The sequence below is a fragment of the Pseudomonas sp. GW821-FHT01C01 genome (assembly GCF_059422645.1).
In genome coordinates this window covers 1-57671 of sequence record NZ_JBWKXF010000009.1, presented here as the reverse complement: position 1 = coordinate 57671, position 57671 = coordinate 1, and the positions used below count along the sequence as shown (strand labels likewise).

Genomic DNA, 57671 nt, shown 5'->3' with positions numbered 1-57671 from the left:
ATTGTAGTACTCGGCGATCAGTATGTAGCGCTGGCTCAACTCATACAGTTGCGCGTACGCGGCCGGCAGCAACTCCGGCGCCAGGTGAATCAGCACGCCTTTGCTCAGGGTCAGGTCGAAGGTGCGTTCACGGGGAAAGTCGAACAGCGAACCGTGCCAGATCTGCGCAATACCCAACGCCTGGGCAGCGGCGCAAGCGCTGGCATTGATCTCCACGCCGAACAACTCGCAGCGGGGCAACAGCTGACGCAGTGCCTGCAGGTTGTTACCGGCATTGGTGCCCAGTTCCACCAGGCTGTCGATGCGCCCGACCCGTGTCAGTGCCTTGGCAAACAACGCCAGGTTTGCCGCCACCAGCGGCTGCCCGACATTGCGGTCGACGTACTGGTTGCCGAATTCGCCCTGCCAGAATGTTTCCTGCTCGGTCAGTTCACGCATCACACATTTCCCACCCGCCGCAATGGCTGGATTATTTCGATCAACTGCCGCATCTGCTCGACCACGTAGTCCTGTTGCTCGTCACTGAGCAATGGATACAACGGCAGGCTGATGGCTTCGGCGTAGTAACGTTCGGCCTGCGGAAAATCACCCTCGGCGAACCCGAGATCACGATAATAAGGCTGCAAATGCACGGGAATGTAGTGCAGGTTCACACCGACCCCGGCGGCGCGCAATCCCTCGAACACCTCACGGTGAGTGAGATTGATCTGATCGAGTTGCAACCGCACCACGTACAGATGCCATGAAGACTCGGCCTCAAATTGTGCACTGGGCAGGGTCAGCGGCAAATACGCCAGCAAGCGGTCATAACGGGCCGCCAGTTCACGCCGACGCTCGATAAACTCATCCAGTTTGTTCAACTGCGACAAACCAAGGGCCGCTTGCAGGTCGGTAATACGGTAATTGAAACCCAGCTCCACCTGCTCGTAGTACCAGGGGCCGTGACTGGGTCCGGTCATCTGCTGCGGATCCCGGGTCATGCCGTGGCTGCGCAAGCGTTGCAAACGCTCGGCGAGTTCGGGGCTGTTGGTCATGACCATGCCGCCTTCGGCACTGGTGATGATCTTCACCGGATGAAAGCTGAACACGGTCATCGCCGCGAACTCTCCACAACCCACCGGGCGTCCGGCGTAGGACGCTCCGGCGGCATGGGCCGCGTCTTCGATCACCGTGACGCCATATCGCTTGGCCAGTGCGGCAATCCTGCGCATGTCACAGCTCTGCCCCGAGAACGCCACGGCCACGAGCACTTTCGGCAGCCTGCCTTCACGCTCGGCCCGTTCCAGTTTGACGGCCAGCGCACCGGCATCGAGGTTCCAGGTCAGCGGGTCGATATCGACAAAGTCCACCTCGGCACCGCAGTAACGACCGCAGTTTGCCGAGGCGAGAAAGGTGTTCGGTGTCGTCCATAGCCAATCGCCCGGACCGAGCCCCGCCGCCAGGCAAGCGATGTGCAGGGCCGCCGTGGCATTGCACACCGCCACGGCAAAACCGGCCTCGCAGCGGTCGGCCATCGCGCGCTCGAAGCGTTCGATGGTCGGGCCCTGGGTCAGCCAGTCAGACTTCAATATACCGACCACGGCGTCGATGTCCGCCTGATCGAGGCTTTGCCGAGCGTAAGGAATCATGCTGGCAACCAGGCATGGGCGAGCGTGTCCCACCCACGACGGACGAAATGACGCCCGAACGAACCGGTGCCGCCTGAGATGAAAATCGATTTTCCATTGAACATGCCTTGAATCCTTATACCTGTTCGCCGGGCCTAGCCGAGCATCTGCGCCCAGTTCACCGAAGCACTTTCACCCAGGGCAAAGCCTTTGCCGCTCAAGGCCAGATTGGCGTTATAGGCCTGGTCTTGCGCAAAGGCTGCCGCCCACTTGTCACGCAGCGCATCGAGGGCCTGGGGCACCTGTGGCACTTCACCCGAATGAATGACCTGTACCAGCGGCGTCCACACGGTGAGGAATCCGGCCTGACCGACCCTGAGGCACAGGTCGACGTCGCTCAAGCCGTCGGCGAAGGTCACGCTGTCCAGACCGTCCAGCTCGTCGAACAACGCTTTACGCACCATCAGGCACACCTTCGACACCGCCGAGTAGTTCTGCTCCAGCGCCAGCCGGTGCAGGTAACCTTCGGCGTCGTGTTTTTCCCCGACAAAGGCTGAGCCCACACCACCGTTCATACCGAGAATCAGGCCGGCCTGGGTGACCTTGCCGTCGCGGTTGATCAACTTGGGACCGACCACGCCGACTTCCGGACGCTGGGCGTGATTGAGCAGCGACTCCAGCCAGTTCGGATTGACCACTTCACTGTCGGCGGCCAACAGCACCAGGTACTCGCCCCGCGCCTGCTGGCTGGCCGCGTTGTACAAAGCCGCATCGCTCATACGCTGATCGGTGCGCAGTACGCTGACTTTCGGATGCTGATAAGTACCGAGCCAGTCATTGACCTCGGCCGATTGATGCTGATTGACCGCAATCAGGACTTCGTACTGGATGTAGCGGGTACGCAGCAGCAGGCCTTGAAGGCACTGTTGCAAGGCCGAAAGATTGTCCCCGGCCGGCAGGATGATCGACACCAGCGGGCGTTCGGTGTGGCGATAGTCGATCTGATAAGTACCTGGCACCGTCGAAGTGATCTTGGCCTTGTAGCCACGATTGCCCAGGTGGCGCAACAACGCCAGGCGCTCATCGGCGTTTTCTTCCAGTGCCGGCACCCGGGCAATCAGCAGCGGTTCATCCAGATGGGCCAGCCCATTGAGGCCACCCTGCTCGATGATGCGCAGCAGCAAGTCGAATTCCAGCGCCTTGCTGAAATCAGGCTGGTAGCCGCCGACTTCCATGAACACCTCTCGACGGATCAGCCAGTGACGCGCCATCAAGGCCGGCAGGCTTTGCAGCAAGTCAAGATTGAAGCCAGGACGGAACACGTCCACCAATGCACCCTCGCTGGTGCGCTGGATTTCGTCGGTGGCGACGGCGCGGCAGTCCGCGGCAGAGAGCAATTCCAGGCTGGCACGCAACAGGCCACCGGCGGTGAATTCGTCACCGGCTTCAGCCAGCAGCAACCAATCGGCAGTCGACTGACGAGCACACTGGTTCAGTTTGTCGACGTAGTTGCTTTGCGTGACCCGGACAAAGTGCAGGGTGTTCTGCGCCGTGGTCGCCGCCGGTGCTTCACCGGTGGTAAAGACCACAATCTTGAACGCCTTGCTGTGACCTTCGAGCAGGCTGTCGAGAGAGACTTGCAGCTTGTCGATATCGTTATCCAGGTCCAGCAGGAAGATCCCGAACTGTGGACCACCGTCGTTGGCCGCCAGGTGTTGGGCAATCGACTTGGCTTGCCCGGCATCGGGCTGACGCAGAGCGAGCCAGTTCAGCAGGCGACCGGACCGCATCTTGTCGAACGTCGGGTGATGATCTTCAACCGACATTTCGTCAAGACGTGCAACCCAGTCTTGCATCGACTGCGCTTCTTCGTCTTCGCCCAGCAGTTCCAGTTGAGCAACCAAACGTTTGCTGACTGTGCGGTTGAAGGCATTGAGGTCGTGGGCTTGCCACAACCGGTCAACGACACTTTCCGGCGTATCGTTGTTGCGCGGGCTCAGCAAGTGTTCCTGCCGAGTCCAGACGCCTTCGAGCAATTCGAGTTGCATACGACCCGCCGGCATGGCGTGCAGCATGAATTCGAACCGGGTCAGTTGATCGAAAAATGCCTGGTTGTAGAAAGGCATCTCGACATACTGCTTTGGCCCGAAACGACGCTCGGGTGCCTTGAGGGTATTGTTCCAGATGGATTGTATAATCAGCTCCGCTGTCAACGCCCGGCCGGTTTGCAGGCTGTCGATCATGGCATCGAAACTTTCCATAACGAACGCCTTGCCCCCCACCGGATCAAGGCCCTTGATACCGGTTGGCAACGCCGCCAGGAATTCGGCAAAGGCCTCTCGCTCGGTCACCGACTTGCTATCGGTGTAGGTCAACGAGTGATACACCTCGGTGTTGTGTTCGGAATTGCCGTAGTTGATCTCACGCACCACGTACGGGATCGGCAGGATCCGCGCCTTGGCGCAGGCCAGCATGTAGTACACATGGCCGATTTCCTGCCATTGGAAACTGGTGCCCGGCGGCAACAGCGAATACCAGGATTTCATCAGGTCGGTGCGGGTCACCGCGTAGAACGGCGGCAGGTACTGACGCATGTAGTCCACCACGCGATCCTGCGGCCGCTCGGACGAATAGTCCTCACAGACCTTCTTGTCCCGGCGGTAGTAGCTCACGCTGTCACCGAGGGTCAGGTACATCAGGCAATAACCGTGACACATCCCGTAGTCGCGGTTTTCTTCGAGGAAGTCCACCGAGTCGAACAGCGCGTCATGCACGATGAAGTCATCGTCGGCCGCCAGCACCATATAGGGGGTGGTCACTTGCTCCACACCATAGCCAATTTTGGCCTGGAAGCCACTGTAGGCAAACTGCGGCACATGCCGGTAATCGACGTCAGGGAGCTCGCCATTGAAAGGCTCGGTGGCGGAATCGAGCACCAGGACTTTGCAAGGCAAGGCACCGTAGTACTTCATTGCCCTGCGCAAAAAAGCCGGACGGTTGTGGGAAATCAACACCACTGTCAGCAGCTCATTGAGTGGCAACGTGTGCTCAGAAACGGACTTGCCTTGCATAACCTCTCCCACAACCGGCGAAACGCCTGATAAACGCTTTATTGATGGTGCCGAATTAACGAACGCGACGCAGGTAGCCGTCCGGCGCAACGGTGAGCAGCAGCTTGTTCTGCATCTGCTGGTCGATGACGAAGTCCTGGTTCTCTTCCAGGTACTTCCACACTGCGGTTTTCGGGTTGTCGCCCGGGCCCCATGGACGGTCCGGGAAGAAGTCGGCCGGCATGTCTTCAACCACGGTGTCCATCACCACGCAGTAGCTGTCCACCGACACCAGTGGTGCGTAGAGGCGCAGCTCTTCCAGTACGTGGTCGTGGGTGTGGTTGGAATCGAGTACCAGAATGACTTTCTTGCCTTCGGCGGCGGCATGCACCTGGGCCGCGATTGCCGGGTCGATGCTCGAACCTTCGATCATTTTGATGCGCTTGCTCATCGGGTGGCTTTCGATGGCTTCGCGGTTGTGCGGGCGGATGTCCAGGTCGATACCCAGTACTTCGCCGTGGCCTTGCAGTTCCAGCAAGGAGGCGTAGTAGATGATCGAACCGCCGTGGGCAATACCGCACTCGATGACCAGGTCCGGCTTGACCTGCCAGATGATCTCTTGCATCGCCATCATGTCTTGCGGCAACTGGATGATCGGGCGCCCCATCCACGAGAAGTGGTAGCTGTACTTGTGCCTGGCCGATTCATTGAAGAAATCACGGGCCAGGCCAGTGAGTTTCTGATCGTCACCCTGCTGGGCGATCTGTTCCTGGCACTCGGCTTCGAAGGCTTTATTGATGCTGTTGTCGGTCATTTTCAAAATCTCAATAGTCACTGGAACGAAGCGCTGTCGACGGCGTGATAAACGTAGCGTCCATCGGTCATCCGCTTGATTTCTTCGAGGTAATTGGAGTTCATCACAAACAGGTTGGCACCTTCGGGCAAGGCATCCATGGCCTCTTGCGGCGACGACACCCGCACACCGCTCAAGGGCAGATAACGCCCCTGCTTGGCCGGGTTGATATCCACCACGCGGTCCACCGCCACTCCGGCCCGTTGCAGGAACAACGAATAGATCACGCCTTTGGACGACGCGCCCCAGATCGCCGAACCCTGCCCGGGTGCGGCCTGAATGATCTGCACCGCACGCGTCAGGCTGTGGGTGAAACCGTCGGGCAATGTCAGGCGTGGCACCGGTTGTTCCGGAGTCAGGCGCAACGTGGCCAGGTCGGCGACGATGTACAGGTACTGGCCACCAAACAGATGGCCGGCCTCATGCACGGTACCGAACATCCGCCGCAGGTCATCGAGGCGGAAATAATTGACGTGCTCGTAGAACAGATCGAACCAGGCACGGTGCTCAAGAATCCAGTCGAAGCACGGTACTTCGATGTAGATCTGTCCGCCCTGATTGGCCTCGGCCATCTCGGCCAGAAAGCTCACCGGGTCCTGGATATGCTCCAGCACATGGCGCAGCACGATGGCGTCTGCCGCCAGGCCCAGGCCACGGGTGAACGGGGCCTTGATCACGTCGGCGTTGTCGCCTTCGTAGGCCGGGTCGATGCCGGTGATGGCGTAGCCCAGGCCCTTGAGCAGTTCCAGAAAATAGCCCTTGCCGCAACCGACTTCGATCAGTTCCCGACCTTTGAAATGGCGGGCAATGATGCCTTCGACATCGCTCAGGTGCTTCTGGAACTGCACCGAATGCGCCTGCTCGTTCTGATAGTCGGCGTCGTAGCTGAGCTTGTCGGCGTCGAAGGCCTGATTGAAGATCAACCCGCTCTTCTCGTCCTGCACCAACACCATGTCGGCGCAGGCAGAGGCCTGGGCGGACTGCGAGTCGGCAAAGGTGCGATTTTGCAATACCGGCAGGTCACAGACCCGATACAACTCATGCCTCATGCTCTGCTCCCAATAACGCTTGCAAGCGGTCTGCCACACCCCAGAACGCCATCGGTTCGTGGGTCGGGTACGCGTAGTGCCCCAGGTTCAAACGAATCGATGCGCCACGTTCACGCAGGCGCTGTTCCACCAGCGCCCGGACCGAGATTGGCTGGCCGCTGGCACAGTTGATCACGCCGTTGAAGTCGCGCTGTTGCAGGATCGACGCCAGGTAACCGGCCGCCGTTTCGATGGCCAGGTAATCACGCAGCTGCTCGCCGGCCGACATGTTGAACGTGTCGGCCCCGGCATCAATGGCCCGGTCCAGTGCCGCCAACAAACTGTTGGGGTTCTGCCCGCTACCGTGCAGGTAAAACAGACGCACCCATTGCAGGTTGAACGGCTGAACCCGTTGCAGGTTTTCCAGGAACAGACGCAGGGTGTTTTTCGCCAGGCCATAAGGATTGGCAGGCTGCGGTGCGACGCGCTCATCGAGCGGCCCGCTCTGCATGCCATATTCAAAACAGGTACCCGTCACCAGTACCTGCGCCACACCAGCCTCGACAGCGCTCTTGATGAACCGGTAATCGGCCATCAGGTTGTGCTCGAAATGAAACAGCGCCTGATAGTTCGGCAACCCCGGCCACGCCAGATGCACGAGGGCATCGACTCCTTCGGTCAGTGCGGCAATGTCCAGACTGTCGGCGTGAATATCCGCCACGATGAATTCCACGGCATTGATCCACGGCATGTTCGAAGCCGTTTCGGCATTGCGCGCTACGGCGCGAACCGTGCAGCCACGTTCAAGCAACGCCGCAACCAAATGCCGGCCGACAAACCCGGTCGCCCCGGTGACCAGTACGTTCACAGTACAGTCAACTCAGGCACGGCAATCACGAAACGACCATCCCACTGCCGCACTTGGGCGAGTTGCTGGCTGACTTCGTGCAGCAGGTTCCACGGCAGGACCAACACGTAGTCCGGTTTTTCGATATCGATCTGCGTCGGCGACACGATCGGTATGCGACTGCCCGGCAAAAACTTGCCCTGCTTGTGCGGATTGGCATCGGCAACCCAGGCCAGCAAATCCGGTTTGACGCCAGCGTAGTTGAGCAAGGTGTTGCCCTTGGCCGCGGCGCCATAACCGACCACGCGCTTGCCGTCGGCCTTGGCCTGCAACAAAAAGCGCAGCAGTTCGTGCTTGATGCGTTCGGCCGCCGGGGCGAGTGTCGCGTAGTAATCAGGGGTTTTCACGCCAGCGGCGAGTTCGGCCTGCAACTGGTGTTGCACCGCCGGCAGCACTTCACGGCGCTGGCCGTCCATGCGCTGCACGAACACCCGCAGCGAACCACCATGGGTCGGCAACTGGCTGACGTCGAACACTTCAAGACCGTTGCGCACGCAGAGGGTTTGCACGGCGGTCAGCGACAAATAGGAATAGTGCTCGTGGTACAGCGTGTCGAACTGCTGGCCGGCCATCAGCGTCAGCAGTTGTGGAAATTCGAAGGTCGCCACGCCCGTCGGTTTGAGCAGGGTCGCGAAACCACCGAGGAAATCGTTGATATCCGGCACATGCGCCAGCACGTTGTTGGCGGCCATCAGGTCGGCGCCCCAGCCTTCGCCTTTCAACTGCGCGGCGGTGTCGCGACCAAAAAACAGTTCACGAATCTCCAGGCCTTTTTCCCGCGCCGCTTGCGCGGTGCTGCGGGTCGGCTCGACACCCAGGCAAGGGATGCCGCGCCTGGCTACGTACTGCAACAGGTAACCATCGTTGGCCGCCACTTCCACCACGCGGCTGTCGGTGGTCAGGCCGAAGCGCTCGACCATCTCACCCACATAATGCTCGGCATGGGCCAGCCAGGTACTGGAGAACGAACTGAAGTAGGCGTACTCGGCATCGAACAGGCTGTCGGCACTGGTGTAGTCCTCGGTTTGCACCAGCCAGCACTGCTGGCACACGGCAACCTTCAACGGCACCCATTGTTCGGCCTGTTCCAGTTGATCGACCCGCACGTACGCGTTGGACGGTGGCGAGGTGCCCAGGTCGATCAGCGGCAGGGTCAGCGCAGCGGCGCAACCACGGCAGTTCATAGACGCACTCCGGCGAAGTGTTCATCGAGCGCTGGATGACTGGCATCGCGCACCGACAGATTATTGACAGGCAATGGCCAGGTAATCGCCAGCCGTGGATCGAGCACCGACAACCCGCCTTCATGCTCCGGCGTGTAGTCATTGCTGTGCAGGTAAAGCAGTTCGGCGTCGGTGCTCAGGGTCTGGAAGCCATGGGCGAACCCGGCCGGAATCAACAGGCTGCGGCCATCGCCGGCACGCAGATGTTCGGCGTGCCAGTGCAGAAAGGTCTCGGAATCGCGACGCAAATCCACCGCGACATCCCAGACTTCACCGCGCAGGCAGGTGATCAATTTGGCTTCCGGCGCGTGGGCATTCTGGTAATGCAGGCCACGCACGCTGCCGCGTTCACGGGTGCAGGAGTGATTGATCTGGCGGATATGAAACGCCTGGCCAAACGCACTGAGGCTGCCCTCGCAAAACAACCGGGAAAAGTGCCCGCGCTCGTCCTCGAAGCGTTTGTGCTGGACGCTGAACAACCCGTTCAACGGCAGCGCCTTCAACAGAAACTCGCTCACAACGCGCCTCGGTACTGGTTCAATTGCGCCAGGCTGATGGCGCGCATGTCATCGCCGTTCTGCCACGCCAGATGCCAATCCAGGGTCTGGGTCAGGCACTGCTGCAACGACCAGCGCGCTTGCCAGCCCAGCAATTGACGGGCGCGGCTGCTGTCCAGGCGCAACAGGCCGGCCTCATGCATATCGCTCGGTTCGATGCGTAGCCCGCGCGCTTGCGGCCAGCGGCTGGCGAGCAGCTCGACCACTTCACCGACGCTGCACATGTCCGCTTCACCGGGACCGAAATTCCACGCCCCGGCGAATTTCGGGCCTTGCTCATACAGCCCGGCAGCCAGTTGCAGATACCCGGCCAACGGTTCCAGGGCGTGCTGCCATGGGCGTACCGCCTGCGGATAGCGCAAGGTCACGGGCTCATCCGCCGACCATGCCCGCAGTACGTCGGGAATCAACCGCTCCGGGGCGAAATCGCCTCCGCCGAGCACGTTGCCGGCGCGCGCCGTGGCCAACGCCAGGCCATGCTCGGCGTACTTTTCAGACGCAAAGAACGAGGCGGCATAGGATTGCGCCAGCAATTCGCAGCAAGCCTTACTGCTGCTGTAGGGATCGTGACCGCCCAACGCTTCGTTTTCGCGGTACGGCCACAGCCATTCCTGATTGGCGTAGACCTTGTCGGTGGTTACCAACACGCAGGCGCGCACGCCACCCACCTGGCGGATCGCTTCGAGCAGGTTGAGGGTGCCCATGACGTTGCTGGAATAGGTACCCAACGGGTCGCGATAACCTTCGCGCACCAGCGGCTGGGCCGCCAGGTGCAGGACGATTTCCGGCTGGGTCTCGGCGATCAGCTCCAGCAAGGCGCCGAGGTCACGCAGGTCGCCGCGCTGATCATTAATGCCGTCGTGAACGCGGGCCAGTTCGAACAGACTCGGCTCGGTGGACGGATCGAGGGAAAACCCGCTGACCTCGGCCCCCATACTTTGCAGCCACAACGTCAGCCAACTGCCCTTGAAACCCGTATGGCCGGTGACCAGCACCCGCTTGCCGCGCCAGAATTGCGAACTCAGTCCCATTGCTTCCATGGGGCCTCCCCACTCTGCCACAACGCTTCCAGGTGGTTCTTGTCACGCAGGGTGTCCATCGGGTGCCAGAAGCCGTCGTGCTGGAAAGCCTGCAATTGTTGTTCAGTGGCCAGCGCCGCCAGCGGTTCGGCTTCCCAGGAAGTTTGGTCGTCGCAGATATACGGCAGCACCTTGGGCGACAGGACGAAGAAGCCGCCATTGATCCAGCCGCCGTCACCACGCGGTTTCTCAATGAAACCCTTGACGCTGTCCCCGTCGCGCTCCAGCGCGCCGTAACGTCCCGGCGGTTGCACGGCGGTCACGGTGGCCAGCTTGCCGTGAGTCAGGTGGAAATCCACCAGGGCGCCAATGTTGAGGTCCGATACACCATCGCCGTAGGTAAAGCAGAACGCTTGCTCGCCTTCTACATAACGGGCGGCGCGACGCAGACGACCTCCGGTCATGGTTTCTTCGCCGGTATCGATCAGGGTCACGCGCCACGGTTCGCTGTAGTTCTGGTGAACGTCCATGCGGTTGTTGCACATGTCGAAGGTGACGTCGGAGGTATGCAGGAAGTAGTTGGCGAAGAAGTCCTTGATCGCATAGCCCTTGTAGCCAAGGCAGATCACGAAATCGTGGATTCCGTGAGCGGAGTACTGTTTCATGATGTGCCAGAGAATTGGCTTGCCGCCGATCTCGATCATCGGCTTGGGCTTGAGGTGCGACTCCTCGCTGATCCGCGTACCCAGGCCACCCGCCAAAATAACTGCCTTCATCCCTTCCCCTCTTGTTCGTCACAGGGCTCAGCCAAGCTGTATCAAGCTTTTGCGGGCCATCTGGGTTAAACCTGCCACCGTTCAGGGCGCATCCGGACTCACCGAAAGTGCTCGTTTTATGGCGATATAAGGGGGACTTGCAGGAAACGCGCCAGCTCTTTCAATCCGCTACCGGGCAAAGCCTGGCGGGTATCTTCAACGGTGATTGCAAAGTCTGGCGGCAAAAAAGGGTCATCACGCAATCCCGGGGAATTGTAGGAGCCGGCTTGCCGGCGATGGACTCAAGCGCGCCGCGTTTATCCAGTTCACCCGCGTTATCGTTGACGACCATCGCTGGCAAGCCAGCTCCTACAAGGGACCATGCCCACGCTGAAACTGTAGGAGCCGGCTTGCCGGCGATGGACGCAAGCGCGCCGCGTTTATCCAGTTCACCCGCGTTATCGTTGACGACCATCGCTGGCAAGCCAGCTCCTACAGGAGACCATGCCCACGCTGAAAATGAAGTGACCCGGGAAACTGTAGGAGCCGGCTTGCCGGCGATGGACGCAAGTGCGCCGCGTTTATCCAGCTCACCCGCGTTATCGTTGACGACCATCGCTGGCAAGCCAGCTCCTACAAGGGACCATGCCCACGCTGAATCTGTAGGAGCCGGCTGCCGGCGATGGACTCATCGTCGCCTGCCTGGTGGGAATCAATGTCCGGCGATCAGTCCGCCAGCCAGCCATTCTCCCAATAGCGCAAATTGTCGCCGCGCAGCACGTAGTCACGCAGCACGATCTCACGCAACTCATCGCCCATGCGATAGCTGGCGTCCGGATCGGCCAGGTGCATGCGAATCGCCTGCAGCCACTCATCCGTGGAGTTGGTTTTGATCCGGGTGCACGGCAGGTAGCCGCGATAGGCCTCGGTGTCGGTGCAGATCACCGGGTAACCGCAAGCGCCATACTCCAGCAGGCGCAGGTTGCTCTTGCAATCGTTGAAGATGTGGAACTCCAACGGTGCCAATGCCAGGTCCAGATTCAGGCTGGCCAGTTTGGCCGGGTAGACATCCAGCCCGATCACCCCGTGAAACTCATGCATGTACGGGCGCAAATCGTCCGGGCACATACCGAAGAACACCCAGTCGACTTCATTGGCCAATTCACGGACCACATCGGCGATCACCGCCAGGTCGCCGTGGTGGCTGGTACCGCCCCCCCAGCCGACCCGAGGCTTTTTCGATGTGCGGCGCTGACTGCGCAGGTCCGTCCACAAGTGCGACGCCAACATGTTGGGCACGACGCGAATGTCGTGATGCATGTCCGACAGCGCGTTACCCAGCGGCTCGGTGGAAACCACCACGCGATCGCACATGCCGATGGCGCGCCGGACCAGCTTCTCCATTTCGTCCTTGCCCGGCATGTTGCGGATATGCGCATTACGATGAGGGACGTTGATCACGAAGTCATCCAGCTCATAGATGCGTCGCGCGCTGGAGTATTTTTGCAGGCTCGGGATTTCGTTGATCGGACCTTCGGAATAGCGCCCCTGCAAGATGATCACGTCAGGCGAATGGCGCTCGACTTCGATGATGGTCGGCAGGTTGTAATGGATGCGCCCGTGCGCCCTGCCGGCGGCCTCCAGCTCAATCAGCGGTTGCGTGACCCGGTAATGACCGATGGCGGACGCATTGACCGGCAACGCGAGAATCTTCGGCAACTGAGCCTTGGAAAACGGGGTCCAGCCGGAGCGCAGACCCGGCTCGAGACTGAAGCTTGCCCCGCCCAATCCCTGCAACGCCAGGTTGGTGTTGTAGGCCGGATCACGGGCCACGATCGGCAGCCAGCGCTTGTAGAAAACCTCCTGCTCCTGTTCGCTGCGGGCCTGATCACCTTCTTGCGCCACCACGGCCGGTTGCGCGCCCAACGCCAGTTGAGCGTGCGGTGTCCATACCACCAGATAACCTTCCTGGCCAACGCGCAGGCACAGGTCCACCTCGTTGAGGGACTGCGCCAGGCCCTGCTCATCCAGGCCACCGACCGCATCAAAAACCGCCTTGCGCACCATCAGGCAATCGCCGCCGACGGCACTCAAATTGTGAGCGACCTGCAACCGGTACATGTACCCCGCCGCCTGCAGCAATTCACCATGGAACGGCACGCCGGCCGGCCCTTGCAACCCGAGTATCAGGCCGGCATGCAGCACGCGGCCATCGGGGTTGAACAGTTTGGCCCCGACCACGCCGACTTCCGGACGTTGCGCATGATTGAGCAGCTCGCCCAGCCATTCGGCCTGGGTGATAACCGTGTAGGGATTAAGCATCAGGACGTAGTCGCCAGCGGCTTGCTGCACGGCGAAATTGCGCACCGCCGCTGCGTTACCCTGCACCTCGCAGTTCAGCACCCGGATCCGCTCGCTGCCCAACTGCGCCATGCCGGCGAACCAGGCAAGCGCCTCGGCGCTCTCGCTGCCGTTGTCCACCAACAGCAACTCGTATTCGCCGTAGGCGGTTTTCTCCAGCAGACTCTCGACACAGCGTTGCAACGCCAGGGTCTGGTCCTTGCTGACGATTACGATCGACACCAGCGGCCGATCGCCATGCTGGTAGTCGACCCGATTGAGCAGCGCCGAACTGCCCTGGCGGACGTCGTGGGCGACACCCAGGCGTTGCAAGTGCGCCTCAAGCAACCGCGGATTGGTGTCCACCACTTCCGGCAGCGACAGCCATTCGGCCAAATCGAACGCCGACTCCAGCAGCACCTCCGAAATGTGCCCGATCACGTGCGTGCCGCCACTCTCGACCATGCGCCACAACACATCGTGTGGCGCCAGTTCGCCGTACACCGAGTCGAAACCGCCCAGCGCCAGGAACTGCTCGCGCTCGAATGCCAGCGCTCGCCCCACGTAGGGATAGCTGCGCATCAGGTCCAGGTTGAAATCCGGTTTGAACGCCGGCTCGGCCGACTCACCCTGATGCAATCCACCTTCGTCGCTGTACAGGCAGGTCAGCGTGCGTGACAGCGCGATTCGCTCGGCCATGATCAGCAAGGCCGGCGCCACCAGACGATCACCGGCACGCAGCAGATAGAACCAGCCAGTGCCTTCCAGTTGCGGCAACAGGATGTTGATCTGCTGCTGCCAGTTTTCTTGCAACGGCAAGCGGAACACACGTTCGTCCAGCTCGGCTTCAGTGCAGGATGCCGACAGCACCAGCGTCAGTTCAGGAGCGTAATCCTGATCCGCCAGCGATTGCAGAGTGAGCTCCAGCGCCGAACGGCTGCCGAGCTTATCGATGATGATCGCAACGATTTTGGGTTTGGATGGCCAAGTCTCCAACGTATCCGCCAGCAGCTCGCGCTGACCGTCGGTGAGACTGCGGCACGCCAGCCACTGGGCATACAGTTGCGCGAAACTGACACTGGCGATGCCGACATGCCAGTCCTGGGTGGTTTGCTTTGTGCCCAGGGTCCGGCTCAGCGGCAACTCTTCCCAAACCCGCGGCGACTCGTCCACTTTGGTCATTGGCAGATAGCGCACCCAGCCCTGAGCCGGCGCAGATTCACCACCACGGGCCTTGAGCATCTGCGACAGCCATTGCCGCTCGGTTTCGGCCGCGTCTTTCATCGACTGCTGGCTGCTCAACCGATCGGGGTACAGGCGCTCGACGCCGAGCACGTGATTGGACACCGCCAGATTGCCGCGCCGCATCAGGCATACGTACAAGGCGAAATCGAGGGTCGCGACGAAGCAATGGCCGGGCTGAGTCAGTGCCGGGAACAGCTCGAGCACGTCAGCCCGACGGAACATCGCGTTGCTGAAACCACCAAGGATATTGACCGGGAAGTTTTCGAAAATCGCCAGCAGGTCCTCACCCTTGAACACCCCGCCCACCGGCGAAAGCGGCGTGTTTTCGAGGCGCGAAGGCAGCGGCATGTCGTCGGCATCCCAGAGCAGGCGCTGGGCGACAACCAGGTTGACGTCGGCACAATCGATGAACACCTGGGCCTGGCGCTCGATGCAGGCAGAGAACAACTGGTCATCATCACAAAGAAACTTGATGTACTCGCCCTGCGCCTGCTCCAGGCACGCTTGCAGGTTGCCCACCAATCCCAGGGTGCGTTCGTTACGCACATAGCGCACGGTCGCGCCCTGCTCGACCACCGACGCAACGATGTCCTCGATCTCCCGACCGCGACTGTCATCGCAAACGATGATCTCCAGATTGCCATAGCTCTGACTCACAGCCGTGTGCAATGCACGACTGAAAAAGCGTGGATTGAAGGCAGGAATGACCAGGCTGACAAGCGGGAGTGAATTCACGGCGGGCTCACAGGCGGCGCGAGCCCGCCCTGAAAAGCGAGCCCTTTGTTACCGCAAAAAAGACGATAAACACTGAAGGGGCAAGGCAATCGGGCGCCTGCGCGCCCGACGACCATCAGATCTTGTTGAACAGGCCCAGCTGGGAAATCTTGCTGAACGCCAGCTGCGCAGCTTGCAACATGGTCTGCTGCAAGGTCAGGCGAGTCATGACTTCAGCCGGGTCCGAATCGCGAATCGACGATTGGGTCGCCGTGTTCGCCAGGGTCAGGCTTTCGTTGGTCGCGGTCTGGTTATCCAGCGCCTGACCGCGGGCACCAATCGTGGTGATGGCCGAGCCGATCTGGTTGGCTGCACTGTCGATGTTGCCCATTCCCGACTCCATGGCCCCCAGAAAATTCTGCTTGGCCACTGGATCACCGTCGATCGGCGTATTCAGTGCGGTGATCATCTGACCCAGGGTGTCGAGCACGTTCTGGGTCTGATGGTTGTTGGACTGAATCACGAACTGGTCGCCGGACGCCGGGGCGCCACCGCCCAAGGCAAAGGTCACGCCCGCCGCGGTGGCATTGCCGCCCGATACGGTGCCCGACGAGACCGGCTTGCTGTCGGCGGTGATCGGGGCTGCATACAGGTCGAAATTGGTGGCGCTGGTGAACTTGAGGATCGCCCCGCCCGACGGGAAGGCATTGGTGTAATCCGTCGGGTTGGTCACGCTGGAACCGGTGATGACCGCGGTCGACGAGTTACCGGCGCTGCGCGACGTGTTGAAGGTATCCGACGTGGAAGACAGATTGAAACTGTGACCGGCGATCACCGCATCCGGGTTGGTATCACCGGACTTGAGGTTGATGTTCAGCTTCAGGTCGACACCACGGAAACTGACCGTCTGGTTGGCTCCGTTGGCGTTGCTGATCACGCCGTTCTGGCTGGCTTCAGCGGTCACGTCGTTACCCAGCGAATCGGTGATCTTCAGTTGGGTGCTGCTGAGAAAGCTGACAGTGTATGGCTGGCCACCAGAGAACTTCGCGTTGTAGGTGGAGCTGGTGCCGACCGTACCGTTGGACAGCACCACGCGACCGTCATCCACCGCCGGAGCGGTCATGGTGGTCTGGGTGCGGCTGGTGTTGATGGTCTGCTGGAACGCATCCCAGCCAGTGGTGTTGGTCCCGACTGTCATGCCATCGCCAATGCCAAGGTCGATGGTGCTCTGGTCACCGTTGTAGCTGTAGGTGCCGTCCGAGTTCTGCGAATAAGGCGCGGTGTCAGTCTTCGAGCCGGAGAATACGTAGTTACCGTTCGCGTCCTTGGAGTTCATCAGGCCCAGCACTTGTTGCTGGATCTGGCCCAACTCCGACGCATAGGCCTTGCGGTCAGCGTCGGTGGCAATGCCGTTGCTGGCGGCGAGGGCCAGTTCCTTGGCGCGCTGCAAAGCGGTACCGATGGAGTTGAGCGTTGTTTCCTGCAGACTCAACGCACTCTTGGTACTTTCGATGTTGGTGCCGTACTGATCAAGCATCGCGCTCTGCTGGCCCAGTTGCAGCAAACGACCGGCACCGATCGGATCATCGGCGGCGGTGTTGATGCGGGTCAGGCTGCTGGCTTCGTTGCTGGTCGCGATCGCCTTGTTGAAGTTGCGCTGGTAGTTGGCAGCGGTGATTTCGTAATACTGGGCGGTGGAAATGCGCATGAATTACGACTCCTTAAAGGCTGTTGATCAGCGTGGTGAAAATTTCCTGCGCAGCCTTGATGATCTGCGAAGACGCGGTGTAGTACTGCTGGTACTTGACCAGGTTGCCGGTTTCTTCATCCAGGTCGACCCCGGAGTTCGAATCCCGTGCACCTTTGGCATTGGCCAGGATCGCCGTGGTGGCATCACCGTCGGACTTGCCCTGGGCAGCCTTGGCGCCGACGTTGGTCACCAGCTTGTTGTAGGCATCGGTCAGGCTGATGCCCTTGCTCGCCGTGCCGGTGTCTACGGTCTGTTTGGTTTGCAGGCCCACCAGGGCTTGAGCGTTGCGGTTGTCCGAGGACGCCGCGCCGGCCAGGTTGATGGTGAAGCTTTCGCCGCTGGCTGGCGTGGCGCCGACCGTGGTCTGCACGGTGAACGTCTTCTGCACGGCCGGCGTGACGCTGGTGTCCATGACCGGAGCACCCGTGGCATCGACCATGCCCACATTCAGGTTCAGGGTGTTGCTTTGGCCGGGAACGATGGTGCCGGTGCCGATCGAGTTGCCCTTGGCATCGACCATGTTGTAGTTCTGGCTACCGCCGCTGGCCGCCCCGAACACCAGTTTGACCGGCGTCGAGTACTTGAGCGCGGTCTGCATTTCCGCCTGGGCCGCCGGATTGTAGATATCGATGGTGCTGGTCAGCGTCGGCTGGGTATAGGTGCCGGTGTTGTTGGCATTGGTCACGCCGGTCAACGGTGCTGCCGCCGCAATTTTTTTCGGGTCGGTGAGCACGGTCTGGATGCTGGCCGCCGCGCCACGGGTCGGCGTCACCTTGAACGAATCGCCAGCGCTCAGTGCACCGCCGTTGAGGTTCAGGCTGAAGCCGTCGATCACCGGAGCCGGGGTCGTCGTGGTGCTGAACGCGCCCATGTCAGTGCCGTCGGAGCGCTTGACGGTGTAGTTGGTCGCGCTGGTGAACGTCACCTGATAGTCGCTGGTGGTCAGCTTGCCGGTGTCCTTGATGGTGACATCCAGGTTGCCGGAGCCGGCACTGTTGCCCGCCGCCGCAATGCTGCGCTGACTGACCAGCGCGGCACTGTTGATGTTGTTGAAGATCGCCGCGCCGAAATCACCGTTCTTGTCGATGCCTTGCGCCTGCTGGCTGTTGATCTGGTCAGCAACCACCAGTGCCACGCGCCCCAGCTCATTGAGCGAAGGATCGAGCACTTCCTTGCGGTAAGTCAGCAGACCGCCGATTTCACCGCCGCTGACCACGGAAGTCACGTCGATGGTGCTGGAGCCACGGTTCAGCTGCAGCGCCATGCGCGATGGATCATCCTTGCCCAGTACGGTTTGCAGCGTATTGGTGGTGTTGCCGACCACCAGCGGCTGACCGCTGCCGATGTAGACGTCGTAGCTGTTGCCACGTTCGACAACCTGGGTACCGACCAGCTCGGACAGTTGGCGCACGGCCTCGTTGCGCGAGTCCAGCAGGTCGTTTGGCTGGCTGCTGCCGGTGGAGAGTTCGGAGATCTTCTGGTTGAGCGTGGCAATTTTGGTGGACAGTTTGTTCACCTGGTCCGCCATGTCCCCCAGGCTGCCGTTCAGGTTGGTGTTCTGGTCGTTCAACTGCTTGGCGATCGAATTGAAGCGGCTGGACAGGGCCTGGGCACCGGTCAGCACCGACTGGCGGGACGTGTCGTCGGTGGCCGACGTCGCAACGCCTTGCATCGACGTGAAGAACTTTTGCAGCACACCGGTCAGCCCGGTGTTGGTATCGGAAAGCGTGGCGTCCAGCGGAGTGGCCTGAGCGTTATACGACGCCGCTTCACTGTTGAGCGAAGTGGCAGTACGCAGCTGCGAATCGAGGTAGGAGTTGTACACGCGACGCACATCGGCCAGCGTCGTGCCGGTGCCGATGAACACGTTGCCGTACTGAATCGAGCCCTTGGTGCTCTGCACAGATTGCTGGCGCGAGTACCCGGCGGTGTCGACGTTGGCAATGTTGTTGCCGGTCGTCACCAACGAGTTATGGCCAGCACTCAGCCCCGACATCCCGATATTGAGCAAACTCATGATTCAGACCTTATACCTTGTGCCTATAAAGGCGTGGTGGAAACGCCCGCCGCAGCGTAGTTCTGGTAACTCGTCATCTGCTTGGCTATCTGCGAAATCTTGCTTGCGTAGTCCGGGTCGGTTGCGTAACCGGCCTTCTGCAACTCGCGTACAAACTGTTCTGGGTTATCGGCCGACTTCACGACATCTTGATAGCGATTATTGGTCTGCAGCAAAGTCACAAGGTCATGGAAACTGTCCTTGTAGGAGTCATAGGAACGGAACTCGGCCGTCTCCTTGACCATCTGCCCGTTTCTGAATTCGCTGGTGATCGCCCGCGCCGAATTACCCTGCCAACTGCTGCCGGCCTTGATGCCGAACAGGTTGTGGCTGCTGCTGCCGTCCTGCTGGCGCATGACCGATTTGCCCCAACCGGTTTCCAGGGCTGCCTGGGCCACCAGGTAACGTGGATCGACACCAATCCGGGCGGCCGCTTCCTTGGCCATCGGCAACATGGTGTTGACGAAATCGTCAGCGGAGTTGAAGGCTTTTTTCGCCGGCGCCAGAGGAATCTGCGCCATGGCGCGACCGTAGATCTGCATGCCTGCGCCGGAAGCCTGCTGCGCATTCGCCAGCCAGTCGCCGTTGTACAGCGGACCCGAGCCGGTGGTCGTCGCGCGCTCAGGCAATGCTGTCTTGTTGACCGTCGTCGTGGCAGCAGTCGTCGCCGAAGGCACCAGCCCGGCCAACAGTCGATCAGCCAGCTTCGGCGGCAATGCCAGGCGTCGCTGGTTGATCAGCGCCATGTCATTGCGATGACCACCCTCACCCGCGTCTTGCGGCGCCTGGACCGATCGCGAAGCCCACAATGGACGCTGGCCATTGACCCGCGACAACGGCCCATTGATTGCCACCGTGCCTGCCGCCACCGGCGTTTGCACGGCAGCCTTGGCGGCCTCTTGTTTGGCGAGCGACGCGGCGGCCGCTTCGCCCGGCGCCAATGGCTTGTTCTTCGACATCTGGCGCATCAGCACGTCAGCCAGACCGATACCACCGCCCTCGCGGGACATGGAGACGGCCAGTTGCTGGTCGTACATTTCCTGGTACTGCTTGGCCGCTGGCGTGTTCATCGGATTGTCCTGCCCCAGCGCCTCAGTGGCCGAGCGCATCGACTTGAGCATCTCACCGAGGAACAGCGATTCGAACTCTTGCGCCACCTTGCGCATGTTGCCGTCGCTGTTCTTGTCGCCGACCTTGAGCTGATTCAGACGATTGAGGTCCGAATAGGAACCCGAATCGCTGCTGCTGACCAGACCGCTCTTGCGCATATCCACGATGGCCGTCCTCAGATCACGATCAGATCGGCTTGCAGGGCGCCGGCCTGCTTCAGCGCTTCGAGGATGGCCATCAAGTCACCCGGTGCCGCGCCAACCTGGTTCACCGCACGCACGATCTCGTCGAGGGTGGTGCCAGGGCCGAACTTGAACATCGGCTTGGCTTCCTGCTGGGCATTGACTTTCGAACGCGGCACCACCGCCGTCGTGCCATTGGACAGAGGGCCCGGCTGGCTGACAATCGGGTCTTCGGTGATGGTCACGGTCAGGCTGCCGTGGGTCACGGCGGCCGGGGAAACCTTGACGTTCTGGCCGATCACGATGGTACCGGTCCGGGAGTTGATGATGACTTTCGCCACTGCCTGGCCCGGATCGATTTCGAGGTTTTCGAGGATCGACAGGTAGTCGACCCGCTGGCTCGGATCGAGCGGCGCGGTAACGCGAATCGAGCCACCGTCGATGGCCTGGGCCACGCCAGGGCCGAGCATGTCGTTGATCTTGTCGACGACGCGTTTGGCGGTGGTGAAGTCGGAACGGTTGAGGTTCAGCGTCAGGCTGTTGCCCTGGTTGAAACCGCTCGGAACCGCACGCTCTACCGATGCACCACCGGGGATGCGACCGGCCGACGGAACGTTGACGGTGATCTTTGAGCCGTCTCGACCTTCCGCATCGAAACCGCCAACCACCAGGTTTCCCTGGGCGACCGCGTAGACGTTGCCGTCAATACCCTTGAGTGGCGTCAGCAGCAAGGTGCCGCCACGTAAACTCTTGGAGTTGCCGATGGACGAAACGGTGATGTCGACCTGCTGACCCGGCTTGGCGAACGCCGGCAGATCGGCACTGATCGACACCGCTGCAACGTTCTTCAACTGCACGTTGCCCGAACCCGGCGGCACCTTGATGCCGAACTGCGAGAGCATGTTGTTGAAAGTCTGCAGGGTGAACGGGGTTTGCGTCGTCTGGTCACCTGTGCCGTTAAGCCCGACCACCAGGCCATAACCGATCAATTGGTTGGAGCGCACGCCGGAAATGCTGGCGATGTCCTTCAGGCGCTCGGCTTGAGCATTGAAGGCTGCCGACAGCATCAGAGCGGCCACCATAAGGTGTTTGAAGTTCAACATGCTCAACTGGAAAGCCACCTAGAAAGGGAACAGCGGGCTGAGGAAGAAACGGTCGAACCAGCCTGGCTGACTCGCATCGGCAAACGAACCGGTGCCCGAGTAGGTGATGCGCGCATCGGCGACACGGGTCGACGACACGGTGTTGTCGGTAGAGATGTCATCGGCGCGAACAAGGCCGGCAATCCGTACCAGTTCGTCGCCGGTGTTGAGGGTCATCCACTTCTCGCCGCGCACCGCGATAATGCCGTTGGGCAACACATCGGCGACGGTCACGGTGATCGAACCGGTCAGGGTGTTGCCCTGCGCCGCCTTGCTGTCACCCTTGGTGGCGCGGTCGCCTTCGTAGCTGGCGTCAATACTCAGATCGCCACTACCAAACGGGTTGTTGGTGTTAGGCGTAGAGCCGAACAACGAGGTCAGGCCAATGCTGGTCTTGCTGTTCTTGCCAATTTGCGAGTTGGCGTTTTTGCTGGCCTGGGTCTTTTCGTTCAGGGTGATGGTGATGATGTCACCGATCCGGAACGCCTTGCGGTCGCTGTAAAGGTTCTGTTCGAAACCGGCCTGATAGATCGAGCCGTTGTTCGCGGCCGCCGGCAACGGCGTGCGCGGCAACACCGGAGCGTAGTAAGGGTCATTCGGCTTGGGCGTCGCAGGAACGCAACCTGCGAGCGCGGTGATCCCACTCAGTGCCAGAACAGATACATAGCGATTCATGACCCTACCTCACGGTGTTGCAGGCAGCCTCATGGCCGCCTCATAGACTGATTACAGATTCTGCGTTACGAACGAGAGCATCTGGTCGGCGGTGGAGATCACCTTGGAGTTCATCTCGTAGGCACGCTGGGTGGTGATCATGTTGACCATCTCCTCAACGGTGCTGACGTTGGACGTTTCCAGGGTGTTCTGCAGCATGGTGCCGAAACCGTTCAGGCCCGGTGTGCCGACCTGTGGCGCGCCACTGGCAGCGGTTTCCAGAAACAGGTTGTTGCCCACGGCCTGCAGGCCCGCCGGGTTGATGAAGTCGGCGGTTTGCAAGTTGCCGATCACCTGGGCAGCCGGGTTGCCGGCAACGGTGATGGACACAGTGCCGTCGCGGCCGACCGTGAAGGTCTGCGCGTCGTTCGGAATGACAATGGCCGGCTCCAGGGCAAAGCCGCTGGCGTTGACGATCTGGCCGTTGGAGTCCAGGTGGAACGTACCGTCACGGGTGTAGGACGTGGTGCCGTCCGGTTGCAGGATCTGGAAGAAACCGCGACCGTCGATGGCCATGTCCAGTGGCTGCTCGGTGGTTTGCAGGCTACCGGCGGTGAAGTTTTTCTGGGTGCCGACGATGCGCACACCGGTACCCAGTTGCAGACCCGACGGCAGTTCGCTGTCCTGGGTCGACTGGGCGCCTGGTTGACGCTTGATCTGGTAGAGCAGGTCCTGGAACTCGGCGCGGTCACGTTTGAAACCCGTGGTCGACACGTTGGCCAGGTTGTTGGAAATGGTGGTCAGGTTGGTGTCCTGGGCGGACAGACCTGTTTTGGCAACCCATAGAGCCGGAAGCATTCGATTCTCCTCGTGCGCCTGTTTTACGGCGCGACGTTCTGGTAATTAGCTGATCTGCAAGACCCGAGCCATGGCCTGGTCATCGTCTTTGGCGGTGTTCATCATCTTGATGTGCAGCTCGAACTGCTTGGACAAGGCCAGTACCGAGGTCATCTCTTCCACGGCATTGACGTTGCTCGACTCGAGGAACCCGGACACCAGCTTGACGTTGGCATCGGCCTGCGCCGGCTTGCCGTCCTTGGTGTGGATCGAACCGTCCAGGCCCTTGGTCATGTTCTTGAAGTCCGGGTTGACCAGCTTGATGCGGTCGACTTCAGCCATCACCCGCGGCCCTTCGCCCATCGCGCGGATGCTGATGGTGCCGTCCTCACCGACTTCGATCTGCTGCTCGGGCGGCACGGCAATCGGCCCGCCATTGCCCATGACCGGCATGCCGTTGCCGGCGCGCAGCACGCCCAGGGCGTCAACGTTCAGGCTGCCGGTGCGCACATAGCTTTCACCGCCATCGGGATTCTGTACGGCAATCCAGCCGTTGCCTTGCACGGCAACGTCGAGGTCGCGACCGGTTTCCACCAGTGAGCCCGGAGAGAAATCGGTGGCCGGGCGTTCGGACATGGCAAACGCACGCGCCGGAAAGCTGTCACCGAACACCGGCATCGAACGGGCCTGCTCCAGGTCTTTCTGGAAGCCGTTGGTGGAGATGTTCGCGAGGTTGTTGGCATGAGCCTTTTGCGCCAGTGCATTCTGGCTGGCGCCGGTCATTGCCACATAAAGGTACTTGTCCACACTCTTTCCTCTGCCTGCCGGACGTTTGCCGTCCACTGCTGTACTGCTGAGCCATAAGCAATTTGCAGACCAACTTGTTTTCGGCGGTGCGAGGCCCGGCAAACAGGGGACTTGGAGGATTCAGAGGGGATTTGTGATTTGTATCAGAGACGAAAAACCGGCGGTGTCATGCCGCTTACGGCAAACGTCGACCTTAAGAGTTCGCCGAAACCTCTGTAGCAGCTGCCGAGCCTGCGAGGCTGCGTTCGGCAGCTGCTACAGGACCTAGGCGATACCCGACTCTTTGCCAACGTCGTACTCACGCAACTTGTTGGCAATGGTGGTGTGGGAAACACCGAGTCGCTTGCCCAGTTGCCGACTGCTCGGATGCTCGGAATACAGCCGTTCCAGCACAGCCTTCTCGAAACGCCCGACGATCTCGTCCAGCCCGCCTTCCAGCGAAAAATCGCCAAGGGGCTGACGCACGCCGTAATCCGGCAGACGAATGTGCTCGGCCTTGACCGTGCCGCCGTCGCACAGGGAAACCGCCTGGAACAACACGTTCTCCAGTTGCCGCACGTTACCGGGCCAATGGTAATGACTGAGCCGCTCCATGGCTGCCGGGGCGAGTTTGGGCAACGGGCATCCGATCTGCCGACTGGCCTGATCGAGGAAGTGCTCCACCAGCGGCGTCAAGCCGTCGAGGCACTCGCGCAACGGCGGGATGTGCAGCGACAACACATTCAAGCGGTGATACAGGTCCTGGCGGAACTCGCCGCGCGCGCACAACTCGGACAGGTCGACCTGGGTCGCGCAAATGACCCGCACATCGAGGTAGACCTCTTCATCGCTGCCCACACGACGGAAGCAACCGTCCTGCAGGAAGCGCAGCAATTTCACCTGTAAGCGCGGGCTCATTTCCCCGACGCCATCGAGAAACAGCGTACCGCCCGCCGTCAGCTCCAGCAGCCCGAGCTTGCCTTCGGCCCGCGCGCCTTCGAAAGCACCCGGGCCATAACCGAACAATTCCGTCTCGGCCATCGACTCCGGCAGACCGGCGCAATTGAGCGCCATCAATGGCGACTGCCCCCGAGGACTGGCCAAATGGCAGGCCCGCGCCAGCAACTCTTTGCCGGTGCCGGTTTCCCCTTCTATCAATAGCGGTGCATCCAGCGGCGCCATGCGTCGCGCTTCGCGTACAACAGCGGCCATCACTTTCGAACTTTGGAAAATGCTGTCGAAGCCACGCAATTCTTGCTTGCGCACGTTATAGATGCGTTCGCCCACCCGATCGGCGCGATGCAATGTCAGCACCGCACCGGCCATGGCCTCACTGTCGTCATGTTCCGATTGCAGCGGCGCGATGTCGGCCAGGAACACGTCCCCTTTGACCTTGACCCGCAGCCCGTTGATCCGCGACTTGTTGGCGCGCACCAGTTCCGGCAGATCGAAATCTTCGGCGTACCGCGACAGGGGAATCCCCGGCACCTCGTCGACCCGCACCCCCAACAACTGCGCCGCCGCACGGTTGGCTGCGACGATGGAACCGCCCATGTCGATCGACAGCACCGGAAACTCCAGCGCACCGAGCAGTGCATTGAGCTCCATGTGCCGACGCTCGCTGGGCATCAGCCCTACACGCTTGACGCCAAAAACCCCGGCAATCGCTTCGAACTTCGGACGCAAGGCCTGGAATTGAATGTTGATCAGGTTCGGGCAATGCAGGTAGATGGCGTTGCCATGCTCACCGCCCACCTCGCCGCGAGCCACGTTGATCCCGTACTCCACCAACAGATTGAGAATGTCGCGCAGGATGCCGATGCGGTTCTGGCAGTGGACTTTGATACGCATATAAAGGCCCGAAAATGCAGTGAGTGAGATTGAGGTCCTGTGGGAGCGGGCTTGCTCGCGAAAGCGTCGGCATAGCCAACATTGATGCATCAGACAGACCGCTTTCGCGAGCAAGCCCGCTCCCACAGGGGTATTGCGGTGCGCGTTCGATCGCATTTTTCTTTCGAGGCGCTCAGATAGCTGTCAAGATTATGTGACAGGCAAAGCGTTTTTCATACCAGCAAATCTCAGTAGCTACGCGGCAACCGCCATAACGTAACGAAAACTTTACGATAATTGAGGAGTTTTCCTACGTTCGTCGCCGAGCACCTGCTGCAACAGTGCAATTCATGGGGTATTTCTAGGTCCATAGCAGTACATAACAAGAACGAAATCCCCTAGCAGGAGAGCAGCATGAAGCAGACGCAATACGTGGCTCGCGAGCCCGATGCGCAAGGTTTTATCGACTACCCCGCCGAAGAACACGCGGTGTGGAACACGCTGATCACTCGTCAACTGAAAGTGATCGAAGGGCGTGCGTGCCAGGAGTACCTGGACGGTATCGAAAAACTCGGTCTGCCCCACGACCGCATTCCTCAACTCGGCGAAATCAACAAGGTCCTCGGTGAAACCACCGGCTGGCAAGTTGCCCGGGTTCCCGCACTGATTCCCTTCCAGACCTTTTTCGAATTGCTGGCCAGCAAGCAGTTTCCGGTGGCGACCTTTATTCGCACCCGCGAAGAACTGGATTACCTGCAAGAGCCGGACATTTTCCACGAGATCTTTGGTCACTGCCCGCTGCTGACCAACCCCTGGTTCGCCGAATTCACCCACACCTACGGCAAACTCGGCCTCAAGGCTTCGAAGGAAGAACGCGTGTACCTGGCGCGCCTGTACTGGATGACCATTGAGTTCGGCCTGGTCGACACCCCGCAAGGCCAGCGCATCTACGGCGGTGGCATCCTGTCTTCACCCAAGGAAACCGTCTACTGCCTGTCGAACGAGCCTGAACATCAAGCCTTCAACCCGCTGGAATGCATGCGCACGCCTTACCGCATCGACATCCTGCAACCCCTGTATTTCGTTCTGCCGAACCTCAAGCGCCTGTTCGACCTGGCCCACGAAGACATCATGGGCATGGTCAAGCAAGCGATGCAGATGGGTCTGCACACACCGAAATTTCCGCCGAAGGCTGCGTGAACCGCTACTTTTGCTGACAAGTGAGTCTGTCAGTCACCGTCGCTTTGGTTTAGCGTGACGGCACTGTCGACCGATATAAAAACACTCGACTCCAGGAAACACACCATGTCCACTTTGAACCAAGCCCATTGCGAAGCCTGCCGCGCCGACGCCCCACAAGTCAGCGATGAAGAACTGCCGATCCTGATCAAGCAGATCCCGGACTGGAACATCGAAGTACGCGACAGCATCATGCAGCTGGAAAAGGTCTTCCTGTTCAAGAACTTCAAACATGCACTGGCCTTCACCAACGCCGTCGGTGAAATCTCCGAAGCCGAAGGCCATCACCCGGGCCTGCTGACCGAGTGGGGCAAAGTCACCGTGACCTGGTGGAGCCACTCGATCAAGGGCCTGCACCGCAACGACTTCATCATGGCCGCACGCACTGACGAAGTGGCCAAGGACGCCGAGGGCCGCAAGTAATGCATTTCGACGCCATTGGTCGAGTGCCTGGCGACCCGATTCTGGGCCTGATGGAGGCCTATGCGCAGGACCCGAACCCGCGCAAGTTCGATTTGGGCGTGGGCGTCTACAAAGACGCCCAGGGCCTGACGCCGATTCTCGAATCGGTGAAGCTTGCCGAGCAGCGCCTGGTGGACCGTCAGTCCACCAAGACCTACATCGGTGGTCACGGCGAGCCAGCGTTCGGCAAGGCAATCAATGAACTGGTGCTGGGCACCGACTCGAAACTGATTGCCGAACAACGCGCCGGCGCCACTCAGACCCCCGGTGGCACGGGTGCGCTGCGCCTGAGCGCGGACTTCATCGCCCAATGCCTGCCAGGGCGTGGCGTGTGGTTGAGCAACCCGACCTGGCCGATCCACGAGAGCATTTTCGCGGCAGCCAAGGTCAAGGTCAGCCACTACCCCTACGTCGGCAGCGACAATCGACTGGATGTCGATGGCATGCTGGCGGCGCTGAATGAAGCGCCCAAGGGTGACGTGGTTTTGCTGCACGCCTGCTGCCACAACCCGACCGGTTTCGACCTGTCCCAGGATGACTGGCAGAGGGTGCTGGAGGTAGTACGCAAGCGCGAACTGCTGCCACTGATCGACTTCGCGTATCAAGGATTCGGCGATGGGATGGAGCAGGATGCGTGGTCGACCCGGTTGTTCGCCGCCGAGTTGCCGGAACTGCTGATCACCAGTTCCTGCTCGAAGAACTTCGGCCTGTACCGCGACCGCACCGGCGCGCTGATTGTCTGCGCGAAAACCGCCGACAAGCTGATCGACATCCGCAGCCAGCTGGCCAACATCGCCCGCAACCTGTGGTCGACGCCGCCGGATCACGGTGCTGCCGTGGTCGCGACCATCCTCGGCGATCCGGAGCTGAAAAACCTCTGGGCTGACGAAGTGGAAGCCATGCGCCTGCGTATCGCCCAACTGCGCAGCGGTTTGGTGGAAGCACTGGAGCCTCACGGTTTGCGCGAGCGCTTTGCGCACATTGGCGTACAGCGCGGGATGTTCTCCTACACCGGATTGACACCGGATCAGGTCAAGCAACTGCGCGAGCATCACAGCGTGTACATGGTCAACTCCGGCCGGGCCAACGTCGCAGGCATTGATGCCACGCGCCTGGACCTGCTGGCCGAGGCAATCGCCCAAGTCTGCAAGTAACCCCCCTGTGGGAGCGGGTTTGCTCGCGAATGCGGTGTGTCAGGCGATGCAAATGTCGACTGATCAGACCTCTTCGCGAGCAAGCCCGCTCCCACATTTGCTGTGTGTTGCCCCCTCTAGACCTGTCTTTACAACCCCATCCGTCGAAACAAATGGATATAAAAGTCTGTTTGTCATTTTCAGTGCTGTATCCTGCCCAGGCTTTTTTTAAAGCGCGGATCTACCAGATCTATCAACAGACTTAGCGAGGAGCGCGACTATGCACGAGATTCCTAATCTCCCCTTCCCAAGCCTGCACGTACCTGAGCAGACGACCACGCAGCAAGCCGGTGCCCAACAGCCCGAGCCGAAAGAAGCCACTGGCAGTCGCCAGGCTGACAGCGAAGACTGAAACACCCGCCGTACAGACCGTGTGGAAAGCGCTAACATGCGCTTTCCACACTGCCTGAAACGCGAGCCAGTACCATGACCGATGAACTCAACGAAACCTTCGATGAAAAGCAGGCCAGCGTCCTGATCGGCACCGCCGAGAAAATGATCGAGATCTGGAATCGCCTCTCCCCCGAAAAACAAGCCGCTTTGCTCGCCCGCTTCGGCAGCGAAGAAAATGCGCTGGCCGCCCTGGTCACCACGCAGCTGGTCGCTCCCGTCAAACCTGAATGACACCGCCCGGCAAATAGTTTTACTTTTTCACAACCCACGACCGTTCACACCGCTATCATAAGCAGCCTATCTATCCTGCTTTGCCGTGGACCTTTACCCATGCCTGAAAACCAGCGCCCCCTGGCGGTCACGCTGCAAGTTGTTTCCATCGTCCTTTTCACCTTCATCGGCTACCTGAACATCGGCATCCCCCTGGCTGTATTGCCCGGTTACGTCCATAGCGACCTGGGTTTCGGCGCAGTGATCGCGGGCCTGGTGATCAGCGTGCAATACCTGGCCACCCTGCTCAGCCGCCCGTATGCCGGAAAAATCATCGACAACAAAGGCAGCAAGCTGGCGGTCATGTACGGACTGGCCGGTTGCGGCTTGAGCGGTGTGTTCATGCTGATCTCTGCCTGGACCCAGAGCCTGCCGGCCTTGAGCCTGATCAGCCTGCTGATCGGCCGACTGGTACTCGGCAGCGCGGAAAGCCTGGTGGGCTCGGGCTCGATTGGCTGGGGCATCGGTCGGGTCGGCGCGGCGAACACGGCCAAAGTCATCTCGTGGAACGGTATTGCCAGCTACGGCGCACTGGCCGTCGGCGCGCCTTTGGGCGTGTTGCTCGTCCATCAACTGGGCTTGTGGAGCATGGGGGTGAGCATTGTGCTGCTGGCGATCCTCGGCTTGCTGTTGGCCTGGCCAAAAACCGCCGCGCCAATCGTTGCCGGTGAGCGCCTGCCGTTCATGCACGTGCTCGGACGGGTCTTCCCCCATGGCTGTGGCCTGGCCCTGGGTTCCATCGGCTTCGGCACCATCGCCACCTTCATCACCCTGTATTACGCCATGCAACACTGGGACAACGCGGTGCTGTGCCTGAGCCTGTTCGGCGCCTGCTTCATCGGCGCGCGCTTGCTGTTCGGTAACCTGATCAACCGCCTCGGCGGCTTTCGCGTAGCGATTGCCTGCCTGTCGGTGGAAACCCTGGGCTTGCTGTTGCTGTGGCTGGCACCGGATGCACATTGGGCACTGGCGGGTGCGGCGCTGAGCGGCTTCGGCTTTTCGCTGGTGTTTCCGGCACTGGGCGTGGAGGCGGTCAACCTGGTCCCGGCCTCCAGCCGTGGCGCGGCAGTCGGCGCCTATTCGCTGTTCATCGACTTGTCGCTGGGGATCACCGGCCCGCTGGCCGGAGCGATTGCGGCCGGGTTCGGTTTCGCTTCGATCTTCCTGTTCGCCGCCTTCGCCGCGTTGAGCGGATTGATACTGAGCCTTTATTTGTACCGGCAGGCACCGAAGCAACGCGAAGCACGGGACGCCCGTTAGAAGTCGACCTTGCCGCGCCCGGCCTTGATGTTGCCGCGCTTGCTCTTGGATTCGAGGCGACGGGTCTTCGAGCCGAGAGTCGGCTTGGTCGGACGGCGCTTCTTCTCGACCTTGGTGGCACTCTGGATCAACTCGGTCAGCCGCAACAGCGCATCGGCGCGGTTCTGCTCCTGCGTCCGGTACTGTTGGGCCTTGATGATCAACACACCGTCACTGGTGATGCGGCTGTCGCGCAGCGCCAGTAGCCGCTCCTTGTAGAACTCGGGCAAGGACGACGCCGGAATGTCGAAACGCAGGTGCACGGCACTGGAGACCTTGTTGACGTTCTGCCCACCGGCGCCTTGAGCGCGAATGGCCGTCAACTCAATCTCGGCGTCCGGCAGATGCACGTTGTTGGAAATGACCAGCATGGAAAAGCGTCCGGGTTCTTGAGCGTGCAGGATACCGCGAATGACGCCCTGAATTGCAGGTGGTCACTGATACAGGCGAGTTTTTGAAATCCCCCCAGACTTTTCTTACAGCGTTTTCGGATTTACAAAATGGAAGTTGCCTTGTCTCGAATTGCGACACTAACCTAAGGGTTAGCATCAACGAATTAGGCTAGCACATGAATTTTGAAAATATCCGATACAACCTAGCGGTAACCTTACTGGTTTTAGGCTGCTCAATTCCAATCATGGGAGCAGTTGTCTGGGCGATCACTGAAATAGTCCCTCTGGATGGATGCTCCCTAGATATTGCCTATGTAGCTACGTATATCCCTATCGCGCTATTTGGTTTGCGCTTCTACTTACCAAGATTGCGTAGCTGGACATAACTTCCGCCATGCACGAAGCACAATTACAATGAACCTTGAAAATATTAGATACTACATTGCAGTCACCCTCATGGTTTTAGGCTGCTCCGGATTGCCATCCGGACTAATCGTATATGGCATAAGAAAAATAATCCGCATAGATGAAAAACATCTAGACGTCGCTCACCTAGCAACATACGCAATTATTGTTTTTTTTGGATTGATTTTTTACATCCCAAGAATGCGCGGAAAAACTTAAATACCCACCCTCACAGCACCGCTCATTCATAGAAATAATCTTCTTCCGGAAGCATTATTTTAATTGTCAAAAAATCAACCAACGCTTCGAAAGCCAACGCCAACTTTCCCGTTTGTCGGTAAGCTGCCTCGTAGTTTATTGGATCGTGCCGAAAAAGCTCCATCGCCCCAGGCTTGAGAACTTGCCTAGATATTCCGTAACCTGAAACAAACAAGTCCATAGAGTAATAGGCCATGTCCCCCGCATAGTCATCAAATAAAGTTCTGTAGATACGCCGTACAGGCCCGACTGTCACTGGAGTTCCCGGCCCATGATAGATGTTACTCAAGCCTTCATAAATATTATTCGCACCATGGCTGACCATAAGCCCCCCCGGAACCGCACCTAGCCCTCCCGAGCTTCCGATGACCGAAACACCTGTCCTAATCTGCATTACACCCGCCACAAACCCAATGCCGTTCTGAAGATAAAACTGAGCCTTCGACGACAATTCCTCGTATTCAGTTCTTAACTCTTGCACCCCCTGCCACGCACTGACAAGCCCTTCATCAACAGCATGAATCACCTCATCGGCATATGAGGAGATAATCGAACTGAACCGAAGGCGCGTAACGCCATCGGCAAAATGCGTCATGCCAATGCTGCATCCCACGGCCACCAAATCAGAAGCCGCTTTCGTCACCTCATGAATATCGCAAGAATCCTCATCCACCCTCATTCCCCCAGGAGCAATAGGCACTTGTAGCTCCCGGTATGTGTGCCCACGCGATATCTCTATAACGAATGGACACAAACTCCTGCGGCTCTGCATCGTTCATACGAATAGCGTGAGGGACTTGCTGGCTGATATGCGCAATACGTGCACCTGTAAGGTGTATTGAATAATATCGCTCAAGCCCACCAGTCGAGGCAGTACGGTAGAGGTTAAGAATGCACTCCACTTCCTCACACTCATGCAGTGCGATTGCCAACAATGGTGATGATTTATCAATGCTCTTGGTAATCACAATGGGCATGTGTTTACCGCGACCACCCGCAATGCTGCCGTCATTGCCTGTCACCATATCGTGCGAATAAGCCAACACCATGATTTCGTCCTGATGACCGGCCTGGCATTTGTTACCGATAGAGCTATAGCCCGAACAACCAGCGGAAATCAAACCTTGTCGTTTGCCGGTAATACTCATGTAGCTATGACTCGCCATAAGCGCTACTCCTTGTTGTGTTCGGAGCGTCAAACTATGGCAAAAAAACACTAACCCGCGTGTAGGCCGTTTCTGATTAAACGAGGATTGGCCTGCGCCTTTAAAAGTTTCCGAAACTGCTGTAGTGAATAGCGACCGCCTATGTAGGAACAAGACATCAGTGCAATCGAAAAACCAGCCAATCAAGCACAAAAAACCCGGCACATGGCCGGGCTTTTTGTTACTGCGCTCTGCGTTTACTTCACGGAAGAGCCGGCAACGTGCAAGGCATGTTGCGCACTGCGCTTGTTCTTGATGCCGTAGCAGACCCACATGAACACGAGCCACACCGGAATCGCGTACACCGATGTCTGGATCCCCGGAATCAACAGCATCACACCGAGAATGAACACCACGAACGCCAGGCAGATGTAGTTGCCGTACGGATACCACAAGGCCTTGAACAGCGGCGTTTGTTTGGTCTTGTTCATGTGCTGGCGGAACTTGAAGTGCGAGTAGCTGATCATCGCCCAGTTGATCACCAGGGTAGCAACAACCAGCGACATCAGCAGTTCCAGCGCGTTTTGCGGGATCAGGTAGTTCAGCAGCACCGCGATCAGGGTCACGGCGGCCGAGGCCAGGATCGAGCGTACCGGCACGCCGCGCTTGTCGATCTTCGCCAGACCTTTCGGCGCGTCACCCTGCTCGGCCATGCCCAGTAGCATACGGCTGTTGCAGTAGGTGCCGCTGTTGTACACCGACAACGCCGCGGTCAGGACCACAAAGTTGAGGATGTGCGCAGCGGTGTTGCTGCCCAGCATCGAGAACACTTGCACGAACGGGCTGCCGCTGTAGGAATCACCAGAGGCGTTCAGGGTGGTCAGCAAGCTGTCCCACGGGGTCAACGACAGCAGGATCACCAGCGCACCGATGTAGAAAATCAGGATCCGGTAGATCACCTGGTTGATGGCTTTCGGGATCACGGTTTTCGGCTTGTCGGCTTCGGCAGCGGTGAAACCGAGCATTTCCAGACCACCGAAGGAAAACATGATGAAAGCCATGGCCATCACCAGACCGCTGACACCGTTCGGGAAGAAGCCACCGTGGGACCACAGGTTGCTCACCGCCGCTTGCGGGCCGCCATTGCCGCTGACCAGCAGGTAGCTGCCCAGGGCAATCATGCCGACAATTGCCACGACCTTGATGATCGCAAACCAGAACTCGGCCTCTCCGAACACTTTGACGTTGGCCAGGTTGATCGCATTGATCAGCACAAAGAAGGCGGCGGCAGACACCCAGGTCGGGATGTCCGGTGCCCAGTAATGGATGTATTTGCCGACCGCGGTCAGCTCCGACATGCCTACCAGAATGTACAGAATCCAGCAGTTCCAGCCCGACAGGAAGCCGGCAAAGCCGCCCCAGTACTTGTGCGCGAAGTGGCTGAAGGAGCCGGCTACCGGATCTTCGACGATCATTTCGCCCAGTTGGCGCATGATCATGAAAGCAATGAAGCCGCAGATGGCGTAGCCGAGGATCATCGACGGACCGGCGGATTTCAGTACCCCGGCCGAGCCGAGGAACAAGCCGGTACCGATCGCGCCACCGAGGGCAATCAATTGAATGTGGCGATTTTTCAGGCCGCGTTTCAGCTCACCTGATTGCGGGTTTTGTCCACTCATGAAAAGGGTCTCACGCAAGGTTTGATGATGTTCAGTAGACGTAGCTGCTTGGAAATGACTTTAAGCAGCGCCGATCAAACCCCAGCGCAGGCACCAGGAGTTCAGCGTATTTACAACGGTCATGCGTCACCTGTTTGTTTTTATCTGTGACGAAATCGAACCCGACACGCTCGTGACGCGACGGAGTGAACAAGGCGGATAGCCTTGAGGTTTGCGCAGATGCGCAGGAGGTCACAGGTAAAACGCGGCGCATTGTACACCCGTAACCCCCTGCTGCCAGACCCGCTGGACAAGCGTGTCTATGGCCGGGATTGCCTGTGTCCGCCCCGAGGGGCTCGGGCGGCTGCAAAAAATGGGTCAGATCCTTGCGGATCATTGACGGGAAAGGCAGGAAAACCGCCTCTCGCAGAGCGATGGAAATGGATTGCGGCGTTCATTGCGCCTCCTTTTTGTTATGCACCTGCACGACAGGCATGGCGCGCATATCACCCTGCATAGGGCAATGAAACAAGCAGGATAGAACGCTGGGAGAAGGACCTAAGACAATGACGCGTAAGAATTTTCTTACGACATTCAATGAGGGGCGATTTCATGGGGTCAATCTGTGAATTTCGTCAGGTTTTCTTTACGGTGCGTAATTCTGGCTTTCCACCTTGGACCTCCCAATGTGGCGGCTGACGCTTTCGCGAGCAGGCTCGCTCCGACAGGAGACAGGGTTGTTATGCAGAAATGCGACACCTTGGCCTCTGGCTGACACCTCCCCTTGCCGGGTGTGTAGAGGACTTTCACCTCCGAGTGAGTGCGCCCTGCCGGGCGCACAAAAAAAAGAGGTGTGTGGCAACCGCCACACACCTCTATTACCTTCAGTTCAACTTTATCGAGAAGGCCTCCTTATCCCACCAGATTGAAGTCCGTCTGATCAACGGTCGCACTGCTGACACCCACAAGGCGGATGGAGTCCGCTCCGATCCCAACCACCGTGTCCGCTCCGTCAGCCGTTATGGTCACGTTTGCAGCGAACGTCGCGCTGCTGATCCCCATCGGCGTGAGATCGATCAAGTCCTGCCCTGCGGCCGGAGTGGCTCCGAAGTTCAGGATCGTATCGTTGCCGAAACCCGCGGCACCAAACACGAACGTATCGTTACCGGCCACGCCGCCACTCATCACGTCGTTACCGCCAGCGCCGACGATGAAGTCGTTACCTGCCCCCCCCACGATCGTGTTGGCCAGCTCGTTGCCAGTGCCCACAAAGTTGCCGCTGCCGCCGAAAAACAGATTCTCGACGTTGGCACCCAGGGTGTAGCTCGCGAGCGAGGTCCAGACCGTGTCGTTGCCGGCACCGGCGTTCTCGCCTACCACGTCCCCGAGGTCGGTGACTTCGTAGATATCGCTGCCGGCACCGCCGACCATCGTGTCAGCACCGCCGTTGCCGATGAGGACGTCGTTACCCGCACCGCCCACGAGCATGTTGGCCAGATCGTTGCCGGTACCCGCAAAGTTGCCGCTGCCACCGAAAAACATATTCTCGACGTTGGCACTCAGGGTGTAGCTCGCGAGCGAGGTCCAGACCGTGTCGCTGCCGGCACCGGCAAGTTCGATCACCCGGTCCCCAAGGTCGGTGACTTCGTAGATATCGCTGCCATCACCGCCGGCCATGGTGTCGGCACCTGCGCCACCGATGAGGACGTCGTTACCCGCACCGCCCACGATATTATTGCCGAGCACGTTACCGGTGCCCACAAAGTTGCCGCTGCCGCCGAAAAACAGATTTTCGACGTTGGCACCCAGGGTGTAGCTCGCGAGCGAGGTCCAGACCGTGTCGTTACCGGCACCGGCGAACTCGATCACCTGGTCCCCAAGGTCGGTGACTTCGTAGACATCGTTGCCGGCACCGCCGACCATCGTGTCGGCACCGCCGGCACCGATGAGGACGTCGTTACCCGCACCGCCCACGATCGTGTTGTCGAGCACGTTGCCGCTGCCCGCGAAGTTGCCGCTGCCGCCGAAAAACAGATTCTCGACGTTGGCACTCAGGGTGTAGCTTCCGAGCGAGGTCCAGACATCGTCGATGCCGTCACCGGCGAGCTCTGTCACCACGTCCCCAGTGTCGGTGACTTCGTAGATGTCGTTGCCAGCACCACCGGCCATCGTGTCAGCACCAAGACCGCCGATGAGAACGTCATTACCGGCGTCACCATTGAGGATGTCGTTGCCGCCCAAGCCGTTCAGGATGTCGTTGCCATCACCTCCGCTGGCCACGTCGTCGCCTGTCGTACCGGTCCATATGTCGACACCGGCGGTACCGACAAACACTTCACCGACCACTGCCGTAGCGGCAGAGGTGACTCGCTCAAGTGTGCCGAGGTCATCGGTGTAACTCGCGACGATACGCAGTTGCTGACCGACCAGTGTCGGGGTGAGCGTGAGGGTCGTGCCCGTCTCGCCGGCGATGTCGGCAAAGATCGCACCGTTCCCCGCCTGCCACTGATGGGTAATCACCGAGGTCGTGGTTCCGTTGGCGTCGGTGAACGCATCCGTGGCGGTCAAGACCGAGCCTTCCGTCGGGGTCGTATCGCTGATCAGCACCGTGCCAACCGGCAGGACATTGACGGTGCCGGTACCGGCCGCCGTGATCGGTGCGGTCGGCGCCGAGAACACCTCCTCCAGCACGCCATTGGCATCCTTGTAGACCGCCCTGACGCGTAGAGCCAGTCCGGTTGGCACGACGAGTTGCGGAACAGCCGGCACGGCGCCAATGAGGGTCGCTGGTGGTGCGACCCTGAGTTCCGTGCCCACCGTGACAGTCGTTCCCTCTGCGCGCGCGACCTCTCCGGCGGCAAAGAAGGTGATGTCTTCGAAGACGCCCGAGCCCGCACGCGGTTCGAACTGCCAGAAGAAACTGATGGGGCTGGTGATCGCGCCGCCGGTCGCGGTATTGTCGGCATCCGCGATGTCGGCCGCCGATACCGTCAGTGTCTGGCCGACGGTGGGCGTGGGATCGTCGATCGTCAGTGAACCGACTGGCGCCGAGTTCAAACCGCCAAGCACGATCGCCTGATCGGCGAACTGCAGCCGCTCGATATTGCTGAGGGTGTCGACCCCGTCCCTGGCAGCGACATTGTCGGTGACCGTAACGGTGCCGTTGACGTTTTCGACCACGGTGTAATCCGCAAAATTGCCGGAGAACAACGCTGTGTCGAAGTCGGGGCCGGGCGCCGTCAGGATCTCGCGGACGATCTGGAGCTGGCCGGGGTTATAGGTGCCGTTCAACATGAGCGGGACCAGGGGCGTCATGTTATCGAAGGAGGCGATTTCCGGCCCGGTGCCATCGATGTTCTGCCGCACGCTGATGCGTACGTTGAGCCACTTGTCGCCGTCGATGAGGTCATCGCCGCCACGGCCTTCGAGGAAGTCGCTGCCGGCGCCACCCAGGACAATGTTGCCCCCGTCGAACTTATCGTCGGCTGTGCCGGCGATGCCATCCGCCCCGTTGCCGGCAGCGCCAACGAACGCCCGCAGACCGCTGATGAGGTCGAAGTTGGTGAGCACGCTGCCCTTGGCGCCAGCGACGGCGAGCAAGTCGGCAGTGGAGTCATCGCCGCTGAGGAAGTCGGCGTGTGCCGATCCCGACAGCCCTTCCACCAGATCCAACCGGGCAAGGATCGACGCGTTGGAGCCAGGCACCGCCGGTTGATCGAAGAAGCGCAGCCTGGAGTTGAGGCCGATGGTCACGCCGGCCGGATCGTCCTTGAAGGTCGCCCAGTCGTAACCGGAGAACCCGATGAAACGGTCCGCCTCGCTGGGGCTGCCGATCATGATGTCATCACCGCCCTCCCCGTCGAAGTTGTCCGGTCCGCCATCGCCCATGAAGACGTCGTTGCCATTGATCGGATCGTTGCCGAATGGGTCGAAGTTGTCGCCGGCAACACCATCGGCGGATCCGCCCTGGATCCAGTCGTCGCCTTCACCGCCGCGCGCGAATTCGTTCGCCTTGCTGCCGAGGATGAAGTCGTTGCCCAGGCCGCCACTGGTGTCGGCCGCGTCTTCGCCGGTGATGATGAAGTCCTGGCCGGCCTGGCCGAGGATCAGGTTGAGGCCGTTGCCGCCCTGGATGACGTCGTTGCCGTCCTCGCCGTGGATGACGTCGTCGCCGCCGATGTCCGTGATGATGTCGTCACCGGCACCGCCAAAGAGCTGGTCGTTGCCGTAGCCGCCATCGATCCGATCGTTACCGGCATCGCCATAGACCGTGTCGTCGTCCGAGTCGCCGGCAATGAGGATGTCGTTGCCGGGCGTGCCGCCCAGAACGACCGTTTCGGCGCCGGTATAGTGCAGGTAGTTGGTATCCAGACCCGGCGTGGCGGGGTTGTCGCGGATCACCAGCGGCGTGAGAAAATCAGTGCGCGGTGAGCCAATCGGGTGGACCGACGGACCAAACGGATCGGCATTGGCCGGCAGATCGTCGAGGGTGCCGACAATACCGTCGGGACCGGCAATCACACTGGGGTTGTACTGGTTCGCCTGGTTGACCTCCAGAGTGAAGGCCGGCGTCAGGAAAACCCTGCCCGGGAGGTGTGTTGCGTCGGTATTGGCCATGACCAGCGAGGAGAACGTGTTGTTCTCAAGCTCGGCGCCAAAGTCCATCGAGGCAGTGCGCTCCAGATAGTAGAAGCGGTCACCGTCCTGGAGTTTCTCCATCTGGTTCTCGAAGACGAAGTTGAAGGTCGAGCCGAGCATGCCGCCAAAGGGCATCTTCTCCTCGGCCAGCCCGCCAACCCAGAAATCGACGTTATCCAGGCCAGTGATGGTCACATCGTCAGCCGTGTGCAAAACGCCGTCCGCACCAGCGGTGCTGGTCCAGGCACCGGTGCTGTTGAGGAAGTCGACACGGTCGGCCGGTGCGGTTGCGCCGCCGAGCACCAGGTCCGCAGCCGCGGCGCGCTTGTCCGCCAGCGTGGTGGCGCCGGTGATGGTCGAGTGCGTGCCGTAGGCGGCGATGAAGTTGATCAGCGATTCCGGATGCTTCATGTGCTGCACGAAATCGGCCCAGCTGGTGTAGGGCTTGAGCTCTGCATCACCGGTGGGCAGATAGAACTCCCTCCGGGCCGCGTTCAGGGACGGAATGCCGGTATCGCGGCCGCGCGCCAGGTTGATGGCGGGCAGGTCGAGCGGCAGACCCAGCAGGTTGTTGCGCAGGGCTTCGGTCACGAACTCGTCGATCTCGTTGCCCACCTGGCGGGTCACGCCGCGCACGATGGCACCGGCCGCCTGTTCTGGGGTCGGACCGCTGCCTGCGAACTCCAGCGGGTTGAGGAAGGCCTGAATCAGCCCGATATCGCTCGAGGCGAAGTTCGGATCCAGACGGTCGACCTGCTCCAGCAGCATCGAGTGCCCGAAGCGATAGACGGTGTGCGCGAACTCGGCAACGATGCTCGGATCGATCGCGGTGTCGTACACCTGGCCCGGGGCGAAGAACGGATCGACCATCGGCTGGATAGTGCGCGCGAACTCCTCGAATACCAGGTGCTGGTACTGCATCTCGGTGCCGAACTTCGCCGTCTGGAACAGGCGCTCGCCGTTCCAGTCGAGGGTCGAGGTGTCGGCGGGAACGGCAGTGACAGGCGTCAGCAGCCACTCGTTCAGGAACGACACATCGCCGCTTGCCGCTGTCGCCAGGACCACCTCCTTGGTGTGATCGACCAGGCGGTTATGCTCATGGTGGAAGATGGAATGGACGGTGGTCAGACCGATGTTCTCGTTGACCCGACCGTCGCCGGCGATGTAGTGCGCGTCCAACAGTTCGTTGTCGTAGAAGCCCGGCGCAGGTGTACCACCCACGACATTGTCCGCATCGGGCAGCAGTGCTGCGCCGGTCTGGTCGTCGATCGGAACGGCGGTGTGCGCGATGTCGTTGAGGAAGGCATGGCCGGTGCGCGCGGCGTTGACCAGGCTGATGGGCGCCGCCGGATTGCCTTCAACCAGCACATCGTCGGCCGTGCCGGCAATACCGTCCGGGCCCAACATCACCACCTGAGGGAAACCGTTCGGACCTTTGATGAAATTGCCGTAGGCGTCGGTCGCCAGCAATGGCACGTTGTTGAAATCGGCATCGGTGAGATTGATCCCGAGCAGATCATGGGCTTGCGCCTTGACCACCTTCCAGGTGGCCATGCCACCGATCCCGACGTCATCGGCCGTACCGAACACGCCATCGGCGCCCAGATCACGATTTTCGATCAACTTGCCGGTAGCCACCGGATCGCCAGCGGCGTTGAGCTCATAGGCACGCAGGAACACCTGGTGCGAGGGATGCGAGCTGTAGGTCTGGTTCTGGTCGACAAACGGCGAGGTGGTGTTGGTGTTCTCGTGGATGTCGTCGGCCGTGCCCAGAATGCCATCGGGGCCAGGCTGATTGGTGGCGCGCGTCAGCACCATGAAGTTGGTCGGACTACCGGGCACGAACAACGGGTCATCCGGCTGCAGCGGAACGAACACAGTGCCCGAGCCGCCCTTGGTGACGAGGTCCAAGCCATGGTCGAAGAACTGGCCGAAGAAAGTCATCCATTGGTTGAACGGCGCGGTCAGGCCCGCGTCGGGGCTCACGTTCGGGTCAAAGAAGGTCTGGAACGTCGTGCCGTCGGTGCGGGTTCCGGTAACCACCTGTGCACCGACCTTCAAGACATCGTCAGCTGTGCCAAGGACGCCATCCAGACCCGGATCGAACGTGGCCGCGACCGCCGCCGGGTTGTTGGCGGTCTGGTCGACGATCAGGTTGCTGATGGTGCGCGGTTGCGAATCGATCACCAGGCCGCTGGTCTGGGTGTAACTCGTGCCGGCATCGGCCGGGCGGAAGTCAGGCGTGGTCAGGCGTGGGAATACATTATCGGCGGCACCGAACTCGGGATGGAGCAGGTTGTTTTCCGTCCCTTCGACCGTGCGCAAACCGAACGGCATCCGTATATTGTCGAGCAGCGTATTGAGGTTCTCACCGGCCGCGTTGTGTTCCGCTATCTTGATCTGGTCAAGTATGAACGCCAGGTCGGATTGCGTGTAACGCACACCGTTGCTTGGGGCAGTGGTCTGCGGATCGATCAGCGAAGGAGCCACTACCGGGGCCGGGGCCGCGGCCACTACTGCGGTAGTGGGTGCCGAGAATACCTGCTCGGTCACACCATGATCGTCCGCATAGAAGGCTTTGACGCGAATGGCCAGACCGGCAAGATCCGACGTCACCGTGAAAGTGGGCTTGTCCGCTCTGGTAAATCCGATCCCGATGCGGCCTGGGCCGAGGATGATGTCCTCGAAGACGCCCGAGCCCGGTGCCGCTTCAAACTGCCATATGTAACTGATGGAATTGTGGATCGCCCCGCCCGCGTTGTCGCCATCGGTGATGCCTGCCGCCGACACGGACAGCGTCTGGCCTACGGTCGGTGCGGTGTTATCGACCGTCAGTGCACCCACAGGCTCGGCGTTGACCCCCTGCACGAGGACCACTGCCTGATCGGAAAACTGCAGCCGCTCGATATGGGTGAGACGGTCGGTTTCTTCCTTGCCGACATTGTCGGTCACGGTGACGATGTCGGTGCCGGCGATATTGAGGGGAACGGCAGGATCGACGACGATGCCGTTGACGGCGATCGTGTAGTTCGCCAGAGGACCCATGAAGTTGACGGTGTCGAACGCAGCCCCGCCTGCGGATGTACCGGGCAGGATCTCACGCACGGCGACGAGCTGGCCGGGATTGTAGGTGCCGTTCAGCATGAGCGGGATCATCGGTGTCATGCTGTCGAAGCTGGCGATCTCCGGCCCGGTGCCATCGATGTTCTGCCGCACGCTGATGCGCACATTGAGCCAACTGTCACCGTCGATGAGGTCGCTGCCGCCACGGCCTTCGATGATGTCGCTGCCATCGCCGCCGAGGATAATGTTGCCCGCGCCGAACTGATCGTCGGCCGTCCCCCCGATACCGTCGGCACCGAAACCGGCGCTACCGACGAAGGCCCGCAGGCCGCTGACGAGATCGAAGTTGGTGAGGATGCTGCCCCTGGCCGTGATGTTGGCGATGATGGCCGCGTTTTGTTCATCGCCGCGCAGGAAGTCGGCGAAGGCCGACCCCGACAGGCCCTCCACTTCCGCGAACCGGTCATAGACCGCATCGGCCGATTGCGCGAATGCACCCACGATATTGCCCGTTGCATCGGGCACCGGGTGATAGGGGCTGAAGAAGGGGACGACCATGTCGACGGTTACGCCGTACAGGTCATTCTTGTAGGTGGTCCAGTCGTACCCGGACATGCCGTCCATCTTGTCCTGGGCATCGCTGGCGACGAAGATGTCGTCGCCACCCTCGCCGATCATTTCATCGAATCCACCCTTGCCGATGAAGATGTCGTTACCGGGCACATCGTCGGTCAAGGTCGGGCTCATGTTATCGCCGGGCGCACCGTCCTGGGTGCCGCCCTCGATCCAGTCATCGCCTTCGTTGCCGGTCGGTGCGAGGTTGACCTTGGCGCCGAGGATGAAATCGTCGCCCGCGCCGCCGAAGGTCATCGTGATGTCTTCAGTGGTGATGATGAAGTCTTTGCCCGCACCGCCGAGGACCAGGTTATTGCCGGCCAGGATCGAGTTACCGGCCTGGATGACGTCGTTGCCGTCGTCGCCGTGGATGACGTCGGCACCGCCGATGTCAGTGATGATGTCGTCACCGGCGCCGCCAAAGAGGTTGTCGTTGCCGTAGCCACCGTCGAGCCGATCGTTGCCGGCGTCGCCATAGACGGTGTCGTCGTCCGAGTCGCCGGCGATGAGGATGTCGTTGCCAGCTGTGCCACCCAGCACGACCGTATCACCGCCGGTGTAGTGCAGGTAGTTGGTATCCGGGCCCACTGTGTCGGGGTTGTCGCGGATCACCAGCGGTGTGAAATGGTCAATCCGTGGTGAGCCGATCGGGTGGTCCGACGGGCCAAAGGGGTCGGCGTTGGCTGGCAGATCGTCGGCCGTGCCGAGGATGCCGTCCGGGCCGGCCACCACACTCTGGTTGAACTGGTGCGTCGGGTCGACTTCCAGGATGAAGGCCGGCGTCTGGAAGATGTTAGCCGGCAGGTGCGTTGCATCGCTGTTGAGCATCACTAGATTGGCGAACGAATTGTTCTCAAGCTCAGTGCCGAAGTTGAGTCCCGCGGTGCGGGCCAGGTAGTAGAAGCGGTCGCCATTCTGCAGGTTTTCCAACTGGGTTTCGAAGACGAAGTTGAAGCTCGAACCCAGCTGGCCGCCAAAGGGCATTTTCTCTTCGGCCAGGCCGCCGATCCAGAAGTCGACGTTGTCCAGGCCGGAGATTGTAAAGTCGTCTGCGGTGTTCGGAATACCGTCCGCACCGGCGTTGTTCGCCCAGACACCGGTGCTGTGCAGGAAGTCGAGACGGTCGATTGGCGCGGTCGCGCTGCCGAACACCAGGTCTGCAGCCGCGGCGCGCTTGTCCGCCAGCGTCGTAGCGCTAGTGATGGTTGAATGCGTACCGTAGGCGGCGATGAAGTTGACCAGCGATTCCGGGTGCTTCAAGTGCTGCGCGAAATCGGCCCAGCTCGTGTAGGGGGTCAACTGGCTGTCGCCGGTCATGTGGTAGAACTCGCGCCGCGCCGCGTTCAGAGACGGGATGCCGGCGTCGCGGCCGCGCGCCAGGTTGAGCGCGGGAAGGTCGAGCGGCAGGCCGACCAGATTGTTGCGCAGAGCATCAGTGACAAACTCGTCGATCTCGTTGCCGACCTGCCGCGTGATGCCGCGCACGATGGCGCCAGCCGCCTGCTCAGGAGTTGGGCCGCTCGCAGCAAACGCGAGAGGGTTGAGGAAGGCCGCGATCAGGCCGGTCTGTTGATTGCCCGGGTCAACCGGATTGCCGTCGCCGACGACGTTGAAGTTGGGGTCGAAGCGATCGACCGTCTCCAGCAGCATCGAGTGACCGAAGCGAAAGACCGTGTGCGCGAACTCGGCGACGATCGCCGGATTGATGGTGGTGTCGTTGCCCATAGGCGCCAGGAATACGTCCACTTGCGGCTGGATGGTGCGCGCGAATTCTTCGAACACCAGGTGCTGGTACTGCATCTCGGTGCCGAACTTGGCCGCCTGGAACAACCGCTCGCCGTTCCAGTGCAGGGCCGCGATGTCGGCCGGCGTCACTGGCAGCGCTGTCAGTTGGGCATCGGGCATCAGCCACTTGTTCAGGAAGTCGAGGTCGGCGGAGGCCAGCACGGTCTCCTTGGTCTGGTCAATCAGCCGGTTGTGCTCGCTGTGGAAGATCTCATGCACCGTGGTCAGGCCGATGTTCTCGTTAACCCGGCCGTCGCCGGCAATGTAGTGCTTGTCGAGCAGCTCGTTGTCGTAGGTACCGGGGGCTTGCGGGCCGCCAATGACGGTGTCCGCGTCAGGCGTCAGGCCACCGGTCGGATCGGCACTGTGGGCGATGTCGATAAGGAACTGGTGACCGGTGCGCACGGCGTTCACCAAGCTGATTGGCGCGGCCCGATTACCCTCGACGAGTATGTCATCGGCCGTGCCGGGAAGGCCATCCGCGCCCATCATCACGACTTGTGGGAGGCCGTTAGGCCCCTTGATGAAGTTGCCGTAAGCATCGGTCGCCAGCAGCGGTACGTTGAACACGTCCGCATCGGTCAAGTTGATGCCGAGCAGATCACGGGCCTGGGCCTTGACGACTGCCCAGGTGGCCATGCCGCCGATTTCGACGTCATCAGCGGTGCCGAATTGCCCATCGGCGCCCAGGTCACGATTGGTGATCAGCTTGCCGGTGGCCACCGGATCGCCATCGGCGTTGAGCTCATACGCGCGCAGGAACACCTGGTGCGAGGGATGCGAGCTGTAGGTCTGGTTCTGGTCGACAAACGGCGAGGTGGTGTTGCTCTGCTCGTGGATGTCATCGGCGGTGCCCAGAATGCCGTCGGGGCCGGGCAGATTGGTGGCGCGCGTCAGCACCATGAAGTTGGTCGGGCTGCCCGGTACGAATAGCGGGTCATCCGGCTGCAGCGGAATAAAGACTGTGCCGCTGCCGCCCTTGGTGACGAGGTCCAGGCCATGGTCGAAGAACTGACCAAAAAAAGTCATCCACTGGTTGAACGGCGCGGTCAGGCCCGCGTCCGGCGTGATATTGGGGATCTGGAAGACGGAAACGTCGTCGGCGGTGCCGAACAGGCCATCCAGACCGGGACTGGTGACGACCTGAGAATCCGGATTGTCCGCTGCGGCCGCGACCGCCGCCGGGTTGTTGGCGGTCTGGTCGACGATCAGGTTGCTGATGGTGCGCGGCTGCGAGTCAAAGACGAAACCGCTGGTCTGCAGGTAGGAGGTCGGCGTGGTTCCGCCAGGATCGGCGGGGCCGAAGAAGCCGGCCGGCTGGACCTGCGCGGTATTGAACACCGGCGTCGTCATACGCGGGAAGAAGTTGTCGGCGGCACCGAACTGGGGGTCGGCCAGGTTGTTGAAGATGCCGGTGACGGTGCGCAGGCCGAAGGGTACTTCTACGTTCGGCAGCATGTCAGCCAGACTCGCGCCTGCCGCATGCCGTTCGGCGATGAAAATTTGTTCGAGAATGAATTCGAGATCGGACTTGATGAAGCTGGCCATGGCTGTTTCCTCGATGCTTAACCAATCAGGAAACCACACGCATAAAACACGGCTGCAAACGCGTGGTTTAGTGCTGAACCCCATAAACAAAAATCGAAAATTGAACGACGGGACCTGGTATCACGGCCGCACTGAGCCCTTGCTGAATTGCGTGCAATCAGCAGTGCTCAGCTGAGGATCAATTCCCCATGACAACCGTACCTACAGGCTTGTATTGCGCCTCAAGGAGGCGACGGCCCATGAACGCAGGTTGAATAGACGGTGCAACTTACTAAAGGCCCCTTCACGAATCGGGGCTCTATGCGTCTGTACATGATGCTGTCTCGGACATAGGGGGCTTGATACAGATGCCACACATCCAGCGATCAGCGTCATTGGCCGGAATATGCTCGCGAAGATCGCCATATACCGGGATTTCCTGAAGGGTGATGGCACGGTTCTGCGTCCATGCGGCTTCGTCAACAAGCCTTTTATCCATGCGCAAATTGGCATCCATCACAATTTGACCAGTATGTTGAACGCCAAGCGTGAAGACGTTTCCATCCTGGCCTGTATGGCCGTAAGGTGACAGTACAGGGCGCGATTGGCCGACCACACTATTGGTAATAACCCCCGGCTGTTGTTGCCGGAAATAGCGATTATCCAGATGGATCGAGAATCTTTTTAAATTATTCATCGCGCCTCCCGCCTTCAACCTCAAACGCTAGCTCTACACTCCATTGAAAATGAGTATTGAGGGGCTACCCAGATGTGTACAGAGACAAAAGCCCAATCAAATTCTGAGACCTTGGTCGATGAATCGGATCAGACCTTGGTCGGATCAGAGGCTGGCCAAACGTCCAGTGGTGGAGTGCCAGGGAGACAGGGCCCCCGTGCGAAATTGCGCCATTTGAGCCGCTCAACCCAGTTCGTAATCTCCGCCACAATAATTCTGGGCTTGACCATGACGTTCGTTGGAAACCTCGTAAGCCAGAGTATCGAAGATGCAACGGTCCAAACTGCGGCAGAGGCAGGGGCGCGTTACATGGCGAACTTTCTCGAACCTTTCGTCCAAGGACTGACCACTGCCAAAGCACTTCCCGATGGAACTATTCAGACCATTGATCAGCTGTTGTCCAGCACCTCGTTCAGTACACATGTTGTCTCGGTGAAGATCTGGCTTCCAGACGGCACGATTGTCTACAGCACCGACAAATCCGCGGTCCTGAAAGTTTTTCCGACAGAGGAGATCTCACAGGCGCTGACAGGCAAGATCTATACAGAACTGGACAATGATCTTGAAGATTTTACTGCGAATGATATTGAGGATGCTTTTGAGCGAAGCCTGAATATTCCGCTCTATGAAATTTTTGCTCCACTGCGCGAAGCGGGGACTGGAAAGATTATTGCGATTGGTGAGTTTTATGAAACCGCGGAAGCGTTACAGCGCGAAATCAATAACGTTCGCGAGAAAGTATGGGCGATTGTTGGTACAGCAACGATGGCCATGCTTTTGCTGTTGTTTTTTATCGTTCGGCGTGGCGACAAGATAATAAAGCAGCAAATGGATGAGCAAGCCAAGTTGCACTCGAATAATGCCGCCCTTCAGCACAAAATCACTACAGCCAATCGCGAATTCTCCAGAATCAATGAACTCACTCTTCGCCGGATCGGGGCAGATCTTCATGATGGTCCTGCTCAGCTGTTGTCACTTATTCTCCTTCGCCTTGAAGAGCTCGAAGATTCGGAAGGCGCCTCAGATGGGGAAGTCCTCGAAATGATCAGGCGTGCCGGCGAGGATGCTTTAAACGAAGTGCGGGGAATATCACTCGGCCTGGCACTTCCGGAAGTCAATGATCTGACCCTGCACGATGCGCTGGTATTACTTGCCGAGCGGCACGAAGAGCGAACCGAGACCCGAGTCGAACTGGAACTTGATACGCTTCCAGACGATGTACCGATAGCGCATAAAATTTGTATTTACCGCTTCGCTCAGGAAGCATTGAACAATGCCTATATTCACGCCGGAGGAAAAGGCCAAAAACTCAGCGCCTCTCACTCCGAAGGGCTACTGGAAGTGCAAGTCGAGGATGCGGGGGTGGGTATTTCAACCGAGAAACCGAGTGTGCCAGGTCGAGGTAGAACTCCCCTGGGCCTTGTCGGCATGCGCTATCGCGTCGAATCCCTCGGCGGAATATTCACCATTGAATCGACACCCCATGCCGGAACCAAAGCCAGGGCGCAGTTCAAAATCTGATCACCCGTGCCAAAAATGATCGTTGCACTCAAGTAACCGGAAGCGCTTATGGCTAATGCCGATCAGTTAAACGGTAATGCGATCTGTAGCAGCTGCCGAGCCCGCGAGGCCGCGTCCGGCTGCGAAGCAGTCGTAAAATCAGTCATTGCGGTACGTCAGGCAGGCCGCGTCAGCTGGACTCACGACTGCTTCGCAGCCGAACGCCGCCTCGCGGGCTCGGCAGCTGCTACAAAGGGTGTCGCGGCTGAAATTGCCTAACTGACTGGCATTAGCGCTTATGGCCCGCTATTTGATTTAGCGCTGCCATTCAAGTCGCGACGTTGAAGAGCACCACATAAGCTAGGTATATGGTCACTTTCCCAATGCCGTCTCACTGCTGCGACTGCCTGCGTCCGGTTACGAACGCGCAGCTTGTACATGACATTCGTCATGTAGTGCTTGATTGTCTTCTCGCAGAGCTCAAGCTTGATAGCCACCTCGCGGTTAGTCAGGCCCTTCGATACCTCCCGGATAACTTGTTCTTCGCGATGGGTCAGCTCGACCTTTTGCTTATCACCCGCGTACTTTCTGAAATTGCCTAACAGCTTGCTGGCAAGTTTGGGTGTAATGAAGGTTTCACCACCGGCAACATTTCTGATGGCTTGTACAAGCTCACGACCGCTTATGCCTTTCAACGCATATCCCTGCGCGCCCGCTTCGAGAGCGGAATATGCGTCCTCGATGGACTCGGATACCGTCAGCATCAAAATTTTAACTGCCGGCCAAGAAGCCGAGATCGCTCGTACGGCAGCAAAGCTATCGCCCGGCATGTTTACATCCATCAGCAAAACATCCGGAGCAAAGCGAGCGGCAATTTCCACGGCCTCATCGGCAGAACCGCCCTGCTCTACCACCTGAAAGTCAGCTATTTTCTTCAGCGCCATTGAGACCCCATCCCTTAACAGCGGGTGATCATCAACGATGCCAATCTTGATCATGGAACTCATAGGAAGCTCCTCATAAGAGGCAATGGAGTTGCATGGTGGTGTCGCGCGTTGCATTTTCCACCCCTCGCGCCACGCCGAATCTGACAAGCCCCGCCGTCTCCATGATGTCCGGGACGACAGCTATTGCAGGTACCAGGGGGTGCTGCAACAAATGAGCCATTACGACAGGGCGAAGAAAAAGCTTAAATTAATTAACAAGCTGTTTCTGAGTGTTCAAGCGAGAGAACGGGTGAGCGGGGAATATTCCTCAAATCAGGTGATAAACACCCGGTTGGGTGGGTGTAATGCCCCATTTTTGGAGGTGGTAGCGACCCTGTTTCACCGACCGCTTTTGGTAGGGTCTGCTTGCCCTGAGGCGACGTGAATTTAACTGGTCGAGAAGGGCCGCTTCTGGCAAACAGCCACTCGGAAAACCAGCCAGTCACAGAATGACAGCGCTCGGCTAGAAGTGGACCACCCTGTCCGCCCCATCAGCCGTTATGCTCACGTTGGCAGCGAACGTCGCGCAGTTGATCCCCTGCCCCGCGATATCGAGCCGGACGCACAAAAAAAAACGCCAACCCGAAGGTTGGCGTTTTTAACTTGTCGCTTGCAGCTTATCGCTGCCTCACTCCGGCTTGCGACGACCAAAGCCCGGACGCTGGCCGGAACCGGCCGGTGCGCCACGACGCTTGCCCGATGGCGTGTCGCCGTCGACCAGTTTGATCCCCGGACGCTTTGGCGCAGGCTTGGCCGGACGCTTGGTGTCGGCCGGGCGATCGGCTACTGGCGTACCACGGCCTTCGCCACGCTCGGTACGGCCGTTGGCCGGACGTGGTGTGCGTGGACCGCGCTCACCGTCCTGACGCGCAGCAGGCTTGCGACCTGGACGCTCACCTTCGATCTGCGGCTCGCGGCTTGCACGTGGAGCAACAGGAGCGGCAGGAGCCCCGGCGGCTGGACGCAGGGTACGCACGCGCTCGGTCTTGGCCATCGGACGCGACGACTTGCGCTGCATCCGATCGAGCTTGTCTTTGCTCTTGGCATTCATTTGCGGCATCGCGACCGGCGTCAGGCCGACTTCAGCACTGAGAATGTCGACTTCGTACTGGCTCATTTCGCGCCAGCGGCCCATCGGCAGGTCAGAATTGAGGAACACCGGACCGAAACGCACGCGCTTCAGACGACTGACCACCAGGCCCTGGGATTCCCACAGACGGCGAACTTCACGGTTACGACCTTCCATTACCACGCAGTGGTACCAGTGGTTGAAACCTTCACCACCCGGCGCCTGCTTGATATCGGTGAACTTGGCCGGGCCGTCTTCAAGGACGACGCCCGCCTTCAGACGCTCGATCATCTCGTCATCGACTTCGCCACGCACACGTACCGCGTATTCGCGGTCCATTTCGTAGGAAGGGTGCATCAGGCGGTTGGCCAGTTCACCGTCGGTGGTGAACATCAGCAGACCGGTGGTGTTGATGTCGAGGCGACCAATGTTGATCCAGCGACCTTCTTTCGGACGCGGCATCTTGTCGAACACGGTCGGGCGGCCTTCCGGATCGACACGGGTGCAGATTTCGCCGTCGGGTTTGTTGTACATGATCACGCGGCGCACCGACTCGGCGGCCTCTTCGCGCTTGATCACCTTGCCATCGATGGTGATGGCGTCGTGCATGTCGACACGCTGGCCAAGGGTGGCGTCTTTGCCGTTGACCTTGATGCGGCCGTGGCTGATCCAGGCTTCCACGTCACGGCGCGAGCCGACGCCGATACGGGCGAGGACTTTCTGCAGTTTTTCGCCTGCTGGGCCGATTGGCTGGTCGTCTTGCTGGTCTTTGATACTCATCTGGGCACCTCCCGGTGTGGTCTTAAAACTGGGTACTTTGGCGAAGGGATCGCCGAAGGGTCGCGAATCATACGCGCATGCGGGCGATTGCGCACCAGAGACTAGCTGATCAACGCAAGGTTATTTCTTTTTCCGCCGACCGGTGGTGCGAGGCTTTGCTGTGAACACAATCCCCCTGTGGGAGCGGGCTTGCTCGCGAAGGCGTCAGGTCAGCCAACAAAGATGTCGTCTGACACGCCCTCTTCGCGAGCAAGCCCGCTCCCACAGTGAATCTCCATTGTTCATAAGAATCGCGTCAATCTTCGAACTGGCGGCGTTCGGCTTCGATGGCTTGCGCCAGAGCGAGGGCTTCGGCTTCTTCGTCCGACAGTTCCGGCTCGGGTTTCGGCTGTTCAAGGGCGGCAACGGCAGCCAGCAGTTTTTCGCGGGCTTCGGCAACGCCAAGGATGTCATCTTCCTGATCCGGCTCCGGTTCCATTTCGGGCTCTGGCTCTGGCTCGACCTGCGCAACGTCGGTTTGCAGCTCAACTTCCACCGGCTCTTCATCAGTCGCAAACCCGGCACCATCACGCAGCAAGTCGTCGAAGTCGGTCTTGAGCCCCTCCTCCATGCTGTCCAGCTCCAGCAACAGCGTGTGGAAACTGGTCTCCTCCTTGGGCTCTTCCGGCTCGGCGCTGGCGTCGGCCAACTCTTGCAACCCGGCGGGTACGGGCGCGTCGTCGAAATCGAGCACCGGGTCCGGTTCCAACTCGCGTAGTTCCGCCAGCGGTGGCAAGTCGTCGAGGTTTTTCAGGTTGAAGTGATCGAGGAACGCCTTGGTGGTCGCGAACATCGCCGGTTTCCCGGGTACGTCGCGGTGGCCGACGATACGGATCCACTCGCGCTCCATCAGCGTCTTGACGATGTTGCTGTTGACCGCCACGCCCCGCACGTCTTCGATTTCGCCGCGGGTGATCGGCTGGCGATAGGCAATCAGCGCCATGGTTTCGAGCATGGCGCGGGAATACCGCTGTGGGCGCTCCTCCCACAGACGTCCGACCCACGGAGAATACTTCTCGCGAATTTGCAGGCGATACCCCGAGGCCACTTCCTTCAATTCAAACGCGCGGCCATCGCAAGACTTGGCCAGAATCGCCAGGGCCTTCTTGAAGACCGGTGGCTCCGGCCGCTCGCCCTCTTCGAAGAGTTCGAACAGGCTTTCCAGGGATTGCGGCTTTCCCGAGGCCAACAGAAAGGCTTCAAGCAAGGGTGCCAGATCACGGGGTTCAGTCAGGTTCATGTTTCGACTCGTTATTCGGCTCGGGCTCGCACATGGATCGCGGCAAATGGCTCATTCTGCACCAGCTCGACCAGGGATTCCTTGACCAATTCAAGGATCGCCATAAAGGTCACCACCACTCCCAAGCGCCCTTCTTCAGCGGTGAACAGCTCGACAAACGGCACGAATCCGCCGCCCTTGAGCCGCTCCAGCACATCGCTCATGCGTTCTCGGGTAGACAACGCCTCGCGGCTGACCTGATGGCTTTCGAACATGTCGCCACGGCGCAATACCTCGGCCATGGACAGCAGCAACTCGGATAAACGCACGTCCGGCAACAACTTGCGTGCCCGGGCTTCCGGGGCGTCGAGCTTGGGCACCACCACGTCGCGACCGACGCGGCTCAGGCCATCGATGCCTTCGGCGGCAGCCTTGAAACGCTCATATTCCTGCAAGCGGCGGATCAGTTCGGCGCGCGGATCTTCCTCTTCGTCTTCGACGGTTTCGGCCCGCGGCAGCAGCATCCGCGACTTGATCTCGGCCAGCATCGCGGCCATCACCAGGTACTCGGCGGCCAGTTCCAGGCGCACCGACTGCATCAGCTCGACGTAGCCCATGTACTGGCGGGTGATTTCCGCCACCGGGATGTCGAGGATGTTGATGTTCTGCTTGCGAATCAGGTACAGCAGCAGGTCGAGGGGGCCTTCGAACGCTTCGAGAAAGACCTCGAGGGCATCCGGCGGGATGTACAGGTCCAGCGGCATTTCCATGACCGCCTGGCCATAGACCATGGCGAAGGGCAGTTCCTGCTGGGCTCCGGCCTGACTGTCGACGGGTTCTACTGCAGACATCTAGGCCTCGACCATGAACGGCGCAGGGTCGCCGCAACCAACGCGGATGACTTCCGGCTCACCGTCGGCGAGGTTGATCACGGTCGACGCTTTGATCCCGCCGAAACCGCCGTCGATGATCAGATCGACCTGGTGTTCGAGCAACTGGCGCATTTCATGCGGGTCGCTCAACGGGTCTTCATCGCCTGGCATGATCAGGGTCACGCTCATCAACGGTTCGCCCAGTTCAGCCAACAACGCCAGGGCAATCGGGTGGCTCGGCACGCGCAAACCGATGGTGCGTTTCTTCGGGTGCAACAACAGCCGCGGCACTTCGCGGGTGGCGTTGAGGATGAAGGTATACGGCCCCGGCAGGTGGGCCTTGAGAATGCGGAACGTACCGGTGTCGATCTTGGCGAACAGGCCCAATTGCGACAGGTCGCTGCAGATCAGCGCAAAGTTGTGTTTCTCATCCAGCTGCCGCAGGCGCCGAACGCGCTCCACGGCCACCTTGTCGCCGATCTGGCAACCTATGGCGTAGGAAGAGTCTGTGGGATATATCACCACCCCGCCCTTGCGGATGATTTCGACCGCCTGTTTGATCAGGCGCGCTTGCGGGTTTTCCGGATGAATCTGGAAAAATTGACTCACATTCTCTACCTGTTCAGACGGCGGCAATAATTGGGTCATGTTTGAATCGACACCATAGCGGCGGCAGATCCTCCGGGAGTGGCCGGTATTCACCGATCTCCGACCAGCCTCCCGGGCCATGAAAATCACTGCCCGCGCTGACCAGCAAACCGAACTCGCGGGCCAGAATGGCCAGGCTGCCCACTTGCTCGGCAGGCTGATAACCATTGACCACTTCGATGGCGTGGCCCCCTGCTTGAATATAGTCGGCAATCAGGCGACGACGCTTGCTGCGCGTGAATTCGTAGTGCCAGGGATGTGCCAGGCTGACCCAGGCCTGGGCCGCGCGCAGGGTCTCGACGGTTTCTTCCAGGGTCGGCCAGTGTTGCTTGACGTCACCCAGCTTGCCGGCGCCCAGCCATTTGCGGAACGCCTCGGCGCGATCCTTGACGAAACCTTCACGCACCATCCAGTCGGCGAAATGCGGGCGGGCCGGCGCGTTACCGCTGTCGCCCAGCTCCTGCTGGATCTCCCGGGCACCGTCAAGCGCCCCCGGCATGCCTTTCAACGCCAGTTTGCGGCTGATTTCCTCGGAGCGAAGCCAACGGCCATCATGCAATTTGGCGATGGCCTCGACCAACGGCGCGGCATTCACGTCAAAACCGTAGCCCAATACATGAATGGTCGCACCGCCCCAGGTGCAAGACAATTCGACGCCATTGACCAGTTGCATCCCCAACGCGGTGGCCGCGTGCCGGGCCTCGTCGAGGCCTTCAAGGGTGTCGTGATCGGTCAAGGCCAGGACTCGCACGCCTTTCTCGAACGCTCGCGCCACCAGAACCGCAGGCGCCAGGGCGCCATCGGAGGCCGTGCTATGGCAGTGCAAATCAACATTCACAGGGCTTTGTAACCTCAAATCAGCTGGCGCTATCGCGCGCCCATATGTTTGTTATTATGCCGCCACATCCTGCTTCTGGCTGCCACTGTGAAACAATTCATCGATTTCATCCCGCTCCTGCTGTTTTTCATCGTCTTCAAAATCGATCCACGGGTCGTCGACGTCGCCGGCCATGAGGTCACTGTAGGCGGTATTTACAGCGCCACCGCGATGCTGATCGTCAGTTCCCTGGTGGTCTACGGCACGCTGTTCATCAAGCAGCGCAAGCTGGAGAAGAGCCAGTGGCTGACCCTGATCGCCTGCCTGGTCTTCGGCAGCCTGACCCTGGCGTTCCACAGCGAGACGTTCCTGAAGTGGAAAGCCCCGGTGGTCAACTGGCTGTTCGCCCTGGCGTTCATTGGCAGCCACTTCGTCGGTGACAGCCTGCTGATCAAACGCATCATGGGTCATGCGTTGACGCTGCCTGACGCAGTCTGGACGCGCCTGAACATCGCCTGGATCGTCTTCTTCCTGTTTTGCGGTGCCGCCAACCTGTTTGTCGCGTTCACCTTCCAGAGCTACTGGGTCGACTTCAAGGTCTTCGGCAGCCTGGGCATGACTTTGCTGTTCCTGGTCGGCCAGGGCATCTACCTGTCCCGCCATTTGCACGACGCCGACACCACTACGCCAAAAACCGAGGACTGACATGCTTTACGCAATCATTGCCACAGACGTCGCCAACTCCCTGGAAGCCCGCCTGGCCGCACGGCCTGCACACCTTGAGCGCCTGCAAGTGCTCAAGGGCGAAGGCCGCATCGTTCTGGCCGGCCCAAACCCGGCGGTCGACAGCAATGATCCGGGCGCGGCGGGTTTCACCGGCAGCCTGATCGTCGCCGAATTCGATTCCCTGAGCGCCGCCCAGGCCTGGGCCGACGCTGATCCGTACATCGCCGCAGGCGTCTACGCCAACGTTCTGGTCAAGCCGTTCAAGCAAGTCCTGCCGTAAAATCCCGCCCCGCGATGAACCTTGTCGGTTCATCGCGTTCTCAATCGCTCATTATTCTCGTTTGCCGGCCGACAACTTGCCCAATACTCGTATTGGAATCAGGAGTCGTGATGCGCAAGAGTCCGTTGTGTCTGATGTTGGTCACGTTGTCGATCGTGGCGCCCGCCCACGGTGAAGAGAGCGCCAATGGTGCTGGTTCGACGCCGCTGTCCCTGAGCGCCGGCAGCCAGATCACCGAGTTGCAGCAACGCTTGAAAGATAGCGAACGGCAACGGGAAGAACTGAACAAACAGTTGCAAACTGCCGATAGCGAACGCGAAAGCCCGCTGCTGGCCCGGTTGCGCCAGGAGAACCAGCGTTTGAAGCTGCAACTCAAGGAAGCCCAGGCCAGCAGTCCGCTGCCGCGCCTGCTGACCGACCAGCAACAATGGTTTGTCATTGGCGCCGGGGTAGCGCTATTGGCTCTGCTCTGCGGTATCTTCGCCAGTGGAGCAAGTCGAAAACGTCGACAATGGCTAAATTGAGTGAGTCATGAGCGAGCTGTTACTTATTGATGATGACCAGGAGCTGTGTGAGCTCCTGAGCAGTTGGCTGAGCCAGGAAGGGTTTCAGGTACGTGCCTGTCACGATGGCCAGAGCGCACGCCGGGCGCTGGCCGAAACCGCCCCGGCGGCCGTGGTGCTGGATGTGATGTTGCCCGATGGCAGCGGCCTGGAACTGCTCAAACAGTTGCGCAGCGATCATCCGGATTTGCCGGTGCTGATGCTCTCGGCCCGGGGCGAGCCCCTGGACCGTATCCTCGGCCTGGAACTCGGCGCCGACGATTACCTGGCCAAACCCTGCGATCCGCGAGAGTTGACCGCCCGCCTGCGCGCCGTCCTGCGCCGTAGCCACCCGGCAGCGGTGTCCAGCCAGATGGAACTGGGCGACCTGTGTTTCAGCCCGGTGCGCGGGGTGGTCAGCATCGACGAGCAGGAATTCACCCTCACTGTCTCCGAAAGCCGCCTGCTGGAGGCCTTGCTCAAGCAACCCGGCGAACCCCTGGACAAACAGGAACTGGCGCAGATCGCCCTCGGCCGCAAGCTGACCCTGTATGACCGCAGCTTGGACATGCACGTCAGCAACCTGCGCAAGAAGATCGGCCCACACCCCGATGGCCGGCCGCGCATCGTCGCCCTGCGCAGCCGCGGCTATTACTACAGCCTGTAAAACCCGACACCTGTAGGAGTTGGCTTGCCAGCGAAGGCGTCTTCATTTGGCTCAAAGGCCTCTTCGCTGGCAAGCCAGCTCCTACAGGGGTTTTGTTTTGTCAGGAAGGTAAAAAACTGTCTTTACCCAAGCTTTACCCTCCGCTGACCGCCGCTGACCTTGATCTGCGTAATCTGTACTCATCCGGAACGTACCGGGAACGAGACAAGGAGATACACCATGCGCAAGACTCTTATCGCTCTGATGTTCGCTGCTGCCCTGCCGACCGTTGCCATGGCCATGCCTGAAGGCGCAGGCCCGATGGATGGGCCGATGGACGGTTCGCGCCACGGCGGTCAGATGCACGGCATGCACGGCAAAGGCCCGTACAGTCAACTGGACCTGAGCCGCGAACAGCGCGAGCAGATCCGCAAGATCATGGGCGAGCAGATGCACGAGCGTAAGCAACTGGTCGAGAAGTACCTGGAGAAACTCTCGCCAGCCGACCAGAAAGCCATGAAAGACGAAATGGCCGCCAAGCATCAGAAAGCCGAAGCCGATGTGCGCGCGGTGCTGAAACCGGATCAACAGAAGAAATTCGACGAGATCCAGAAAAAACAGGCCGAACGTCGCGCTGAATGGGCCGAGTTCAAAGCCTGGAAAGCGCAACAACCGCAAAAAACGCAATAATGCGTTAACCCCGGACCCAATGGCTCGTCACCGTTGGGTCTGATGTTTTTTGATCTAATGTGGGAGCGGGCTTGCTCGCGAAGGCGGTTTGCCAGTTAAAGCATTTGTTGACTGACACACCGCCTTCGCGAGCA

General features: G+C 60.0%; 44 protein-coding genes and 1 pseudogene (1 of these 45 running past the window's edge). 13 read left to right on the top strand and 32 right to left on the bottom strand.

From position 1 onward, the window contains the following. From AC07XF_RS08800 to AC07XF_RS08705, 20 genes are all read right to left on the bottom strand, one after another. Positions 1–438 carry the 5' portion of a pseudaminic acid biosynthesis-associated methylase gene (locus tag AC07XF_RS08800; RefSeq protein WP_495026184.1) on the bottom strand. 183 nt of this gene lie to the left of the window's left edge, so the window shows 438 of its 621 coding nt (coding positions 1–438); its start codon is at positions 436–438; its stop codon lies beyond the left edge, outside the window. After that, positions 438–1628 (bottom strand): UDP-4-amino-4,6-dideoxy-N-acetyl-beta-L-altrosamine transaminase, encoded by a 1191-nt coding sequence (gene pseC / locus AC07XF_RS08795; protein ID WP_495026183.1) that lies wholly within the window; start codon positions 1626–1628, stop codon positions 438–440. Before pseC ends, AC07XF_RS08800 begins: the two co-directional genes overlap by 1 nt. 134 nt (positions 1629–1762) lie before the next feature. Beyond that, positions 1763–4678, bottom strand: coding sequence for a TIGR00180 family glycosyltransferase (locus AC07XF_RS08790; RefSeq protein WP_495026182.1), 2916 nt, complete (start codon positions 4676–4678; stop codon positions 1763–1765). A 55-nt stretch (positions 4679–4733) separates the two neighbouring features. After that, positions 4734–5471, bottom strand: a complete 738-nt coding sequence (locus AC07XF_RS08785; protein WP_204932438.1) for a CmcI family methyltransferase — start codon at positions 5469–5471, stop codon at positions 4734–4736. Positions 5472–5488: 17 nt separating this feature from the next. Continuing rightward, complete coding sequence (locus AC07XF_RS08780) at positions 5489–6559, bottom strand: class I SAM-dependent methyltransferase (protein WP_495026181.1); 1071 nt, start codon at positions 6557–6559, stop codon at positions 5489–5491. Next, on the bottom strand, positions 6549–7406 hold the full coding sequence (locus tag AC07XF_RS08775) for an NAD-dependent epimerase/dehydratase family protein (RefSeq protein WP_495026180.1): 858 nt from the start codon (positions 7404–7406) through the stop codon (positions 6549–6551). Before AC07XF_RS08775 ends, AC07XF_RS08780 begins: the two co-directional genes overlap by 11 nt. Continuing rightward, entirely contained in the window at positions 7403–8629 is a 1227-nt protein-coding gene (locus tag AC07XF_RS08770; protein WP_495026179.1) for a methyltransferase domain-containing protein, read from the bottom strand. Before AC07XF_RS08770 ends, AC07XF_RS08775 begins: the two co-directional genes overlap by 4 nt. Beyond that, positions 8626–9186 (bottom strand): dTDP-4-dehydrorhamnose 3,5-epimerase family protein, encoded by a 561-nt coding sequence (locus AC07XF_RS08765; RefSeq protein WP_495026178.1) that lies wholly within the window; start codon positions 9184–9186, stop codon positions 8626–8628. Before AC07XF_RS08765 ends, AC07XF_RS08770 begins: the two co-directional genes overlap by 4 nt. Further along, complete coding sequence (gene rfbG / locus AC07XF_RS08760; RefSeq protein ID WP_495026177.1) at positions 9183–10265, bottom strand: CDP-glucose 4,6-dehydratase; 1083 nt, start codon at positions 10263–10265, stop codon at positions 9183–9185. Before rfbG ends, AC07XF_RS08765 begins: the two co-directional genes overlap by 4 nt. Next, positions 10247–11020, bottom strand: coding sequence for a glucose-1-phosphate cytidylyltransferase (gene rfbF / locus AC07XF_RS08755; protein ID WP_495026176.1), 774 nt, complete (start codon positions 11018–11020; stop codon positions 10247–10249). The genes rfbG and rfbF overlap by 19 nt, the downstream gene beginning before the upstream one ends. A 160-nt stretch (positions 11021–11180) precedes the next feature. Then, positions 11181–11615: a hypothetical protein gene (locus AC07XF_RS08750; RefSeq protein ID WP_495026175.1), complete on the bottom strand. Its 435-nt coding sequence runs from the start codon at positions 11613–11615 to the stop codon at positions 11181–11183. A 110-nt stretch (positions 11616–11725) separates the two neighbouring features. Continuing rightward, entirely contained in the window at positions 11726–15319 is a 3594-nt protein-coding gene (locus AC07XF_RS08745; protein WP_495026174.1) for a glycosyltransferase, read from the bottom strand. 115 nt (positions 15320–15434) lie between these two features. After that, entirely contained in the window at positions 15435–17006 is a 1572-nt protein-coding gene (locus AC07XF_RS08740) for a flagellar hook-associated protein 3 (RefSeq protein ID WP_495026173.1), read from the bottom strand. A 13-nt stretch (positions 17007–17019) separates the two neighbouring features. Continuing rightward, positions 17020–19065: a flagellar hook-associated protein FlgK gene (flgK, locus tag AC07XF_RS08735; RefSeq protein ID WP_495026172.1), complete on the bottom strand. Its 2046-nt coding sequence runs from the start codon at positions 19063–19065 to the stop codon at positions 17020–17022. A gap of 23 nt (positions 19066–19088) precedes the next feature. Beyond that, the gene (gene flgJ / locus AC07XF_RS08730; RefSeq protein WP_495026171.1) at positions 19089–20378 is read right to left on the bottom strand and encodes a flagellar assembly peptidoglycan hydrolase FlgJ; all 1290 of its coding nucleotides are present in this window, start codon (positions 20376–20378) and stop codon (positions 19089–19091) included. Between the two features lie 11 nt (positions 20379–20389). Then, positions 20390–21499, bottom strand: coding sequence for a flagellar basal body P-ring protein FlgI (locus AC07XF_RS08725; RefSeq protein WP_116263173.1), 1110 nt, complete (start codon positions 21497–21499; stop codon positions 20390–20392). An 18-nt stretch (positions 21500–21517) separates the two neighbouring features. Next, positions 21518–22213 (bottom strand): flagellar basal body L-ring protein FlgH, encoded by a 696-nt coding sequence (gene flgH / locus AC07XF_RS08720; protein WP_495026170.1) that lies wholly within the window; start codon positions 22211–22213, stop codon positions 21518–21520. Between the two features lie 51 nt (positions 22214–22264). Beyond that, a complete protein-coding gene (flgG, locus tag AC07XF_RS08715; protein WP_046037724.1) occupies positions 22265–23050 on the bottom strand; it encodes a flagellar basal-body rod protein FlgG in 786 nt (261 codons plus the stop codon). 45 nt (positions 23051–23095) lie between these two features. Next, positions 23096–23836, bottom strand: a complete 741-nt coding sequence (locus AC07XF_RS08710) for a flagellar basal body rod protein FlgF (protein WP_008001803.1) — start codon at positions 23834–23836, stop codon at positions 23096–23098. A 264-nt stretch (positions 23837–24100) separates the two neighbouring features. Further along, the gene (locus AC07XF_RS08705; protein ID WP_442096835.1) at positions 24101–25666 is read right to left on the bottom strand and encodes a sigma-54-dependent transcriptional regulator; all 1566 of its coding nucleotides are present in this window, start codon (positions 25664–25666) and stop codon (positions 24101–24103) included. 393 nt (positions 25667–26059) lie between these two features. Here AC07XF_RS08705 and phhA point away from each other — a divergent pair, with 393 nt between their 5' ends. The 6 genes from phhA (at position 26060) to AC07XF_RS08675 (ending at position 30462) form a co-directional block, all read left to right on the top strand. Then, the gene (gene phhA, locus AC07XF_RS08700; protein ID WP_495026169.1) at positions 26060–26845 is read left to right on the top strand and encodes a phenylalanine 4-monooxygenase; all 786 of its coding nucleotides are present in this window, start codon (positions 26060–26062) and stop codon (positions 26843–26845) included. Positions 26846–26950: 105 nt separating this feature from the next. Continuing rightward, on the top strand, positions 26951–27307 hold the full coding sequence (locus tag AC07XF_RS08695) for a 4a-hydroxytetrahydrobiopterin dehydratase (RefSeq protein WP_007975310.1): 357 nt from the start codon (positions 26951–26953) through the stop codon (positions 27305–27307). Continuing rightward, positions 27307–28500, top strand: coding sequence for an amino acid aminotransferase (locus AC07XF_RS08690; RefSeq protein WP_495026168.1), 1194 nt, complete (start codon positions 27307–27309; stop codon positions 28498–28500). Before AC07XF_RS08695 ends, AC07XF_RS08690 begins: the two co-directional genes overlap by 1 nt. A 259-nt stretch (positions 28501–28759) precedes the next feature. Next, complete coding sequence (locus AC07XF_RS08685; RefSeq protein WP_007984112.1) at positions 28760–28891, top strand: hypothetical protein; 132 nt, start codon at positions 28760–28762, stop codon at positions 28889–28891. 74 nt (positions 28892–28965) lie between these two features. Then, positions 28966–29163 (top strand): hypothetical protein, encoded by a 198-nt coding sequence (locus AC07XF_RS08680; RefSeq protein ID WP_495026167.1) that lies wholly within the window; start codon positions 28966–28968, stop codon positions 29161–29163. A 99-nt stretch (positions 29164–29262) separates the two neighbouring features. After that, entirely contained in the window at positions 29263–30462 is a 1200-nt protein-coding gene (locus tag AC07XF_RS08675) for an MFS transporter (protein ID WP_495026166.1), read from the top strand. On the opposite strand, the gene arfB is transcribed toward AC07XF_RS08675, so the two are convergent. The 6 genes from arfB to AC07XF_RS08645 all read right to left on the bottom strand — a co-directional run bounded on the left by arfB (position 30459) and on the right by AC07XF_RS08645 (position 46684). After that, positions 30459–30872 carry an alternative ribosome rescue aminoacyl-tRNA hydrolase ArfB gene (gene arfB, locus AC07XF_RS08670; protein WP_007984117.1) on the bottom strand — a complete coding sequence of 138 codons (414 nt, stop codon included), beginning with the start codon at positions 30870–30872 and terminating at the stop codon, positions 30459–30461. The genes AC07XF_RS08675 and arfB overlap by 4 nt on opposite strands. A 667-nt stretch (positions 30873–31539) precedes the next feature. Beyond that, a complete protein-coding gene (locus AC07XF_RS08665; RefSeq protein WP_495026165.1) occupies positions 31540–32256 on the bottom strand; it encodes a DUF4225 domain-containing protein in 717 nt (238 codons plus the stop codon). After that, a complete protein-coding gene (locus AC07XF_RS08660; RefSeq protein ID WP_495026164.1) occupies positions 32222–32722 on the bottom strand; it encodes an Hcp family type VI secretion system effector in 501 nt (166 codons plus the stop codon). Before AC07XF_RS08660 ends, AC07XF_RS08665 begins: the two co-directional genes overlap by 35 nt. Before the next feature lie 236 nt (positions 32723–32958). Next, positions 32959–34380 carry an amino acid permease gene (locus AC07XF_RS08655; RefSeq protein ID WP_495026163.1) on the bottom strand — a complete coding sequence of 474 codons (1422 nt, stop codon included), beginning with the start codon at positions 34378–34380 and terminating at the stop codon, positions 32959–32961. A gap of 891 nt (positions 34381–35271) precedes the next feature. After that, on the bottom strand, positions 35272–46008 hold the full coding sequence (locus AC07XF_RS08650; protein ID WP_495026162.1) for a peroxidase family protein: 10737 nt from the start codon (positions 46006–46008) through the stop codon (positions 35272–35274). Positions 46009–46306: 298 nt separating this feature from the next. Beyond that, the gene (locus AC07XF_RS08645; RefSeq protein WP_495026161.1) at positions 46307–46684 is read right to left on the bottom strand and encodes a hypothetical protein; all 378 of its coding nucleotides are present in this window, start codon (positions 46682–46684) and stop codon (positions 46307–46309) included. Positions 46685–46756: 72 nt separating this feature from the next. Here AC07XF_RS08645 and AC07XF_RS08640 point away from each other — a divergent pair, with 72 nt between their 5' ends. After that, positions 46757–48244: a sensor histidine kinase gene (locus tag AC07XF_RS08640; RefSeq protein WP_495026160.1), complete on the top strand. Its 1488-nt coding sequence runs from the start codon at positions 46757–46759 to the stop codon at positions 48242–48244. Positions 48245–48519: 275 nt separating this feature from the next. Here AC07XF_RS08640 and AC07XF_RS08635 read toward each other — a convergent pair whose 3' ends face one another. Together AC07XF_RS08635 and rluB are read right to left on the bottom strand one after the other, a co-directional pair. Then, positions 48520–49230 carry a response regulator gene (locus tag AC07XF_RS08635; RefSeq protein WP_495026159.1) on the bottom strand — a complete coding sequence of 237 codons (711 nt, stop codon included), beginning with the start codon at positions 49228–49230 and terminating at the stop codon, positions 48520–48522. A gap of 607 nt (positions 49231–49837) precedes the next feature. Continuing rightward, positions 49838–51058: a 23S rRNA pseudouridine(2605) synthase RluB gene (gene rluB / locus AC07XF_RS08630; RefSeq protein ID WP_007984125.1), complete on the bottom strand. Its 1221-nt coding sequence runs from the start codon at positions 51056–51058 to the stop codon at positions 49838–49840. Between the two features lie 177 nt (positions 51059–51235). On the opposite strand from rluB, the pseudogene AC07XF_RS08625 reads away from it, so the two are divergent. Further along, positions 51236–51325: pseudogene (locus AC07XF_RS08625) on the top strand (metal ABC transporter ATP-binding protein); the annotation flags it as partial. A gap of 28 nt (positions 51326–51353) precedes the next feature. Here the strand turns inward: AC07XF_RS08625 and scpB are convergent. From scpB to AC07XF_RS08605, 4 genes are read right to left on the bottom strand one after another with little or no spacing between them, the layout of a single operon-like run. Next, positions 51354–52337, bottom strand: coding sequence for an SMC-Scp complex subunit ScpB (gene scpB, locus AC07XF_RS08620; protein WP_495026158.1), 984 nt, complete (start codon positions 52335–52337; stop codon positions 51354–51356). Between the two features lie 11 nt (positions 52338–52348). Next, on the bottom strand, positions 52349–53167 hold the full coding sequence (locus tag AC07XF_RS08615; RefSeq protein ID WP_007984128.1) for a segregation and condensation protein A: 819 nt from the start codon (positions 53165–53167) through the stop codon (positions 52349–52351). Beyond that, on the bottom strand, positions 53168–53797 hold the full coding sequence (locus AC07XF_RS08610) for an L-threonylcarbamoyladenylate synthase (protein ID WP_489388701.1): 630 nt from the start codon (positions 53795–53797) through the stop codon (positions 53168–53170). Between the two features lie 13 nt (positions 53798–53810). Next, positions 53811–54674: a PHP domain-containing protein gene (locus AC07XF_RS08605; protein ID WP_495026157.1), complete on the bottom strand. Its 864-nt coding sequence runs from the start codon at positions 54672–54674 to the stop codon at positions 53811–53813. Between the two features lie 87 nt (positions 54675–54761). Between AC07XF_RS08605 and AC07XF_RS08600 the strand changes: the two genes are divergently transcribed. From AC07XF_RS08600 to AC07XF_RS08580, 5 genes are all read left to right on the top strand, one after another. Beyond that, positions 54762–55358 carry a septation protein A gene (locus AC07XF_RS08600; protein WP_495026156.1) on the top strand — a complete coding sequence of 199 codons (597 nt, stop codon included), beginning with the start codon at positions 54762–54764 and terminating at the stop codon, positions 55356–55358. Between the two features lies 1 nt (position 55359). After that, positions 55360–55659 (top strand): YciI family protein, encoded by a 300-nt coding sequence (locus tag AC07XF_RS08595; RefSeq protein ID WP_108218598.1) that lies wholly within the window; start codon positions 55360–55362, stop codon positions 55657–55659. A gap of 110 nt (positions 55660–55769) precedes the next feature. Then, the gene (locus AC07XF_RS08590) at positions 55770–56183 is read left to right on the top strand and encodes an SH3 domain-containing protein (protein ID WP_495026155.1); all 414 of its coding nucleotides are present in this window, start codon (positions 55770–55772) and stop codon (positions 56181–56183) included. Positions 56184–56190: 7 nt separating this feature from the next. Further along, on the top strand, positions 56191–56868 hold the full coding sequence (locus AC07XF_RS08585) for a response regulator transcription factor (protein WP_007984138.1): 678 nt from the start codon (positions 56191–56193) through the stop codon (positions 56866–56868). A 219-nt stretch (positions 56869–57087) separates the two neighbouring features. Further along, the gene (locus AC07XF_RS08580) at positions 57088–57537 is read left to right on the top strand and encodes a Spy/CpxP family protein refolding chaperone (RefSeq protein WP_495026154.1); all 450 of its coding nucleotides are present in this window, start codon (positions 57088–57090) and stop codon (positions 57535–57537) included. Positions 57538–57671 lie beyond the last annotated feature (134 nt).

What these genes read in the sequence shown, in the direction of transcription:
- AC07XF_RS08690 (WP_495026168.1), top strand. Translation starts at nt 27,307, where the DNA reads ATGCATTTCGACGCCATTGGTCGAGTGCCTGGCGACCCGATTCTGGGC.
- phhA (WP_495026169.1), top strand. Translation starts at nt 26,060, where the DNA reads ATGAAGCAGACGCAATACGTGGCTCGCGAGCCCGATGCGCAAGGTTTT.
- rfbF (WP_495026176.1), bottom strand. Translation starts at nt 11,020, where the DNA reads ATGAAGGCAGTTATTTTGGCGGGTGGCCTGGGTACGCGGATCAGCGAG.
- AC07XF_RS08645 (WP_495026161.1), bottom strand. Translation starts at nt 46,684, where the DNA reads ATGAATAATTTAAAAAGATTCTCGATCCATCTGGATAATCGCTATTTC.
- AC07XF_RS08650 (WP_495026162.1), bottom strand. Translation starts at nt 46,008, where the DNA reads ATGGCCAGCTTCATCAAGTCCGATCTCGAATTCATTCTCGAACAAATT.
- AC07XF_RS08780 (WP_495026181.1), bottom strand. Translation starts at nt 6,559, where the DNA reads ATGAGGCATGAGTTGTATCGGGTCTGTGACCTGCCGGTATTGCAAAAT.
- pseC (WP_495026183.1), bottom strand. Translation starts at nt 1,628, where the DNA reads ATGATTCCTTACGCTCGGCAAAGCCTCGATCAGGCGGACATCGACGCC.
- AC07XF_RS08580 (WP_495026154.1), top strand. Translation starts at nt 57,088, where the DNA reads ATGCGCAAGACTCTTATCGCTCTGATGTTCGCTGCTGCCCTGCCGACC.
- scpB (WP_495026158.1), bottom strand. Translation starts at nt 52,337, where the DNA reads ATGAACCTGACTGAACCCCGTGATCTGGCACCCTTGCTTGAAGCCTTT.
- AC07XF_RS08675 (WP_495026166.1), top strand. Translation starts at nt 29,263, where the DNA reads ATGCCTGAAAACCAGCGCCCCCTGGCGGTCACGCTGCAAGTTGTTTCC.
- AC07XF_RS08750 (WP_495026175.1), bottom strand. Translation starts at nt 11,615, where the DNA reads ATGGTCGTCAACGATAACGCGGGTGAGCTGGATAAACGCGGCGCACTT.
- AC07XF_RS08685 (WP_007984112.1), top strand. Translation starts at nt 28,760, where the DNA reads ATGCACGAGATTCCTAATCTCCCCTTCCCAAGCCTGCACGTACCTGAG.
- AC07XF_RS08640 (WP_495026160.1), top strand. Translation starts at nt 46,757, where the DNA reads ATGTGTACAGAGACAAAAGCCCAATCAAATTCTGAGACCTTGGTCGAT.
- flgG (WP_046037724.1), bottom strand. Translation starts at nt 23,050, where the DNA reads ATGCTTCCGGCTCTATGGGTTGCCAAAACAGGTCTGTCCGCCCAGGAC.
- AC07XF_RS08680 (WP_495026167.1), top strand. Translation starts at nt 28,966, where the DNA reads ATGACCGATGAACTCAACGAAACCTTCGATGAAAAGCAGGCCAGCGTC.
- AC07XF_RS08590 (WP_495026155.1), top strand. Translation starts at nt 55,770, where the DNA reads ATGCGCAAGAGTCCGTTGTGTCTGATGTTGGTCACGTTGTCGATCGTG.
- rfbG (WP_495026177.1), bottom strand. Translation starts at nt 10,265, where the DNA reads ATGGAAGCAATGGGACTGAGTTCGCAATTCTGGCGCGGCAAGCGGGTG.
- AC07XF_RS08660 (WP_495026164.1), bottom strand. Translation starts at nt 32,722, where the DNA reads ATGGCGAGTCATAGCTACATGAGTATTACCGGCAAACGACAAGGTTTG.
- AC07XF_RS08595 (WP_108218598.1), top strand. Translation starts at nt 55,360, where the DNA reads ATGCTTTACGCAATCATTGCCACAGACGTCGCCAACTCCCTGGAAGCC.
- AC07XF_RS08725 (WP_116263173.1), bottom strand. Translation starts at nt 21,499, where the DNA reads ATGTTGAACTTCAAACACCTTATGGTGGCCGCTCTGATGCTGTCGGCA.
- AC07XF_RS08785 (WP_204932438.1), bottom strand. Translation starts at nt 5,471, where the DNA reads ATGACCGACAACAGCATCAATAAAGCCTTCGAAGCCGAGTGCCAGGAA.
- AC07XF_RS08635 (WP_495026159.1), bottom strand. Translation starts at nt 49,230, where the DNA reads ATGAGTTCCATGATCAAGATTGGCATCGTTGATGATCACCCGCTGTTA.
- AC07XF_RS08705 (WP_442096835.1), bottom strand. Translation starts at nt 25,666, where the DNA reads ATGCGTATCAAAGTCCACTGCCAGAACCGCATCGGCATCCTGCGCGAC.
- flgH (WP_495026170.1), bottom strand. Translation starts at nt 22,213, where the DNA reads ATGAATCGCTATGTATCTGTTCTGGCACTGAGTGGGATCACCGCGCTC.
- rluB (WP_007984125.1), bottom strand. Translation starts at nt 51,058, where the DNA reads ATGAGTATCAAAGACCAGCAAGACGACCAGCCAATCGGCCCAGCAGGC.
- AC07XF_RS08770 (WP_495026179.1), bottom strand. Translation starts at nt 8,629, where the DNA reads ATGAACTGCCGTGGTTGCGCCGCTGCGCTGACCCTGCCGCTGATCGAC.
- AC07XF_RS08695 (WP_007975310.1), top strand. Translation starts at nt 26,951, where the DNA reads ATGTCCACTTTGAACCAAGCCCATTGCGAAGCCTGCCGCGCCGACGCC.
- AC07XF_RS08790 (WP_495026182.1), bottom strand. Translation starts at nt 4,678, where the DNA reads ATGCAAGGCAAGTCCGTTTCTGAGCACACGTTGCCACTCAATGAGCTG.
- flgK (WP_495026172.1), bottom strand. Translation starts at nt 19,065, where the DNA reads ATGAGTTTGCTCAATATCGGGATGTCGGGGCTGAGTGCTGGCCATAAC.
- AC07XF_RS08615 (WP_007984128.1), bottom strand. Translation starts at nt 53,167, where the DNA reads ATGTCTGCAGTAGAACCCGTCGACAGTCAGGCCGGAGCCCAGCAGGAA.
- arfB (WP_007984117.1), bottom strand. Translation starts at nt 30,872, where the DNA reads ATGCTGGTCATTTCCAACAACGTGCATCTGCCGGACGCCGAGATTGAG.
- AC07XF_RS08740 (WP_495026173.1), bottom strand. Translation starts at nt 17,006, where the DNA reads ATGCGCATTTCCACCGCCCAGTATTACGAAATCACCGCTGCCAACTAC.
- AC07XF_RS08585 (WP_007984138.1), top strand. Translation starts at nt 56,191, where the DNA reads ATGAGCGAGCTGTTACTTATTGATGATGACCAGGAGCTGTGTGAGCTC.
- AC07XF_RS08655 (WP_495026163.1), bottom strand. Translation starts at nt 34,380, where the DNA reads ATGAGTGGACAAAACCCGCAATCAGGTGAGCTGAAACGCGGCCTGAAA.